The organism is Microbulbifer epialgicus, from assembly GCF_041447265.1.
GTDB classification, from domain to species: domain Bacteria; phylum Pseudomonadota; class Gammaproteobacteria; order Pseudomonadales; family Cellvibrionaceae; genus Microbulbifer; species Microbulbifer epialgicus.
Map to the genome: position 1 here is coordinate 57,672 of NZ_JBGMEK010000012.1, position 41,088 is coordinate 98,759.

Below are 41,088 nucleotides of genomic sequence, written 5' to 3' on the forward strand. Positions count from 1 at the left end.
TTTTCAGTGCCTATTTGATTGATAAAAGCACTACTTGCTGTGACGTTACTTTGGAGTGAAGCGCTCGAATTCATAGTACCTGTTTGATTGGTCATGATACTGCTTGCTGTGACATTACTTTGGAAAGAAGCGCTTGTATTGATAGTGCCTATTTGAATGAGCAAAGTACTACTGTCAGCGGCTCTAGTTTGAGTAGCGGTGCCCACATTCGTAGTACCTCCTATTTGATTGACCAAAACACTGCTTGTAGTGGCTCCAGTTTGGGTAATTGTGCTAAAGTTTGAAGAGCCTATTTGATTGATTAAAACACTGCTTGCAGTGATATCAGCTTGAAAAATATTGCCCACATTCAAAGAGTCTACTTGATAGAGCAGGGCGCTGCTCGCAGTGGTATTAAATTGGATGGTGAGGCCCTCATTCAGAGTACCTGTTTGGTTGATCAAAATACTACTAGATGAAACTGTATTCTTTTGATCAGATTCTGCGATATTTGAGTGACCAGTTTGCAATTGTGTTATCACACTATTGTTGGTGCCTGTAGTTTGAGAGGCATCTGATTCATTAAGATCCCCAATTTGGTTTTGTAAAATTAAATTATTATGGATGCCTTGGGCTGATTGATCAGTAGTGGCCATATTGTCGTTTCCAAACTGAAATACTATCGAGGTATTATTGTTCGCGCTTACATTTATGCTCAATACCATTGATATGGCTGCGGCGATGGGGGTTATTGTCTTCATCAGTAGCTCCTTCATTTTATAGTGATGCGCTCTGAGTCATAGGCGTAACGGCTAAGCCAGATCCTTATGGGGTACAAAAAATTCTTATATGCAAAAGATTTCGGTATTTAGTTGCCAGAGTTTGCTGGGTTGGTTTATATCGCAGAAATCAGCATGGTTATCTGGGTACTTAGTTAGTTAAAGTTATATCTATCCATTTATGATCATTTGGAGGCTTAAGCCTTACGGATAAACTGACAAATAACCATGAGATGAAAGGGCTAATTTTCTAGGAAAAAAGTTTGAAAAACCCCATTTGTTGCTTTTTATGTTGATGGATATTTAGCGCTTCTCACTGAGTCGATCTACCTGTACAGCAGTGGGTTCAACTGTGATGGAAGATTGTATTGGAGTAGTCTCTGCACTGACCGCCCCCTTGCGACCCACTCCCACCCAGGTAATGGACATACTACTGGGGCAGAAGGAAAGAATACACTGCGCCCGGGACCGTAAGAGGTATGGATGCCGATTACGAGCTTACAGGGATGTATTCACAGCGAGTCCCGAGCACAGTGTATTCTTTCCTTCCCTCTTTTTTAGTAAGCCGACGCAAAGGGCAGTGATCAATGCCCACAAAAACAGTGCGAATACGTTGGAAGCGAGTCTTGTCGGACTAGTTGAGGAAGAATCAACGGCTACTGGGTAAGTGTGCCTATATTGCCGTTACCAGCCTGTACGACTATAGCGACTTGGCCAGTACCGGTTTGGGTCGTGCCATGCATATTGTTACTGCCTAGCTGGGTGGTCGAAGCAAGGCTAAGAGTAGCGTTCGTTTGGGCAATTTTTGCCTCATTCATAGAACCTACTTGATTGACCAAGGCGCTACTGGTTGTGGTAAAGAGTTGTCTAGTGTCGCCCCGATTTTCAGAGCCTGCCTGATTGATCAAAGCATTATTTTCTGAGACAGCCCATTGGTAAACATTGGCCCAGTTTAAAGAGCCTGCTTGACTGACCAACGAGTTAGCTGTGGTTACATAACCTTTGCTAACGAAGGCCATATTCTTAGAGCCTATTTGATTGAGCAAGGTACTACTCGCCTTTACATCCAAAAGAGCAATTTCGCCCTGGTTCATAGAGCCTATTTGATTACTTGAAACACTGCTTACTGTGTCCCCGGTTTGATAAACATCGACGTGGTTTAAAGAGCCTGTTTGATTGACTAAAGAACTTAATGTGCTCGTAAAAGCTTGTTCAATTCGGGCTACATTCAGAGTGCCGGTCTGTTTGATCAAAGCACTACTTGTAGTGACAAGACTACCTTGGACAACGGTTCCTGTGTTCATAGAGCCTGTCTGATTGATCAACGCACTGCTTGCAATTGTCTGATACTGGGTAAATTGGGCAATGTTCGAAGAGCCTATTTGATAGCTGAAAATACTACTTTGTGAAGTTCCCTCCAGTTGTAAAGATTTAGAGATATTTGCATCACCAATTTGCGACTGTATTGTCACGCTATTATGGGTAGTTGTGGTTTGAGATGCTACTGAGTCATTAAAATTTCCTATTTGGGTTTGTACTATTAAATTATTGTGAATAGTTGGGTCTGTTTGATTAGCGGCGGCCATATTGCCGTTTCCAACCTGAATCGATATCGCGGCATTATTATTTGCGATCGTATTGACACTCAATGCCATTAGCATGGTTGCGGTGATGGAAGGTAGTGCCTTCATCAGTAGCTCCTTTACTTTATAGTGATGTACTCTGAGTCATCCGCGTAATGGCTACGCCAGATCCTTAGGGGATACAACAGATTCTTATGCGTAAAAGCTATTGCTATTCAGCTGCCAGAATTTGCTGGGTTGGTCAATGCCACAGAAATCTACAGAGCTGTCTGGATACTTATTTAGTTAAAGTTATATCTATACATTTAAGGTCATTTGGAGGCATAAGCTTTATGGAGAAACTCATAAATAGCCATGAGATAAAAGGACTAATTTTCTAGGAAAAAAGTTTGAAAAAACTTATTTGTTGATTTTTATGTCGATGGATATTTGGCGCTTCTCAATGAGTCGATGTACCTGTACAGCGCCGGATTTGAATGTGATGGAAGGTTTTATTGGTGTAGTTTCTACGCCGGCCGCTCCCCTCGCGAGGCACTCCAACTCTGATAATGGACAAAAGCCGATGCAAGAGGCGACGATCAGCGCTCCCAAAAGTAACGCTGATGTGCTGGAAGCAAGTCTTGCCAGATTAGTGGCGGAAGAGTCAATGGTTACTGGGTAGTCGTGCCCACATTGCCGTTACCAATCTGTACGACTATAGCGGCTTGACCAGTAGTACCGGTTTGGATTGTTTGATGCATGTTGTTACTGCCTACCTGGGTGATTGCAGCAAGGCTAAGTACAGATTCCAATTGGGTAATATCTGTATCATTCATAGATCCAACTTGATTGATCAAGGCACTATTTGCTGTGGCTGCAATTTGGACAACGGTGGTCACATTTTGAGAGCCCACCTGATTGAGCAAAGTACTATTTCCTGAGCCTACAGTTTGGGTAACTAGAGCTACGTTAATAGAGCCTATTTGATCGCTCGAAGCCATGCTTGTTGTGGTTGAAGTTTGTACGGTGCTGTTCTGATTCATGGAGCCTGTTTGATTGAGCAAAGCACTACTTGCTGTGCTCCCAAATTGACTAACACTGCCCTTGTTCTCAGAGCCAATTTGATTGAGCAAAACACTATTTGCTGTGGCTCCAGTTTGGATAACGTTGCCCATATTAAGAGAGCCTATTTGATTAACCAAAGTGCTACTTTTTGTGGCCGCACCTTGGATAATGAAGCTCACATTCATTGGGCCTCCTATTTGATTGACCAAAACACTACTATCATGGGCGCCAGATTGGATAATGGTGCCTATATTCAAAGAGTCTACTTGATAGAGAAAAGCGCTACTTGCTGTTGTATCTAGTTGGGTAACGGTGCCTGTATTCATAGAACCTATTTGATTGATCAAAATACTACTTGCAATTGCCGTTTCCTGGGTAACTTTGGCTGAGTTCGAAGAGCCAATTTGATTGGTCAAACTGCTACTAAAAGAGGTATTACCTGTTTGGTAGGATTCTACGCCATTTGATTCACCAATTTGCGACTGTATTGTCACACTATTATTGGTACCGGTAGTTTGTGATGCATTTGATTCATTAACATTTCCAATTTGAGCCTGGAGAACTAAATTGTTTTGAATAGTTGTGTCTGTTTGATCAGCAATGGCAATATGGCCATTTCCAATCTGAAATGATATTGCGGTATTATTATTTGCACTCGTATTTACACTCAATGCCAATAACATGGCTGCGGCTATGGGGGTTAATGTCTTCATAAGTAGCTCCTTTACATTATAGTGATGCACTCTGAGACACCTGCGTAATGGCTGCGCCAACTCCATATGAGGTACAAAAACTCTTATATCTAAAAATTTTTGATATACAGCTTCCCAAAATTTGCTGGATCGATTTATATTGCAAAAATCAACAGAGCTATCTGGATACGTAATTAGGTAACGTTATATCAATATCTTTATTACCAAGTGAAGGCTTAAGCCTTATTGAGAAACAGACAAATAGCCATGAGATGAAAGGGCTAAATTGCTAGAATAAAGTTTGAAATACAGTATTAGTTGCTTTTTACGTCGAAGGGTATTTAGCGCTTCCCGCTTGGTGGATTTTATTTTTCTTTGTTGCGTCCTGGCGGCGAGATAAAGCTGTCAAACACGCACCTTCTAAAACCCCTTAAAAATTGGCGCAACCAGCGCCCTCTATTTTTATTGGTTGTTAATTGTGCAATAAAATGGGTGCCGTCGCTCCTCCCCAGGCCTGCGATTTTTGGCATTCTTTGGCGTGGTGAAGTTGAGAAGAGCGTCTTGCCATGAGTTGATGCCGACTCTATGGCTATTAGAGATTTCATAAATTGAAAAGCTTTGAAGTGGAGTGAAGATGCATTTCATCGGTTAACCCTGATCCAAGTGAGGGGTTAGGGAGGATCATGGAGCATTTGAAATTCGCTATGTGAAGGGATTAGGCCGCCTACGGCCATAGCTTATGAGTTGAAGCACGGTTGTGTTCGTGGAAACTCCGGCTAGCAAGAGTAATTGAAAGGGTTTTTGGTGCAGCGTCCTCGATAGCGCGAGGAGTGATGCCTATCCGGCGCCTCAACGAAAGAGGGCGACACAAAAATGCTTGATGCTGCCCTCTTTGTGCTGCTTCGCGGCGCCCTGTATTTTGTTTGGTTCCGCCTGCTGGGCTCAAACCAGCGACCCAGTGATGAACTGACTATAAGGGTGCCTGTACGTTGCTGCTAACTACCGTACAATTTCCTATAAAAGGAAATAACATGAGCCGTTTCGAGAAAATAACGCAAGTCTTGTGGCATTGCCAATGCCACATTGTCTGGGTGTAGTGGTCTAATCCAGTTGATTTGCATGATTCGTAGGTGTTCTATTGTCCATTGGGCGATCATAGCTCTATGTGATTTATTTTATATTCATGTTGAGCCATCTGATAATTGCTTCATGCTCGACCTCTCCTATTGCAACCATGCTAAGATGATCCCTTTTTTCAAGCTCTATGACTTTGATATTTTTTTGTTTTAAATCCTTGTAATTACTATAGGGGGAAATGGTATCCGAATCTGAGGATATTAGAAGTACTGGAATCTTTGAGGATTTTATGAGGGGTAGTATGCGTGTATCATTCGGATCGATGTTGGATTTTTTTAGAGCTAACTTCGCGCCCTTGCGAATATCTTTACCTGGAATAAGTCTGCTAAGTATGGGGTGGGAAACCATTGCATAATTATAAATAGCTTGATCAAATGAAAGTATGGGCGCCAGCAAAACAATTCCACTAACATCTGCTCTCGAAGCGGAAACATGTGCAGCCGTTAAGGCTCCCATGGAATACCCTACAATATAAAGGTTTCTCTCTTTGATAGTCCCTTCTTTAATTAGATTGTCAATAAGGTCATTGATGAATTCACTATCATCTACCCCATATTTTAGTCTGCCTTCCGAATCACCATGACCGAGGAGGTCTGGCACAATAACCTGAAACCCAAGAAAGCGGAAATAAAATGAAGCATACAGCATGAATTCTTTGGAATGACGAAATCCATGTAATAAAATCACTGTGCCAGAGTATTTTTTTCCTAAAGAATTCTTGCTTAAATCAAGGCTGACAATATGCTCTCTACCATTCTCTTCAAAATTAACAGAGTACTGCAGGTTGTTATCAATTAACGGTAAGCCATAATAGTAGCTAATGCAATTCTCTTTCTTCACTAAGCAATATCTGTATTTCATGAACCTTAAATCTTCTATTTCCTCTGTGGTTACTACTTCATTGAAGGGGAGGCTCTCGGTTCTTTCTATTAGGCTAGCAACTCTCTTAGAGCAGGCCGAGATGGCTAGATAAAGCATGAAGGCAGCAAGCAATGTGTACAGATTAATTCTGACTTTCATTTTTGAGTGCCTCTAAAAATTATATTTCCTTCAGTTCTACCATCCTAAAGTTCCCGGGAGTCGATGCTAACGAATACCAAAAAAGTAATTTGTAGAGCTGTCCTTCAGTAAAAATAAAATTGTTAAAGCACTTACTCGTTAGGTTACAATAGGTGCTCCAACCCAAATTAAACTGCTCAAGATTTTTAGTGGTGCAGGGGGATAAGACTTCAAATTTAGATGTGCTCAGTTTGTTGTGGTCTAGTACGATGGGACACATGGATTGTTCAGCCAGGTTGTTGTCGATGTTCATATGGTCGGTTGTACTCTACTGAAACAGCGTGTGCCAATTTCTAAAAGTATATTTTATGGCTTTTTCAAGCGCCGATTATGGCAGTATGGCAGTATGGTATTGGTTGGCTGTAAAAACCAGTGCTTGAAGCTTTCGAGCCTAGGCTGACTATGCACCTGTCGCGATACTTGCCACTCCTTTTCTGTTATGGACTTCCATTGGCGCTCCAGACAATACAATGCCTTAATTCGTTTCACCGCCACCAGGCTCGAACAAATGGTCGTAACCTGTGTAAGTATCGGCTTGCAAATAACCTTGGTAATTTTGCAAGATCGCGGCTGGTCTCGATTTCGCATTCGATTGAGAGAAGTCGAAGGTCACAATAGGTGAGTCGTGGTGCATGTCAGTTCGATAGCCCTAAATTCGAGCCTGAACCGTGCTATGTAGACGGGATTCGTCTATATATGCTGCTTTTTTTGCAGTTAGCGTGAGAATACTTTCGGGGACGAAACATTATGAAACATTATGGTTGTATGCTGTATATATTACTGGGGCGGTAGGAAAGAATACCCTGCGCTTGGGACTCGCTGTGAATACATCCCAGTAAGCTCGAAATTGGCATCCATGCCTCATACGGTCCCGTGTTTAGAGTATTCTTTCCTTCCCCCTTTTTAGTATGTTCTTGTTCTCCTGACGGCCCTTGCACCACTACATCTTTATTAGTCCGTATAAAATAAACCAGTGAATAAGCAGTTGAGCAGATTTGCAGCGGCGGCCCAGCATCCGTTACAAATTTATAGACTTATCGATACTTAGGTAAGAGTCCGATTTCTGGATCGGGTTTAAGAAACGGAAAGGCAAAGGCCGCAAGGGTAAAAAAGGCGTTAAAGGCTACAAAGTTTTTATGGGCTACGAGAAAAGCTTGTACAGCGTCGGCTTTGTAGGTGCTGAAAGTGCTAGAGGGTTAATTCGCGCGCTCAGCGCTGGCCGCCCCCTCGCGACTCACACCCCCTCGGTAATGAACAGAAGCCAGCACAAGAGGCGGCGATCAGCGCTCACAAAGGTTGTGCGGATGCGCTAAAAACGAGTCTTGTTGGGTTGGTTGCGTGAGTGGCAACGACTACTGGGTAATCATGCCCATATTACCGCTACCTATCTGTACGGCTATAGCGATCTGGCCAGTACCGGTTTGGATCGTGTTATGCATATTATTACTGCCTACCTGGGTGGTCGCAGCAAGGCTAAGAGCAGCGCCCGTTTGGCTAATAGTTGCATCATTCATAGATCCTACTTGATTGATCAAGGCACTAGTTGCTGTGGTGTCAGTTTGGATAACTGCGCCTGTATTCATAGAGCCTATTTGATTGGTCAAGGCACTAGTTGCTGTGGTAACAGCTTGGCTAATAGTTGCATCATTCATAAATCCTACTTGATTGATCAAGGCACTAGTTGCTTTGGTATCAGTTTGGATAACTATGCCTGTATTCAAAGATCCTATCTGATTGGTCAAGGCACTAGTTGCTGTAGCATCAACTTGGTTAACGAAGCCTCCGTTCAGAGATCCTATTTGATTGACCAAAGTACTGCTTTCTATGCCGCCAATTTGGGAAATGATACCTGTATTTAAAGAGTCTACTTGATAGAGCAAAGCACTGCTTGCAGTGGTCTCAATTTGGAATGTGCGGCCCGTATTCTCAGCGCCTAATTGATTGATCAAACTACTACTAAATGAGGTGCTAAACTCTTGAGTGGATTCTGCGACATTTGATTCACCAGTTTGTAATTGTGTTATCACACTACTATTGGTGCCTGTAGTTTGAGATGCTTCTGAGTCATTAAAATCTCCAATTTGGGTCTGTACAATTAAATTATTGTGAATGGTTGGGTCTGTTTGATCCACATTGGCCATATTACCGTTTCCAACCTGAATCAATAGCGCGGTATTATTATTCGCGCTCGTATTTACGCTGATTGCCAATAATATGGCTGCGGCGATGGGGGTTAATGTCTTCATCAGTAGCTCCTTTACTTTAGTGATGCACTCTGAGACACCCGCGTAATGGCTATGCCAGCTCCTTATGGAGTACAACAAATTTTTATACGCTAATACTTTCGGTATTCAGCTGCCAGAATTCGCTGGATTGACCTATACCGCAGAAATCAACAGTGCTATTCAGATGCTTAAAAAGTTAACGTTATATCTATAGGTTTATGACCAATTGGAGGCTTTAGCTTTGCGGAGGAACTGACAATTAGCCATGAGATGAAAGCGCTAAATAGCTAGGAATAAAGTTTGAAAAACGATATGTTGCCTTTTACGTCTATGGGTATTTGGCGCTTCTCGTTGAGTAGATTTCATTTTTATTCATTGCGTCCCGGCAGATAGTTAAAGCTACCAAACAAGCCCCAGCCTTTTAAAACCCCTTAAAAATATGCATAACCAACTCCCTCTGATTGCCCCTGATTATTAATTGTGCAACAAAAGGGACACCGGTCACTCCTTCCCACGCCTGCTGATTTTTGGCGTTCTTTGGGTTGATGCAATTGAGAATGTGGCCGGGCTGTTCGCTGGTGCGGGCTCTAGGGCTATTAGAAATTTCACACATTGAAATGTTTTGAAGAGGGGTGAAGAAGCACTTCATCGGTTAACCCTGACCCAAGTGAGGTGTTAGGGAGGGTCATGGAGCGTTTGAAATTCGCTATGTGAAGGGGGCAGGTCGCCTGAGGCTATAGCTGAATGACTCAAAGCACAGTTGTGCTCGCGGACACTTCGGTTAGCAAGGGCAAATGAAAGAGTTTTTCGCATAGCGTCCTCGATTGCGCGAGGAGTGATGTTTGGTCGGCGCCTTAACGAAAGAGGGCGACACCAAAATGCTTGATGTCGCCCTCTTTGTGCCGCTTCGCGGCGCCCTGTAACCCAATGATTTACAAGGCTTTTGTTTGGCTCCGCCTGCTGGGCTCGAACCAGCGACCCAATGATTAACAGGCCTATTTTTTGCCTACCCTTTAATCTCCAACATGCCCCAAACCCGCATGAAACCTAGACTTTCTTATCCTGAATTGGCCTTTGTTACCCGCTTGCGTTGACACTTGGTTGACACTACGCGAGCTCTGCAAGGGGGTTCTTGGCGATAGCGTCTTCAAGATGTTCAGGGGACAGATGGGCATAACGCATTGTCATTTTTATATCAGCATGCCCCAGTATTTCTTTTAGTGTGAGCAGGTTTCCGCCACGCATAACGAAGTGACTGGCAAAGGTGTGGCGTAGAACATGACTAGCTTGCCCCTTGGGCAGCTCTATATTGCATTTGTCTAATACGCGGGTAAATGCCTTATAGCAGTATTGGAAGAGGGGGCCGGTACGCGGCCTTTCCATGAATATTTCTTGTTCTAATGCCTCACCGATTGGGATTGATCGAACTTTGCCGCTTTTGGTGCCAGAGAAGGTAATACGGCTATTACGGATTTGTTCGCCACGCAAGCTTTGTGCCTCGCTCCAGCGGGCACCAGTAGCCAAACATATTTTGGCCACCAAATATGCATGCTTTGAGCCACTTTCCTTCAAGGCAGTTAATAGTTGTTCTATTTGTGTCCTGTCGAGGAAGCTAAGTTCATGGTCATCGTATTTAAGCCGCCTTACACCAGAAAGAGGATTATCCCCTTGCCATTTTCCCAAGCGGATTAACTCATTGAATACTGCACGTAGATAGGCTAGATCGTGGTTGCAAGTATTGGCAGAGATCGGCCCCCGGTGTCGCTTATTGGTTTTCAGGTCGCCCTGAAGGCGCTGCTGGCGAAACTCAGCGTAAAATCCGGCGGTAACCTGGTTAGCTAGAGGGTTACCCATTAGTTCGCAGAGAGACAGAAGGTAATCGCGCCGTTGTTCACCTCTTTTTAAGGTATGCCCGTGCAGCTTGTACCACTCTGCTATCAGATCCTGTAGACGCCGTTTATCCCTTTGCGGTGGAACCCATTCCCCTTTATCTGCGGCGGCGAGCTGCGCGCGCTCCCAGCGGATGCCTTCAGCTTTGGTATCAAAAGATTTGCGGACACGGCGCCCGCCTCGCCCCTGAGGTTGGATATCTACTTGCCAACGTCCACTGGCGAGCTTTCTAATCGTCATCCTGTACTTCCAAGAAAGCCGAGTTAATAACCATGCCAATATTGATACGGACTAATAACAGTTGGCAAAAGTCACTTTTGCTTTGCTTCAATTGCTCCGTCTCTTTTGAAAACCCTGGATCAAGGATGGTTGGCTTGAACCCGGTGGTCATGCATTGCTTGCATGTAACTATAAACCGCTTTCCACGGCTTAGCGATGTATCCAGAGAGTAGGACCTTCCCCGTTTTAAATGTTTACTGTGGGACATGTTACAAGCATTTCCTATGCCTACGGGGTTCAGCGGGAAGCCAACGCGACAGTAAAATTTCGTCGTCATTAGCCAAATCACTTGGGCGGAAAACTGGCCTGACTGCCACCTCGGAATAGCTCAAGGGTGAACAGCTAGTCAAGCCTGTATACATCCAGCACTTTGCAATCATTACTAGGCTCTACTCCAGACTGGGTAAGCGTATTCTCAGTATTTACATGGTGCAAGGTACTATGTTAGTAGCCTATAGATCAAAGTAAGCATCTAATATAATTGGGGATTCACTCTTCACTCTCGGTAATTTTTTGACGTGGTCTACGAGGATGTCTGCGGATAATATTTTCTGTAATGATTGGTATGCTTCCTTTCCGCTTATCATAAATTACTCCTTGGTTATCCATATTCATTCTAAATTCTGTCGGCTCATCACTTATATATATACTTTCTAGTAAATTAGCCCTGGCGCTGTTCGATTTTGTCAGCCCCTGAAAAGCCATCTTGAGCTCTTTCATCTCCGCAATGATATAATCTTCTTTAGAGACTTCTTTTGTATCAAGCTTGGCTACTGTGAATGTACCAAAGTGTTTTAAGAAGGTTGTGTAGTTTTCATCTTCTTGTGATTTCTGTACAGTTGCTAGTATTTTTTCCCTTAGTGCTTCTTTAAATTCTACAATTTTCGAAAAGCGAAGGTCTCGAGGGTAATCAAGGTGCTCAATTTGGGATGTATCAAAAGAGTATGAAGTTTTGTCGTCTTTGATAATAATTGTTGGCTTGTCAAAAGCTAGACGCATACCTAGCTCAAACATTACATTAGGATTTTTTCCGCTTACATCGCATACCACAATAGGGTTGTTGTATAGGTTTTGAATGATTCGCTTTTGAATTATGCCAACATCGTCTGCGTAACTAACTAGATTTGCTTTAAATCCTGCCCCCTCTACGGATGCTGTCAATATTTGTTTAACTTCTAACCAATGCTGTTCATTACATCCATCAATTGCTGAAATTGGCATTACTAGCCCACAACAACGATCTTCAGTTTCTTGAGTGTTCTCTTCATTCATTACCAGGTTCCTTTTGGATTGTTAGGGTAGAAGAATCATATTTGATTGTTTAGATTTTCATTGTTCTTGTGTCACGGACATACCTTCTTTTGCCAAGATGTTAGCTCCACCAGTTGCAAGACCTTTAAAAATGGCTGGTGAAGTTAGGCCAATTTGTAGTGCTAACCACAGGCCAAACTGATTTCCATTCCCCAAATATGCTAGAGCTATACTGAATCCAAGAATTGGGTAACCTAGAATCCAGCTAATAAAATGTAGGGAATACAGCATTCAGATAGGTGTGCTCATGGTTAATGGTTCTGGCACATGGTTGTCTCCCTTGCTCGTTGGGAGATTCTAGCCGCCGCTTGCGGTACAAGATCCAGTCTTCAGCAGTGAAATTGATGGCTTTGGGATCACCCAGCCACCTTGCTGTATTTTCCAGATAATTGAGACGCCCGGTGTGGTCTTTAAGCGTGTGGCCATGCAGTTCATACCATTCGTGAATCAACTGTGAAATGGTACGATTGTCTTTCTTTGGCGGTGACCACTCGCCGCGATCTGCTGCGGCTTTTTGCGCAGTAAGCCATCTTTGGGCTTCCCCTTTGGTGTTGAAGGTTCGCTGTACTCTCTTGCCACCGCGCCCTTCAGGCTGGCAATCCGCTTGCCATCGGCCATTAGCCTTTTTCTGTATCGCCATCCCTCAACGAATCCTCAGAAAAATATCCCTCTGGAACCAAACCCGCGTCAATGCGAGCCGCGACAAATTTGCACAATTTATTTTGGCTACTGCGTAGTTCTTGAAGATTTATAGGGCCTGATACACAAACCAATGAAGCAACTCAGGGAAGTTTCTTCCCATTGCCTCATAGCACTCTTCTGTAACTCGGTTTTTCTTGTACTCCGCATTTTTCATTGGCACCAGATCTATACCTAGCAGATCTGCAAACTCTCTCTGGCTTAACCCTGTTAGCTCCCTGATCGCTCGCAATCGATCACCGGTCCTGAGCTTTGAAATCGCCATCCCTTATCAAGTCCTCGGAAAAATACTCTTCGGGCACTAGTCCAGCGTCAAACCGAGCTGCAATGAACTTGCAATACTTACTGTCGCTTTTGCGCAGTTCTGGGAGGTCAACAGGCCCCTCATAAACAAACCACTTCAATAACTCTGGGAAGTTTTCGCCTATTTGCTCATAAATCTCTTCGGTAACACGGTTCCGTTTGTATTCGATGTTCTTTAGCTTGGAGATGTCAACGCCTAAGAACTCTGCAAACTCCCTCTGCGTTAAGCCAATTAGCTCTCTGATGATTCGTAAACGGTCACCGGTTTTTAGTTTCTGACTATTCCCCATTCTTTGAATTGCGCCTCTTCAATGCTCTCTGATTTCCAAATACTGCACTAAAAAGCGTTTTTTATACAAGTAAAGGTGTAATACAAGCTATTTCAAGGGGGAAAGCACGAAGAAGGTGTCAAAATAGCACTACACAAATCAAAATAATGTAAGCAGGGGGTTGAAAAAGATCTGCTCGTGAGTATTAATAGCTCTACCCACTAAGCCACTATCTAACTCATAGGAGATCAAAGGGAATGACAGAGCAGGCAACCCCCTCAATAAAAATCCCGGTTTGCACTCAAGAGCAGTACGCAATAGATGCGGGACACACATTGAAAACTGTGCGTGCCCAGGTTAATCGCGGCTATCTGCCAACGATCAAAATAGGCCGCTATCGCATGATCAACCTGATGCTTCTATCGCGTATGTGCCTAGAGGCTGATTCAGCCAAGCAGAAGTAGGGTGTGCGCTATGGACTACAGCGCAATAAACCGCGACGTGCTAGAAGCTCTGGAAAACGACCACAGCTTAAAGCTGGTTCGCAATGGCACCGGTGATAAAGAGGTCCTGCGGGGGGTTTGTCCAAAATGTGACAAGAAAACGCTATGGATCAAGGTTAATAAGCCGATCACCCTGCGTTGTGACCGCGAGAAAGAGTGCCGATACCAGGAACGGGTGCGGGATCGCTACCCGGACCTTTTTGAGAACTTTTCCAAGCGCTTTCCCTCCACCGATGAAGACCCCAAAGCGACAGCCAGAGCTTACTTATCTATTCAGCGCGGGTTTCCCGCTGCTGATATTGAAGAATGGTTTGAGCAGGGGTTTTACAAGTTGCCGGACGGCTCTTGGGCGGAAACAGTACGCTTCTTTCTGTTTGGAGGTGGGAAAGATTACTGGGAACGTATTGTTGATAAACAACATGTAAAAAAGGCGGGTAAAAAAGCCCGCTTTAAAACCGGTACTAGCTATGCCGGAAAGCACTGGGCACCACCTGGGCAAAAAATCAAACCCATGGAAAAAGTCTTCATTGTTGAAGGTATTTTCCACTGTATCGCGATGCACCTGAAAGGCTACAAAGCGGTTTGCGCGTTCTCCTGTTCCAATTTACCGAGAGAGTTGATCAAGGAAAATAAAGGCCAGGACATTATTTGGCACTTGGCCTATGACGACGAACCCGGTGCCCGCAAGCATGTTGCTAAATACTACAAAGAACTCAAGGAGCAAAATGAAACTGTCGAAGTAGCACAGACTGGCAGCAGCAAAGATTGGGACGATCTTTACAGGGAAGGCCGGCTCAATGATGAAACCATAGAGGAATGCATATGGCGTGGCCGTGTCTTTGTCGCGGAAACGCCAAAGCGTAAAGCTTATGCGCTCTATGGCTGGAAGCCATTCGGCAAAGCAATCATTGAACACAACGACAAATTACACTCTGCCAAGTTTTCACTGGAAGCTTTCAACGAAGCCAGTGAAGGTGAGGCGTACAAATGGGGATTTTCCTGGGATGCCTTTAACCAGGCAACCAAAGTAGTGCAGATTTCCAACTGCGTGCCGAAATTCCAGTACACCGAAATTGATCGCCTGACCGGTGAACGCCGCTACTTTTTTACTATCCAGAAATCCGGCACCAGCCGCAGTTATCTTGGAGCCTTCACACCTAATTCCCTTAACGATCCTCGCGCCTTTGGCCTCGCACTACTTTCTCATACAGACGGCGGCAGCTTTGAAGGCGGGGCAGGGGATTTAAAAATCCTCAAATCGCGCTGGTTGGACGGGGAAGTCAACCGGGTAACCACCCTGCCACATATGGGTTTTGACGAGGATTCCCGCACCTATATTTTCCCCGGCTTCGGCTATCGCGAAGGCAAATTAATCAAGGCCAATGAACACGGCTTTTTACAGCTGGGCGATACCGCGATTAAAACCACCCTGGAAGGTATGCCGGTTCACCACAGTGAAGAATTTGATAGCCGCTGGTGGCCGGACTTCGCCAAAGTGTTTCACCTTAACGGCATAGCCGCGCTAGCCTATTTCACCGCCAGTCTATTTGCCCGACAGATCAAGGAAAAACATCAGGCATTTCATTTTCTTGAAATCACGGGCGAACCGGACGCGGGCAAATCCACCCTGATTCGCTTTATCTGGAAACTGTTGGGGCGTGATAACTACGAAGGCGTGGACCTGCTCAGCACCTCCACCTCCAGCTATGGGCGCCAACTGGGTAAGGTAAGTAACCTGCCGGTAGTGGTGATCGAAAGCGACCGCGAAACCAACGGTGGTACGGGGGGGCGCCCGGCTAAATCCTTTGAATGGGACATCTTCAAAAAGGTCACCGATCTGGACGGAGTGGTTGACTCGCGAGGGGTAAAGACCAACGACAATAAAACCCATGACCGTATTTTCCGTGGCACTTTGGTCATTAGCCAAAATGCTACGGTCCAGGCATCAGAGGCCATGCTCTCGCGTATTGTCCACCTCCACTGCACCACCGCACACAAGCGCCCGGAAAACCGCCCCCTTGCGGATCGCCTCAAACGCGAACCGGTAGAAAAGCTAGCCGGCTATCTGCACCAAGTGCTGACCCATGAAAATGAATGGCTTACACGTTTCTTTAATGCTTTTGACAGTCACCGCGAAACATTAACTGCCGATGGCAGCATCACCCAAGGCCGAGTAATCGACTTTCATGCTCAGTTGATGGCCGCGGTGGAAGCGCTACAAATCATCCTGCCGGATTTTGATGCAGGCCTGCTTAACCAGGTGCAGGAACACTTGGTAGAACGCGCACGGGATCGGCAGCGCCGGCTAAACAATGATCATCCGATCATCGAGCAATTTTGGGATACCTACCACTTTATCAATGACGAATTGATGTACATCGATGACGAACAAGGTAAGCGGCATGTAAATACCGACCGCCTGAACCACAGCATCGACCCCGCCTTGATCGCAATCAACCTCAACGAGTACATGGAACTCTGCCGCAAACGCGGTCAGGAACTGGTGCCAATGGCGGAATTGAAACAGCGGCTATCCACCAGTCAGCGTTACCCGTTTGAGGGCTACAAACGGGTCCGATCGAAGCGGGAACCGAATACCAGACCCTGGTGCTGGGTATTTAGAAGAACCGGCGGAAGTGGTCGCTGATTGTCCAGTTTGTATTTTTTTTGACCCTGTAGAGGCTGGGGAAAAATACGGAGGAGGGGGGTAAAAAAATATGGGACAGAACGGGACAAGGGATAAATAGACAAGAAAAGACTTATTAATCAATAAGTTAGTAAGGGAATTTCAATGGGACATTTTTGGGACATCGATGGGACAACACGGGACATGGTGTTTGGGACAAGTTACCAACAAGTTGCCAATTTTGGTAACAGCCCAAATGCCCGCAAAGCCAGCAACCACGGGGCCTTTAGCGAACCAGGGCACAGTGTGTCCCATCTTGTCCCAAAAAAAATGGGACAAGGTGGCCCCTCTACAGCCCGCATAAAACCTAGCTTTAAGGTTGAAGTAGCCGCCTTGTCCCGTTGTCCCGGGTTTTTTTACCCCTCACGCGCATTTTCTGGAAAAGGAATCAGCCAATGAACAGCCATCAGGACAAGGCATCAAGCGCAACATGCAGTGTCATCGCCACTAGAGAATCAAAGTGGCTTCCCCCTTTGATTGCCGAACCCGCAGATTGCGAAAGCGAGGACCACCGGCGCAATTGCCTCGCATGGCATTTGTTCCGCACTAAAACCCGCCCGGAAATTCTCGACTGGCTGAAAAAGCAAAGTACACGTATGGCCAATGATATGCGTGTGCGTCTCAACATCCTGCGCGAACAGGTACGCGAGATGCGCCAGCAAGCACAGGGGGAGGGCTAACCCATGGAACGCCAGTGCAGCCTGCCGCTATTCCAGGGAGAGATCACCGAGCTTCAGGTCTACAACGCCTGGCTGAACAACGCACAGGTCAACACGGCCTGTAGTTGGCCAGAGGTTGTGCGCGATGCATTGATTTTTGGCTGCCTCTACCGCGAGGCCGCCTACACCCACCGCGGGCAGCGCCCGCAACAGTTTGCACACTTTCACAATGAGGAAACCGCTATGCCTACCAAGGAAGTTTTTGTACTCGACCTCGCTCAAGCTCGCCAAGTACGCCTTGCGCTGGCCATGTGCCGTGAGCGTATCGCCTGCCCGGAAACCACGACAGTTGGTAGAGAGGAAGCCACTCGGGAACTTCGAGCCGCTCAGGATATTTTTGTGGAGCACGAAGACCGCGCAGAGCAGATAAAAAAATTAAACCGTGAATTGGGAGGGGCCGCCAATGCCTGAGATCAAACTAGAAGTATCTAAAAAATCAAATGATTTTCTCTTGAAGCAGAAAGCTCGCTATTACGAGCTTAAAGAGAAGTTGATATCGGGAGCAGGTTTAAGCGAAGTTGAAGAGAACGAGATATCCATTATCACGCTTAACTTTGCCAAATTGGCTATGAGCCTCTTTGCTGGTGGAGAGAAAAAGACAGCTCAAGAAATGCCGATTTATCCGTATCACGAAAAAGGCAATATTCACTAAGGAAGGTAATAAAAAATGACTGAACTATTCGCTGTTATCCGTAAAGATTCTAAATATTTTCATCAAAACCCTAAAGCCTTGCCTTTTCCTGTTCACATCATTGACACGACCGACGCATATCGGGTGAAAGGTAACGGTGACGGATACCGGCTGGACGATGTATATCTGTTTGTAAAAGCTGGGCAGGATTACCGTCAGATCGACAGTTAACAAATAACAGTTTAATAGGAGATACAAAATGATACATGCCTGCATTGGATCTACAAAATACATCCTTAAGGACGAGAAAGACGCGGAACTATTATTGCGTGTTTGCCATAGAGCCAAGGAAATTGACTCACACTTTATCGGGGGGGAATTTGTTTACTCAGAAGCAAAGCGAAATACGGAAGTAGAAGTCAGTATTCTTAAGAAAGAAATTTTGACACAAGAAGAAATTGATCAGCTATATGAGGAGGAGCGGAAGAAAAAAGAAGCTGAAAAGGGGGGCAACCAATGAATTTCTGGAAATATACAACTGGAATTGCCTCCCTGATCTTTTGCGGCACTTCCGTTGTATTCACTGTGGGGTTGTGGATCTCCATCCCTGCTGTGGGGGCCGGGCAGCTGGTGGCGGGGCTCACCGCCGCCGCCCTGGAGCTGTGCAAATTCTCTTTTGCGCCCCTCGGCTTGTGGCTGAGAAACCAAGACCGTTTTATTGGCAATGTCCTGTTATTCCTATGGCCATTCTTAGTGTTGGTTAGCATCGCCGCCACCGTTGGTTTTTTGGAGAGCCATACAACGGAGCAACAACAAAGCGATGCTGTTAACAGTGTTGAGTACCAGACGCTAAAACAGCAGCTGAACAGCTATAACCAGCGAATCAACAATATCAACGGGATCATTGCCGATTATGCGGCCACCGATTACCGAAAGGTGGCCGTTAAAACCGATGAACGGCTGGATGAGCTGGAAGCAAAGCGGGATAAGACACTGGCCCGGCTTAAAGACGTGCAGCGAGGCAGCACAGACAGCGCACAGGCGGCTTTCTCAGGCATGGCAGTCCTAGCCCATGTAGATACACAGTTATTGCAGCACAGCGCCTTTTTGGCGCTAGCTGTAATCACAGACCTGGTCGGGTTGGTTGCGTTGCTGGCCTTCAACAGTGCGTTAACTGTTACCAGCGGCAAGGACGACGCGCTGAACGATCCTGAAAGGATTGAACGTTCAGTGAAAGGCAACCCGAGTGAGAAAACACAACAGCGTGAGGTACCGATACAGAAAACAGATAGCCCATTAACACCGGAACAGCAGCAGTTGGCTAAACGCATTACCTCCGGGGAGTTTGGTGCACGCCCGGTGTTACGCAAGTTGAACAATATGTTTGAGGGTGGGAATAACTTTGTCAGGCCGGTCTTTGAATGGTTGTTGAATTCAGGTGATATGAAACGAGACGGAAAAGGATTTCTTTTAATTACTCAGGGATAAACAGCAATGAACAATTCAATTTGCAGCAGGTGTCACAAGCCGATCACAGATCCGCGCTCGATAGCGCGGGGTATGGGGCCGCAATGTTATATCAATCACGGCTGTCAAAATGACTTATTCGGCAGCAATGCACCGGTATATGATTTTTCTGTAAAAGAAGTAGATGGAAAAAAGGTTCTCTGCATCGTTGATTTGTATACCGATACTTCGCCAACAGTAACAGTAACTAACGGAGCTGAACTAGTGCTGAACGAAATTGCAAAGAAACTCGGAAAATTGCCGGAAGTAATTATCTATCAGGATACAGAGGGAGAGTGGGACAGAATCCGGGCAAGCGCTAACGGAGACTTCAAAGGATTCTCACCTCTGGCCAAAGGATTGGGTCGACGTATTACCAGCGAGAGTGAAGCCCTAAGAATAGTCTCTAGGCATTAAAGTGTTTGAGTTGTACCTTGATGTATAGTTATAGATACCTCGGGGGCTACGGCCCCCCATATATCACCCTTCCTCTTTTTCCCTCTCCTTTTCCCTCTTCTCATGGTAATAAATCATCTCTAAATGTTTCAGGACAATTGTCCGGTGATCCTGGTTCAGCTCAGATAGGATTTTCATATAGAACTGGGCTTCTTCCTCTCGGGCTCTGTCAGCACCTTCAGGGCAAATAATGCTTGAAATAGTAACGTTTAGTGCAAGGCACCAATCTCCGAGGAGTTCAGCCGGGATAACCTGGTTTCCATGTTCCATTTTCGACAGAGTGCCGGGAAGAATGCCGAGTTGCCTGCACAACTGTTGTCCTTGTATACCGGCCTGAATACGGGTGTGTCTTAGTCGGTTAGCAATAGATGATCTTTTGAGCGAATAGTCAGTTATATGGAGTTTGGTCAATTACTGCACACCGTATATTAACTGCAATTTGGCTACAGACTGTTTAAATTATAAGCAATCTTTCTGTATTAGAAATCTTTTACAGGAAAAGTTTCGATATTAGAAATAACAAAATTATTCATTTGCAGCACTGAAATTTTAGTGATAAAAAGTTCTATGTCGGTTTTTTAGGTAGAAATTTATTCCTCTTTAATTTTTTAAATAGTTGGCTTTACATGGAGTTTGAGAGAATGGAAAAGGATAATGTGATACATCTACCAGCTTCTGTATTGATGCGTTTAGAAAGGGGTCGTCTAAACTTTGTCGATCAGATCTCTGATGTTCGTTTGGCGCTTGAGGTATTTGGCGGAGAGGCTTCACCCGAAGCCCGAACGGCTGGACTGAATCTAATTGACAGAGAGTTAAAGCGAATACAGGAGCAACTGGATCGCGATTTAAAACGCCTACCCAACCCTTTAAATTCAGAACCTAACTAGCAGGCGTCAGCTAATTGTAATAACTTTTCGCGCTCGGAACTTGGTATGGCCTTCAAAAGATCAATCAGCAGGGCGCGCCTATCCTGGGCTGATGGCGAAACCGAATGTCTAAAGCTCAAATCCATCACAAAGGTATGGCCGCAGTGCTCAACATTCTTACAAGCGCAGTAGAGCTGTGAGAGCTTTGGGTCTATTTCATTGCGGCTCGTTATCACCGATTTGCTACCACACTTGAAGCAATTTATTTGCATTTCTTTTCCGCCACCGTCGATGAAACCTGCGTTCATTTTACTACCTTTGTGTTATATGTGCATTAAAAGGTGTCAATATGGAACTTTAGCTGGTTAATTTTGCGCAAACTCCGGCTTATCAAATCCAATCCTTTTCCCCTTCGGCAGCCACTCATTCAGCTGCAAGAAAACGTTTTGCATGGGTAACACTTCATTTTCGTAGTACACGCGGGTGATCTTCTCTATATCACCAAAGCCGCCGTTATTCTCCGGCATAACCCCGGCGAGGGCCGGCTGTATACGCCATGCGCTGAGTATGTCGTTGCGGCTGAGATCTTTGATTTTTGCGAATTCATCCTTGGTGGCAATATCACCTACCGGGATAATTTGGACGCTCTTTTCTTTCCCCTCAGGAATGTTGATGAACATAGAACGGAAGTTGCCGACACCCTTACTCTGTTCAATCTGGGATTGGATGCGTTCTTTGTCTTTTTCGCCAAGGTTTTTATCTGCGGTATAGAAAATGTATCCCATGTGCGCCCCATTGTTGTAATACTTGCGCCGGAATAGGGTGCTGTCCTCATTCAGTAAGACAGATTGAACTCCACCCAAGTACTGTGGCCTGCCGTAGATCTGTTGGGTTGGGTCGTACTCTTTCAGCTGGACTACTTCACCAGGTTGAAAAACGATTGGGTCAGCACCATTAGGCTGCAACATACAAAAGCGGTCCGCCTCCTTCATACGGCGCATGTTCAGCGCGGGCAAGTGTGCCAGCCGTAGGAAGTGGCCAAAAGGGTTGCGTATCTTTTTGAAATAACAGTGCCCGAATACCGAGTGGTCAAAGCCAGCGTTTGCTAGACATTCGGGACGTAGGGCTTTGTTAGGAGTGAACCACTTGCGCAGTAAGTTTCGCTTGAAATAGGGGATAGTCCCGTGGTGGGCATTGGCTCCGAGTAAGCTTGCCAATCCTTTCTGGCTGATGGGTGGCTCGTAGTAGTCACCATTGGGCTGTAGAAAAGTGCCGAGATAGTCACCCCAGTTACCTCCCAAGACCGGCTCAGGTTCACCAAAGCTGAATAGTAGCGGACTATTATCGCCACTGGTTTTTTTCTTTCGGGTTTGACTATCAGCTTTAGCTTTATATCTCTTATTTCTTCGTGCCATGGTCTGGTCTCAGTTGCTGGCAAAGGCCACAGTGGTTTTTTGCTTTTTACGGTTTAGGGGTTCGTTGCTGAGAGCGTGCATTAGTGCCCAGGCCACATCCGCGTGCCCCGTGGTACTGGTGCGGTTTGCGGCGTAGGTGATTTGATCGTTGCCGGTGGTGGTTTGGTGGATCTGCATAAACGCTTGCGGTATATCCGTGTGTTCCGCATCCCATTGGACCCGGCCAGATTCGATAACATCCTGCGCTTTTAGAACCAGATTGGTTTTCGTGCTGATGCCGTAGGTAATGGGGGTAACGCCGGGGAAGAAACCCTGCACCATTTCATAGACGCCATGTCCGGGCCCGGTACAGTCAACGCCGATAAACTGAACGTTGTATTTTTCGGTCAGTTCCTTGATTCGCTCTGCCTGCCACTGCCAGGCGCGATTGCGCATGACAATTTTTTCCAGCACACGGAACTTGCCACCGGGTTTTAGTGGGGGCGCAATCACTATAACTGCAGCACCATCGCCGCTGCGGGAAGGATCGTAGCCAATCCATACGGGATGATTTCCATATGGGCGTTCCTTATCCTTCTTGAAATCACGCCAGATTTCCTCCGAATCTATGGAGCAATCAAGCAGGTCGCCCAGTTTGAAGACTGATAGACCGGCCTCCATAAAGGCGCACATATATTTATTATTGAATGCTGGTGTGCTGTTCTCAATTTTTAACTGTTCAATATCAAATAGGTCACATCCTTGTTCCTCTGCATCCTTAATGGTGACAATGTTTCGCCAAATTTTGTCGGGGCCTAGCAAGCCTTTCTTTAGAGCTTTGTGACTTAAAACAAAATCAACTTTGTCTTTTCTTTCTTTGTTGTAGTTCTCCCCGCCCCACATTGCGTAGGCGCCATGGCTCTTTACAGATGGCACAGAGAAGTATGTGCGGCGCCACTTTTTATGGGTCGCCATACCTGATGCTAAATTGTTGGTGTTCTCAAAGTCGGGAATCCAGAAAACTTCATCTGCGTAAAAGTGGCCATGGTATCCTTGCGCGGTTCTTCCGTTTGTTGATACGAATCGCAGTTCAGCCCCGTTGGAAAGCTCTATGAAGTCTGCCCCTTTAAGTTCAAGTTCAAAATATTCTCGGGCAAATTTGATAATATAGGCTTTGAAAATCTCAGCCTGTGACCGACTGGCAGATAAGAATACTTGATTGTCACCCGAGAGAATTGCGTCCTCCAATGCTTCCCAGGCAAAGTAGTAGGTAGCCCCGATCTGGCGTGACTTTAGAATAAAACGGGTTCGTTGGTCCTTGTTTTCGTGCCAGCGGTGCTGGTATTCATAAAATAGTTCTTTACGAATCGCCTCTAGCTGTTCTGCGGTAATCTCAGAGATATCATTCTTTGGTTTCTTCTTTTTACCTTTGCCGTCTCCTCGTTCACCCCGTGAGGCTGCCGCTTTCTCTTTGGCTGCGCGGGCTTTCTTAACCTCGATGCCCGCCAGCTTATCCAGGAGATTGCTAAGGCGGTCTATCTCTGTGAAATCCTCTTTAGTTTTTTGGGGCTTCTCAATTAAGCCTATAAGGCGCCGAGAGGTTGCTTGCTCCACTGTTTCGTGTTGCAGCATCGCTTCCCAGTTGCCTTTTTCCGCCCATTGATAAACGACCCGCGCATTATTCAGGTTTAACTGGTCCGCGATTTCCCGTGCGGACATTCTGCGCAGCCACATTAACTTGGCGGCGGTTTTTATTTCATCGGAGTAAGTAGCCATGCCGCGCAGTGTACGGAAGAAAACGACAGGATTAACGGGGCTTAATTCCTATAAATTCCTATTTTGGGAATATAGGAATTTATAGGAATCCTGCTCGTTGTTTGGGGCTTGGTTAGCCCTTAATCTTCGGGCTGACCCCAAGGGGAAACTAAACATTCCAGCAAACGAACGGCGGAATCATGCCTAGAAAGCTCTCTACAGATTTTGTGAAAGTGGCCACTAGCGGGCCTACTATCGATGGTCGTAACATCGACGCGAAAGAAATTGATCAAATGGCCGAGAGTTATGACCCGGAAGAGTACACCGCGAACATTTGGTATGAGCATATTCGTATCTTCGGCAATTTTGGCAAGGTACTGGAGGTAAAAGCAGAGAAAGATAAAAAAGGCCGTATGTGCTTATTTGCTCGTTTATCGCCAACTGATGAGTTGATGTATCTCAACAGCAGGGGGCAAAAGCTTTTCACCAGTATTGAAATACAGCCGAACTTTGCTGACAGTGGAAAAGCCTACCTCGCCGGCCTGGCTGTCACTGATAACCCCGCCAGTCTGGGAACTTCAGAACTTCAGTTTAGTCGGGTTCAAAAGCCAGACAATTACTTCACATCCGCGATTGAAATTCCCCCCTTACAGCTGGAAGACAACCAAGGTTTATTTGGCCGATTGCTTAATAGCTTAGGCCGTAATTCCGAAACCATGAATCCTGAACAAACACAGCAAGGTAGCGTCGCTATGGACGATAAGCAATTCAGTAAACTGATGGACGCGATTAATTCGCGGAATGAAAAAATTGAAGAGCTGGATAAGAAGTTTTCTGCAAAGCCTACCGATGATAAGCAGAAAGAAACTGATAAGTCCGAAGAGAAGGAAACAGTTTCCCTTGAAGCGTATAACGAATTGAAGTCTGAGGTTGAAGACTTGAAACAAAAATTCAACAAAGCAGTTAACACTGAAGCTAAGGGGACCGAGGTTCCCGAAGGCACAGGCGGCAACAAACTAGAGCGGGTGCTCTAACAGCATCGCTGTAATTGAACCCTTAACGCTAATTATCGGATCGTAAAACTATGAACCCCAAAACCAGTAAATTATTTGCGGCAATGTTGCTTGCCATGGCAGCCACTTATGGTGTTGAAAGTGTCTCTGAGGAATTCAGTGTACAACCTTCGGTTGCTCAGGAACTTTCGGACGCTATTGTCGAAAGTCATGAGTTTCTGCAAAAAATCAATGTGTTACCTGTTGAGCAAATTAAAGGCGAAAAAATTCTAGGTTCGGTAACTGGCTTGGTGGGTAAACGCACCGATACTGAAAATGAAGACCGCCAAACCAGCGAAGTGCTTTCCCTTGGTAGTAAGAAATACGAGTTGTTTTCCACAGAGTTTGATACCCATATCCGCTGGGTAACCATTGATTCTTGGGCGAAGTTTCCAGATTTGTCTAAACGCTATGGGGAGTGGGTACGCAAGGCTATCGCACTGGCACGCATACGTACTGGTTGGTTAGGTACTCACGCGGCAGAACTTAAAACTGACAAAGCCTCCTATCCCAATGGTGAAGATGTCAACAAAGGTTGGTTGCAGTTGTGTCGAGAATATGACGGTGGCAGCCACTGGTTTGACGGCTCTGAAGGAACCCAGGCAGCAAACAAAATCCGCATTGGTGCCGGTGGTGATTTTGAAAACCTGGATTCTGCGATTCATGCTTTAAAACAAATGATCAACCCTCTTCATCGGGGCGCCAAGGATCTAGTGGCAATTGTTGGTGAAGATCTTATCGCCGAAGAAAAGGCGGCTCTTTATAAAGCGTTGGGCCAAAAGCCTAGTGAGAAAGAGCGAATAGAAAAAGAGGTGGTGACAAAGGTCTATCCAGGTCTACCCATTGTTACTGATGTTGCTTTCTTTCCTGCGCGCGGAATATTTATTACCAGTCTGGACAATCTTTCCATTTATTTTCAATCAGATAGCTGGAGGCGTGAAGTAGCAAACGCTCCCAAGCGCAAGCGTGTTGAGGACTACAACTGCGTAAACGAAGGCTATGTGCTGGAAGATGAAGAAAAAACGGCGGGCCTCGAATTTGCCAATGTACAACTTCCTGACGGCAACGATGGCTGGGCATAGGCGAACGGCGGCTCCCTCGGCCTGCGGGCCGGGGGCTTTTTAAAAATCACAAATAAAATGGGTTGATAAAATGCCGTTCATTACTTTGCAGCATCAGGCCAAATGTAAAGCCAAGGTGAAACAAGAACAGATTCAGGCGCAGATAGAGCAAGGAACCGTTGAGCCGGAAGCTTTAGTTGAAATTACGGCAGATGATAGTTCCCGCGAGCTTGTGCAAGTATCGCTGGAACGAGATCTGGAGCTTTTAAAAGATCGCATTGATGTTAAGGAAAAAGTCGAGCTTAAGCGCCAGTTGTTGCCAAAGTATCTCCCTATGGTCGAGCGGTATCGCGAGAACGGCGAGCATTACCAAAACTGGCCCCTGGTTTACTGCACTATCTGGGCATTGGATGTTGAGCAGGTTGAATTAGCATTGGACCTTGCCAAGTTTGCTGTCGAACAGCAACAAAAATTGCCAACACATTTTAAGTCTAATGACCTGCAAACCTTTATGGTTGAGGGATTCCATGACTGGGCATTAGCACAATATAAAGCAAATAGTAGTGCTTCCCCCTACCTCGATGAAGTTGTGGATCTAGTAAAAACGGAAGTGTGGCCGGTTATCAATACCATTGCACTCAGTAAGCTCTACAAAGTGACAGGGATGTTTGCGGAGCGTGCCGGGCATATTCGCGGCGCCTATTCCTGGTACGAAGAAGCTGAGACAGCTAATCCAGGAAAAGCTGGTGTTAAAACTAGACTGCAAAAACTTCATAAACAGTTAGAAGAGCTGTTGTAAAAGTCCCCCCAGCCGCGCGGGCCAGTGGGGCGCCTGTCGCCCTGCGCGTTCAAGCAAACCACTTGGCGCCGCGTTTTTAAAAAGGACTGGATGCGCTTCCTAAGTATAGGGTGTGAATAAAAATGAAAATTATTTTTCGCGATACGAATCCAAAGCTTGTAGCCGAGATTGTTAGTAAATTTCAAGATGTGCCGGAACTGACTGCTGAATGCGTTTCCATTTTTGCAGGATCTATGAAGGCGGACGCCATTATTTCGCCAGCTAACTGCATTGGGCGTATGGACGGCGGTATTGATGGCTTATATGTCCATCACTTCGGGTGGGGCCTTCAGGTAAACCTTAGCAACTTGTTAAGTGAAAAACATGGCGGACGTTTGGAAATTGGGCGCGCTGTCTCTGTTCCTACAGGTTGTTCGTTAATACCACTGATGATTAGCGCACCTACTATGGATTGGCCGCCCGGTGATGTCAGTAATACAGAGAATTGTTTTCTTGCATTTAGAGCTGCGCTACTTCTTGCTCAATCATTGAGATTGAAAAGCATTTTCACCCCCGGCTTGGGGACATTGACAGGTCGAATGCACCCAAGGGAATGCGCAAAGCAAATGCGTGCGGCATGGGATGATTATATAGAAATTCCGTTTTAACTAAGGGTGGCATTATGAGTTTTACCGGAAGACCCAACACCTATTTGGAAACCGTTATCGACAATAACGGCTTTTTTCCTGACTTGGTGCTGGGTGATTTCCAAAAAATGTACGGTGTTCCGGCAGGCATAATGCAGGAGAAAGTAGAGCACCTTTTGCGGCTGTCAATTCTTGATGTCAATGACAGCCTGATCGATGAGCAAGCCGCATGGCAGGCGGAGGGCCACGCAACCCTGGAAGCTGTGCCCGCGCAGGCGATAGGCGGAAAGAGTTGGTTAATTATTCAGTATCAACGCGCCGTATTCGCACAGGTAACGGCAATGGCTTTCCGCCAGTCAGTAACGATTACCCGGCGCGAGATTGGAGAAAACAAGGCGGCGGAAAGTTTGGAAACAGAGCAGATGTACCGCGCGGAGTCTGACAAAGCACTGCGTAAATTGCGCGGTATCGAAACCAATATTACCGTGGAGTTGATCTAGCGATGGCTGGAAGAAAACTACAAGATATTTTTGCTCACTTGCGTTCCGCCAATCTGGTAGCTGATGCAAAGATTGAATCCTTTATGGATGACATAAAGGTAATGGCTTGTAGTAAAAACCTTGGCAATGGGATTCGCGTAAGCCGTGTTGAATATACGGCGGAAATACTGATTGAAGGATTCACCGGAGACTCTGCACTGGTGTTTGCCCTGGTGACCACTTGGCTGATGGAGCACGACAGCGAGCGCGATCACGATAATGTCTCCGAGCCGAAAATAGAAGTCACGCCAGTTGATGACGTCTCAGTGGATATTGAAATTTTAATTCCATTTTTCGAGAGCGTTGATTTAGTCCCAGATGACAATGGATCGATTAATTACCTTGGCCAACGTTGGGCGGTAGCCACGGTGCCGATTGATGAACCAAACCAGGTGGCGGTAGGGGATAACAAAGAACTCCCCACAGATGCGCCCTACAGCCGTGAAAATTGATCTCAGCGGACATTTAAAGGCACAGCAGCAATTGCAGTTGCTGAAAATGTCACCGGCAAAGCAACGGCGTGTGGGTGCAATCTTGGCTCGCAAGGTTCGAACCTACAGCCGCAAACGGTTGCGCGAGCAGAAAGGATTGGATGGTAAAGCCTGGGACAAGCGCAAAAAAAAGGACCGCAAAAAAATGCTGCGCGGTCTGAGTAAAAAGATGCGGTCGAAGGGCGTTGAACTGGGTGGGGAAGTTTTTTTTGCTGATGGTAAAACCAGCGAGATTGCCCACCAGCACCAGTACGGCGAGCCGGAAGAGTGGACCAGCAAGAAAGCGGAAAAGGTATACGGACAGCCGGACTACGGTGAACCAGCGACACGATACCAGGCGCGGGCACTAAAAAAGGAAGGCTACAAGGTGCGCTTGCCCGGCGGGCGAAAAAAGAAACCCTCCATGCGCTGGATTACGGAAAACCTCACATTGGGGCAGGCGGGTTTGATATTGCGGATGCTGCGCGATGATCCCCGATTAAACCGTTGGGTGATTGAGCTACCGGAACGCAGCTTTTTAGGGGTGACAGAGCGGGAAGTCTCCGAACTGGCCAGCAAAATTTTTGATGAAACAAGTGGACGCATAAAAAGCGTATAGGGGGCCAAATGGCACTGGGAAAAGTCACAGTTAATAACCTGAACTTAGGGCAGGGCAGTTTTGATGAAATCGAACGTACCGCGCTTTTCCTGGGCGTGGGCGACACCGGCAAAGGTAGCGTGATTGCGCTCAACTCTCAGAGCGATCTGGACCAGATGTTAGGGGCCAATGAATCGCAACTGAAAACTCAGGTGGCCGCCGCACAGGCAAACGGCGGGGAGAACTGGCAAGCCTGGGCCTTTCCCTTTGATGTCTCCGACGATTGGAAAGTGGGCCTGGATACCGCTATGCAGAGCGTATCCCCTGAGCTGGTAGCCGTCTGTACCCCAGCTTTAGCCGCTAACGACCTGGATGTGGCCTTTGCCAAGGCGGAGAGCATCAGAACCAGCCTGGGGCGCCGTGTGGCAGTGCTGGTGGCCACTGCTGGCATCGATGACACCAGCCAAACCTGGAGTGACTACCTGGCAGCACAGGCGGCCATTGTGGAGCCGGTGAGTGCCTACCGCGTGTCCCCGGTCCCCCTGTTGCACGGGAATAACCTGGGTGAGTTGACGGGGCGTCTGTGCAATCGCGCGGTGAGTATTGCCGATACCCCTATGCGCGTTGCTACCGGGCCTTCTCTGTCGCTGGGGTCGGTTGCGAATGATAAGGACGGCGTACCCCTGGACAACGCCATACTGTCTAGCCTGGACGCGCTGAGGCTTTCGGTACCGCAGACCTATATTGATTATCCCGGCACCTACTGGGGCGACTGTAACCTGCTGGATGCCGAGGGCGGCGACTATCAGGTAATTGAAAACCTGCGTGTCGTGGATAAGGCGGCGCGGGCAATCCGGGTGCTGGCAATCGCCCGCATTGGTAATCGCCTGTTGAACAGTACCCCGATTTCCATTGCCTCCAACATAACCTACTTTTCCCGCCCCCTGCGGGAGATGGCGCGTACTGTCCGTATTGGCGATACCGAGTTTCCCGGCGAGATCAAAGCGCCCAAGGATGGGGATATCGAGATTGTTTGGCCTACTCGTAACACTGTTGAAATCTATTTTAAGGTAACGCCCTACAACTCGCCAAAATCTATTACCTCGAATATAGCGCTAGATCTAAGTAACGCTGGGTGATTTCGATTTTATCGAATCACAAATTTTAATTTTTAAAAAGCGAGGGGTATTTACCTATGTCCAAATTATCCGGGCGCGACGTGGATGTAATGATCGGTAGTTACCGCGTGAATATTGAAGAGGTGAGCCTTTCCATTGAGGACGGCACCGGCACCACTAAAACCCGTGGTGTTCCCGATGGCTTTATTGAAGGGGATGTCTCCGCGAGTGGCGATATCAAGTTAAATACCGGTCAATTCGACATTATTGTTCAGGCTGCTAAAAAGGCCGGCAGTTTTCGTGGATTGCCAACCTTCGATTTGGTGTTTAATGCGGAATCAACGGATGAAAAACTCAATATTGAGGCTTTCGACTGCAAGTTAAGTCTGACTGAATTACTCAATGCCACCCAAAGTAACGAACGCCTGATGCACACGATTAGCTTTGAGGTGACTGGCCGCGAGTTTGTAAATGTCAACGGCGTGTCGGTCCTGCGCCCCGAAGAAATCGAACGGTTGAACTGACCGTTTAATGAGGGGCCGACCATGCCAGATTTATTGGACCGGGCATCACAGCTTGAAGAAGAGGCGCGCAAGCGTTCACTGGATACACAGCGCAACCAGATCAACTTCGATAAGCCAAGCCTGGAAAACTGCGAGGACTGCGACGGGCCTATACCAAAGGCGCGGCAGGCCTTCGGCGCGGTGACACGGTGTGTTGAGTGTCAGGGATTCTTTGAAAATACAGGACGGTAATTGCTATGCGTGTGGGCTATGGAAAATTACAAACCGCGATGATTCGCAAAGGCTATCGGTTTTTTGACGAAGGTGATTTTAATCTGAACTTGATTGGCATTCGCACAACGGACAATCAATCCAATTCCTTTAACGATCACCTAGCCGTTGCCTGGCGTTTTGATGGCGTGCCGCATTGCCTGGTGTTTCCGGCTACCACGGACCCCGGCACCTTTTGGCGAGAGAACCCGATAAATATCAAGGGTACCGCAATTTTAGTGCCTGGGCAGTATCCGGGATTGTGGCAACTGGGCTTACACCAAGGGAAATATCGCGCACTGGTGCAGCGAAAACCCGCACGAGTGTACCGGGACAATAACCGGGATTCGATTATCGATACGGATGCGCCCATCGATGACGGCTTGTTCGGCATCAACTGTCATAGAGCCAACGGTACCCGTGCAAGTCAGCAGGTGGATAAGTGGAGCGCCGGGTGCCAAGTGTTGGCTAACCCTTTCGATTTTGGATTGTTAATCGCTCTGTGTGACCGGGCGGCGGAACAGTGGGGAACCACTTTTACATACACCCTATTAGAAGAGGCGGACCTATGAGTATTTCAATGGGGGCCCTGGCTGCGGGCAAGTTTATTTTTGGTGGTCTGATGGACCACTTCAAACACAAGCGGGAAGTGAAGTCTGAGGAGCGGCGCGCGGAACTGGAAATAAGGCGTGCCCGCACGGAAGCGCAAATAAAACGGGTTAATGATGGCGACGCACACGCGGCAGCCATGGACCTTGCAAGCGCGGGGCAGCGGGGCTGGAAGGATGACTACCTGCTAATCCTGACCACTTTGCCCATGGTGGTTTTATTTATCGCCCCACTCTTTGAATTGGCCATCGCCCAGTCTTATCAAACCGGTGATTTGCAGGCGGCGGTAGATGCGGGCTTTCACTCTCTCAAATCCACCCCGGAATATTATTGGTGGGGCCTCGCGGCTGTATATATCGATACTTTTGGATTCCGCCGCATGTTGCGCCAAGTTGTAGAGGGATGGGCGACGAAGCGCATTGCAACGACTGGGGGGCGATAGTGGCAAATCTCTCTGAGCAGGAAGCGGAAGCGATTGCGAAACGGGCGGCAAGGGAAGCCACCGAGGAGACATTGCAAAAGCTGGGCATGGATACAGAAAATGTTTTTGAAACACAAAAAGACCTTGCCCACTTGCGGCGGCAGCGCTTGGCATCAGATCAGGTTGAAGCTTTAGGCAAGAGAATATTACTAGGCATTTTTATTACTGGCCTGGTTGGAACTTTAGTGGCTGGCCTGAAAGTAGCGCTGAATATCAAAGAATAGTTAATCAATAAACTCATTACCGAGGAAAGTCAAAATGGCTAAAGAAACTAAAAAAGCTCAAGAATCTGTTGATGAAAATACACAAGAATTTAACACCTTTATTGAAGGGCAGAGTTTTAAATTCAAAGTTACTCGTACCAAGTATAACTCGCTGCTAAATGCGCTGGGGCCGGGTAATAAGGTAAATGCATTCCACAACTTCCTTGTGGATACCGTGGAAGATGGTGGTGAAGCAGAACTCCTAAAAATTTTGGCCGCTAAACCCGGAAGTGAGATTGGGATTGGAACGCCAATTTTTGACGCCTACACCCCAGATCTGAAAGTTACTGTAAAAAAGCGTTAGCCCTGGCCGATGCGATGGCGGTTAACGGGTACAGCCAGTTGTGCGCCTATGCGCGCAAATGGCTTCCTGGGGAACCCTTGACAGAAGACACTCTGGCAACGGCAGTGTTGTTGGAGCGGGAATACTGGCAGAACTTTGAAGCGGCTGTAACCAACGGCATTGGTAAAGCCTGGAAGAAATAGCGCAATGAGCACCAAATTTGAAAAGCTGATGTTTCGTATCGGACTCATCGATAAGGCTAGCGGCCCTATCAATAAGATCGATGCGCAAATGGAAAAGCTTTCCAGCCGTGCGACAAAGGGCGGTGCCATGCTGGGTGCGGCTGCTGCGGGTGGCTGGGCTTTACAGCGCTCACTTTCAGGTCTCCTCGGTCCCTCCATCGAAATGAACCGCGCACTGGGCGAAGTACGCAGCCTCGATGTACATGGGGAAGCCCTGGATAAACTACAGCGCACGGCTATCGCTTCCTCAATTCAATACGGAACCAGTGCGGCAGATTTTGTTCGCGCTTCTTACGATATCCAGAGTGCTATTTCCGGATTAGAAGGTGGAGAGCTGGCCAAGTTTACCGAGGCCAGCGCGATACTTGCGCAGGGCACCAAGGCAGACGTGGGCACCATCACCCATTATATGGGCACCATGTATGGCATTTTTCAGAAAGATGCTAAACGTCTGGGCAATGCTAAGTGGGTTGAGCTTGTTGCGGGGCAGACAGCTACGGCTGTGCAGATGTTTAAAACCAACGGCGCCGAAATGGCCGCTGCCTATTCCACTTTGGGTGCGGAAGGTCAATCTCACGGAATACAAATGGCCGAACAGATGGCCATTCTTGGACAGTTACAGGCCACCATGAGCGGCAGTGAGGCGGGCACTAAATACAAGTCGTTTTTACAGGGAGTTGGTAAAGCACAGGGACAGTTGGGGCTTAAATTTACCGATAGCCAAGGGCGTATGCTGCCCATGCTGGATATTCTCGGCAAGCTGCAAGGCACGCTTGATGGCTTGGGATCGGTCGAGCAAGGCCAGTTACTTATGAAGGCATTCGGGCGTAAAGAAGCTGTGGCATTGATTCAACAGCTGATGCTGGATACCAAAGGTCTGGCCAATAATATTCAAGCCTTGGACAACGTAAAGGGTATGGAAAAAGCTCGGCGTATGGCTGCCGAGATTGCCGACCCGTTTGACCGCTGGCGCGAGAGTAGCAAGGCGGTGCGTATGGTGATCGGTAATTCCCTGTTGCCGATTATTACTCCGCTCGTAGAAAAATTCATTGAGGGAAACGACACGCTGGTTGATTGGTCCTATAAATTTCCGCACCTCACCAAAGCGATAGGGATTACTACGCTGGTGATTGCCGGGTTAATCGGTACCGTGTTGGTGTTCGCCGCCGTGGGTGGTTTGATGCACTTAACCATTGCCGGGCTTGTAGGGTGGCAAGTGGCCTGGACAAAAGCAGTGGCACTAGGTTCTGGTGCGCTGGGATTGCTTACCAAGGGGCTAAAGATCGCACGCACAGCAACGCTATTATTTAGCCTGTCCCTTTACGCAAATCCTCTGATGTGGATTGCCGCCGCCGTTATCGGTTTGATTGCAGGCTTGGCACTGTTGGTGATTCACTGGGATACCGTCAAGGCTGCCACCCTCGGGTTTATTCATGGATTTATTGAGCGCTGGGGTTCTATTCGCAAAGCGATAGAGGGCAACCCGATAACGCGCCTTCTCGCGGCGCCGTTTCTGTTTGCCGCGGATATCCTTGGCTTCCTATTTAAGCAGATTGCAAAAATACCCGCGCTATTTACTCGCCTAAAGAATTGGCTGGGCGATTTGAATCTGTTTGAAGCCTTGGGCAGTGCGGCGGATTGGCTGATGGAGAAATTAAACCTGATACCGGGCATCAATATAGAAGCCAGTGTGGAGCAAGAGCGCTCCAGTATCCCCAAAGCTTCGACGCCTCAGTATCAGCCTAGCGCTGTGCCTACTGGGGGCATCTCTCAGCATATCCAGAACAACCAACGCGGCGGTATGCATATCGGAGAAGTCAAAGTGTATAACCCGGCGAGTGGTTATGGCTTTGTGGATGAAATGGAAATGGCGGCGGGCTAATGACTGAACCTAAATATCAAGACCTGTTAATTATTAACAACGATATAGCCCTTGATTCGGTCGGTGTTCCCATGGGGATTAGCGACCGGGCCTCTATTGCGCAGGATATTAAGCACATGATCCGCGAAAGCGGGTTATTAGTGGAATTGGTCGGTGAACGGCAGACTGATAAATGGGCCTTAAATCTCTCCCGCCTGGAAAACCTGGTGGAGAGCGACACGCGTATTCAGCCGGGCACGGCAAAGCTAACTCGATTGGATAAGGAATCTGTTTTAGTCAGTGCAAAAACGGTTGAGTATCAAACTATAGAGTTCACCCTATGAGCGAGCAGCAGCTGTTTACCAATCTTTTAAAAGAGGGTGGGGTTCCGACCACTGAGGCGGAAGTACGCACAGCGTTTGAAAAAGAAGTGGACGCGGAAAAGGTTGCTTTTACTAATAAGCGGGATATTTCGCCCTGGTGGCGCATGGTTACGGCATTAGTTATCAAGGCGGTTATGTGGCTGATCAATGCACAGATTAAAGCTGTGATGCCGCAAATGTACGTAAAAACTGCGAGCGGGCCTTTTCTGGAACTAAAGGCTGATGGGGTAAACCTTGAGCCCAAGAAAAAAGGCAAGGCGCGGGGGTTTGTGCAATTCACCCGCGCAGATAGTTCCGGCTCCCTGGATGTTGCCCAGAATACCGCAATACAAAGCCCCGTTATTAATGGCCGAGTGTATACCCTGCGCACCACAGAAAAAGTCATGTTTACCGATGGAATGGACACGGTGCTGGCACCGGTAGAAGCGGAGGAAGCCGGCAGTGCCTACAACCTGGCAGCGGGTTACTACTCCGTTTTGCCGGTGCTGTTGCCTGGGGTTATTGCGGTTACTAATTTGTCCGACTGGCTCACTCACCCCGGCACCGATGACGAAGACCCGGAAGAGTTGCGCAAGCGCATTCGCACACAGTTTATGGCCGTTAACCGATGGCATACAGACGCAGTTTACCGGTCGTTAATCGCCGGCTTTGACGGGGTGAACGATGACAATGTGTTTTTTAATAGTGATGCGCCGCGCGGCCCTGGTACCGCCGATGCCTATGTGATGTTTGAGGTCGGCAACCCGGATGCCACTTTTATTCAAAGCATACAGCGGAAAATAACCGATGAAGGCAACCACGGGCACGGCGACGATGTAAAAGTGTTTGCCATGCCTGAATCACAGCATGACATAACTGTCACCGTTTATACCATCGATGGTCTCAGCGGGGACACCAAAGACAATATCAAAGCGGACGTCGAGAATTTTATTCGCGCGGCATTCCGTGAGAATCAAGACTATAAACCCACCCTGGTTAAACCCTGGAGCCGCTTTTCTTTCTCTTTTTTAGGGGGAGAGCTACACGGCCAATTCGAGTTGTTGCGCGGTGTTGATTTCAATCTCGATTACATTGTTAGCCAGATGGATTTGCCAAGAATCAATAGCCTATCGGTGACCGTCGTATGATCGAATTGAAACTGCCTTTTTGGCTGTCTGGTCCCCAGCTTTCAAAACTGCGTAACGCCACACAACGTTTTTGGCAACATGTAGAAGACTGGCTTTATTTCCCGGTACGACAACAGGACCCGGAAACCTGTACGCCGGGTGCCCTGGATCTGCTGGCATGGGAAAGAGGGGTAAAGCGGTTTGACGGCGAATCTATGCAGCTGTATCGCTTGCGGGTGAAATATGCGTTTGTGAATGCACAGGACGCGGGCAGCGTGGCTGGGCTTAAACGGATTTTTGAACGCCTGCTGATTGGCTATGTGGAAATTGAAGAGCGCTTGCCCGACCGGGATTGGGATGTGATCAAGTTGCACCTATCGGATCAGCAAATGGCGGATAACCCGGAACTGTTGCAGATTATTTTGCAAAAATACGGGCGCCTATGTCGCCGCTACGAATTTGAAGTTTTAACACCGCTGCAAGTGCAATTGCGTACAGCGGATTGTGGGCACGACAACGGCTTTTATAAGGCTTCACTGTAGGAAAAGAATATGCCAGCAATTATTAATACGGGCGCGGCCTACATTGCCGCCAAGACCGGTGCCGGTGAGCCGGTGGAAATTACCCAGTTTGTTCTGGCGGATATCAACGGACTGGATCACACCCAGCCGGTGAGTCTGGCCGAACCAATGCCGGCAGCCAATGACGTTGTGCATCAGGCGGCAGTTACTCAGAAAGGCTATTTAACCTTGGATAAGGTGGTGTATTCGCTGGTGATGGATACTGAGGTCGGCGATTTCCACTTTAATTGGTTGGGGTTGGTGGCCAGTGATGGCACCCTTGTCGCCGTGGCCTATCTGCCGCGAACGCTAAAGACAGAAACGGCAAATGGCGCGCAGGGAAATAATATTACCCGCAATTTCCTTTTGCAGTTTGTCGACGCTCAACAAGCCACTGGCATTACTGTGCCCGCTGAAACCTGGCAAATCGACTTTAGTGCCTGGTTAAATGCCATGGATGAGCGGGAGAGACTGAGCAACCGGGATATGTACGGGCGTTCAGCCTTCTTTGCTGACGGCTGGAAACTGGTGGAGGAGTCTGGGAATTATAAACTCTTGCCGGGTATTGGCTATGTGGAAGGTATCCGCATTTTCAACGCACAGGAATTGATTATTGCGACCCCGAATACCATTCCTAAAGAAATTTGTATCGATGTATCTTTGCAAAAGGATTTAGATAGCGTGTCCACTGTGGTTACGGTCCACCAAGGGGCGGCCGCTGATTATGTGGACGGCGCGGGCGTTCAACACTATGTAGAAAAAATTTCCGACATACTGGCAACCGGTGAAGCCAGTGACCAGCGCAGGGTTTACGGTGTGGGTTATCACGGGGTTATCCAGTACCTTAAGAATCTCTCTCATATTTACGTTCTTCAAGAGCAATATGCCACCGACGACAAGTACGGCATTGTAAAGCGCGCTACTAAAGCGCTGGTTTTAGGGCGCGAGGATGATCAAACCTATGTTTCCCCAAAACAGTTGTGGGCCGCACTGGATCATTTAATTCCCAAAAATGTTGGGGTTTTCTGGCATGGGACCATTGACGATATTCCCGAAGGCTGGGCGCTGTGTGATGGTCAAGACGGGCGGCCCAATGCCATAAACCGCGTGATTGTGTGTGCGGGTGGTGAATACAGCCCTGGTGAATCCGGCGGTTCTGATTCTCAGACAAGTTCCCCCAGTGGTGGCCACACTCACGTAGCTTCATCCAATGCGACGGGAGACCATACACATTCAGGCGATACTGCGGACGGCGGCAGCCATTCCCATACAGCTTCAAGTGCTGATGCCGGCAGCCATTCTCACAGCGCCTCCACGGGTAGTGCGGGCAGTCACTCGCATTCTATTTCAGTCGCGAACCATACCCTTGCAACTTCTCGCACTCCTTCGCATGGACACAGTATTAACGGTGTGATGCTGCTGAAATATCCCGGTAATGAATCCTCCACCTATGGCCCGGACTATGATCCCAGTGACCGCGATGGCTCGATTGTGACTGGCGCAAACAATGGGAGCGGCGGCGCACATAATCATACTGCCAGCAGTAATTCTACAGGATCACACACTCACTCTGTGAGCGTTGGCAGCGGCGGCACACACAAACACGATGTTACGGTTAATAGTGGCGGAACACATAGGCACAGTTTCAGCACTACAAATAACGGCAGTCATTCACACAGCATAACCGTTGGCAGTGTTGGCGACCATGCCCATTCTGTGGACGTGCGCCAGCGCTATTACGCAGCCGCGCATATTATTCGAATCGCTTAGGGGGCGTTATGAAACTAACCATTATTAACGGTGACGCGGGCGACGATACCGTAGTTATTGATGGCCTCGCATTTCATTTTGATTTGGCGGGCCTTATTGATGATTCAATTTGGGCGGTACAGTGGAGCGATGAAGGCGAAAAGGCTGTAGGTGAAATTGAACTGCGCAGTGGAGAGCACGAGAAAATTACCTCCATAAGACAGTTTAAAAAAATTATTGATCGCTGGGACGAAGAAAAAGCCAAGGTTGATAAAGAGCAGGCAGAACAAGAAGCGTTTATAAAAAGTCGACAGTTTGCTTTTGATCTTATTGACAATGAAGCGGGGAGAGCGCGAAAGCGTTTTGTTCCCATTGGTTATGGCATGACCGATGAATATGCGCGGGTAAAGTCAGAAGCACAGAGATTTATTGATTCTGGTTTTACTGGTGAAGTGCCAGCCGCTGTACAAACCCACGCTGAAGTTAAAGGCGAGGAGCCCCGCGAGGCTGCCGAAAAAATTATACAAGCTTCCATTAAGTGGAATAGCGCCCTAGATAAAATCCGCGATATTCGGATTAAAGCCAAGGCGCAAGTGGAATCAGCAGAAGAGGGGGCGGATTATGTCGCTATTGCTCGCCCTTTGCTGGATACATTAAAAAAACTGGAGATTTAAACCATGTCTAACAAGTTATGGAGCTTTATTCGCTGGCACTTTCAGCCGCGCCATATATTTACGCCATTTGCTACAAGCAATATTTTGCACCATTTGGACCCATTGCCAGATAACAAAGGCTTTTTGGTGGCTGGTCGCCAGCATATTTATATTTTTGGTGTACGCGTAGCTTCTATTCAGCGTACAACCCCCTGGGAAAACAAGTAGCTGATGACCTGGCAGAGCGCGCAAATACAGTTCCCGCCCACGGCTAAGGGCCTTAGCGATGCGGTGGACGCGGCCCTGGAGCAAGGTAAAGGGGAAATCACCACGGCCCTGTCTCGACTGGGGGAGATTTCCCCTAGCTTTGCCATGAACCCAACAGCCGCTACCGCAATCGGTAGCGCGGCAAATCAGAATGCCCTGGTGGAGCTGTTCGGGACGGATTTGCGCGCGCTGGTGGTTCACCCTTATCAGGAAGGCGTTGGACAGGGGGAGAGCTACACCCGGCACCTGTCAGCCCCCAATGCGCAACAGGCACTCGCGGGCAAGCTGGGGGATGCCTGGGACAACCACAAGCCTAGCGGCCCCCTGGAGGCCGTGTGCGTGCTCTTTGCAGAACAGTCGCTAAGGGCCTTTGCCGAACGCTTGAAAGCGGTGTGTCAGTTGTTCCCGCTGTCTGAGCTGTGCGAGGCCGAGCACCGAGCCGAGCAGCTGTTGCGCCTGGAGTCGGAAAAGTCTGTATTGCCTGGTGCACCGCTGGGCGGCCACTGGCGACCGCGCAGGCTGACCCAGCTACAGACAGCCCGTTGGGCCTCACAAGCGATAGGGGCGGAGATTGCCAGCGCTCATGGCTACGAGGTGGAGAACAGCAACCCCCTTGAGGAGCTGCAAGCGCTGGCCGCCAAAAAACAGCAACACCTGGATACCATCAGGGCAACAACTGAAAATTTGGTGGCCCAGTTTACCGCTACCGGCAACACCTATTGCCTGTTTGCGACCGGCGAAGCGCGGCAGATCGCCAGCCAGATTACCGCCACACGGCCCTTTGATCACGACCACGGCTTTAGTGCAGCCATGCTCTTTACCGCTGCCCCTGGAGAACTCACCGTCCTGCAGGAGTTGTTTGGGTTATGAGATTAAATGACTTTACTCTGCGTGGTTCTGAGTTAGCCGTAAACGGTGTTTTGCGTATTGAAACGGAATCATTGGGCGGCAATACCAGCAGTAGCGACCGGGCAAAAAATGGCATTAAGCCAAAATCGCTGACGGTCTCCCTGGTGATTACCTTTGAGAATTCTGCCGATTTATCTGCGTTGATTCAGCAGGCGGAATCCGTCGATGAAAATGGAAAACTGACCGTCTTCGATATTGTGGATGAAACCGCGCGGTCGATGAATATTCGCCAAGTGCAATTTAATGAGGCGTTCAATGTTCGCAAGATTCCAGAAAAGCAGGCGTGGCGGATAAATTTTACCCTCTCGGAATATTTATCGATTCCCGAAAAAGTCGAGCAACGACAGCAAACACAGACCGCGCAACAGCAGAGCGCCAACGGTGAAGCGGTAGCGGCTGGCAGCACGGAAGAACAGCAGGGCACAGAAAACTATACCGGCTTTGAAAAGGTGCTGAAGTTTGCCGACGACGCATTAGCGCCCGATGAAGAGGAGGGTGCTGATGCAGTTACATAAGCGGCTGACCGTCAACGGCGAACCTGTACCCCTCATCGATGACGATGTACGGCTTGATTTATTCTCCCCTGGTCGTGCGGCTTTTACCGTGCGCAGTTCCTCTTCCTTAAATGGCTTGGTGCAACTCGACATAGGTTACAACCCGAATAAGTTGCAGCGCTTTTTTATTGGCTATGTCGCAAATTGCACACCCGTCGATAACGACCGCAAAAAATTACTGTGCCGCGAACTTACCGCCGCGCTCGCACAACTGGTGCCGCTGGCGGAACGCTATGTCACCCTGGCCGGAGTACTGGGAGTTGTGTCGGCAATGACCGGCCTGCGATTCATCACCGGTACAGGTAGCTATACCGACAATAAAGCTCCAGCTTTTTATAGCGCGGGTACAGGTTACTGGGTTATGGAC

Annotated in this window: 50 protein-coding genes (1 of these 50 cut by a window edge); 36 read left to right on the plus strand and 14 right to left on the minus strand. The window is 47.7% G+C overall.

Annotated elements, in window-relative coordinates:
- Together ACCI49_RS07730 and ACCI49_RS07735 are read right to left on the minus strand one after the other, a co-directional pair.
- Positions 1 to 740, minus strand: partial view of a hypothetical protein gene (locus ACCI49_RS07730; RefSeq protein ID WP_371838384.1) — the 5' portion only. 295 nt of this gene lie to the left of the window's left edge; 740 of the gene's 1,035 nt are visible here — the first part of the coding sequence; its start codon is at positions 738 to 740; the stop codon falls past the left edge of the window.
- A 674-nt stretch (positions 741 to 1,414) separates the two neighbouring features.
- On the minus strand, positions 1,415 to 2,344 hold the full coding sequence (locus tag ACCI49_RS07735; protein ID WP_371838385.1) for a hypothetical protein: 930 nt from the start codon (positions 2,342 to 2,344) through the stop codon (positions 1,415 to 1,417).
- 412 nt (positions 2,345 to 2,756) lie between these two features.
- Between ACCI49_RS07735 and ACCI49_RS07740 the strand changes: the two genes are divergently transcribed.
- Positions 2,757 to 3,002, plus strand: a complete 246-nt coding sequence (locus tag ACCI49_RS07740; RefSeq protein WP_371838386.1) for a hypothetical protein — start codon at positions 2,757 to 2,759, stop codon at positions 3,000 to 3,002.
- Here ACCI49_RS07740 and ACCI49_RS07745 read toward each other — a convergent pair.
- From ACCI49_RS07745 to ACCI49_RS07780, 8 genes are all read right to left on the minus strand, one after another.
- On the minus strand, positions 2,992 to 4,068 hold the full coding sequence (locus ACCI49_RS07745; RefSeq protein ID WP_371838387.1) for a hypothetical protein: 1,077 nt from the start codon (positions 4,066 to 4,068) through the stop codon (positions 2,992 to 2,994). The two genes, ACCI49_RS07740 and ACCI49_RS07745, sit on opposite strands and share 11 nt — an antisense overlap.
- 1,179 nt (positions 4,069 to 5,247) lie before the next feature.
- Entirely contained in the window at positions 5,248 to 6,234 is a 987-nt protein-coding gene (locus tag ACCI49_RS07750) for an alpha/beta hydrolase (RefSeq protein WP_371838388.1), read from the minus strand.
- Between the two features lie 514 nt (positions 6,235 to 6,748).
- The gene (locus ACCI49_RS07755; protein WP_371838389.1) at positions 6,749 to 6,907 is read right to left on the minus strand and encodes an IS66 family transposase; all 159 of its coding nucleotides are present in this window, start codon (positions 6,905 to 6,907) and stop codon (positions 6,749 to 6,751) included.
- A gap of 718 nt (positions 6,908 to 7,625) precedes the next feature.
- Complete coding sequence (locus ACCI49_RS07760; RefSeq protein ID WP_371838390.1) at positions 7,626 to 8,519, minus strand: hypothetical protein; 894 nt, start codon at positions 8,517 to 8,519, stop codon at positions 7,626 to 7,628.
- Positions 8,520 to 9,605: 1,086 nt separating this feature from the next.
- The gene (locus ACCI49_RS07765) at positions 9,606 to 10,628 is read right to left on the minus strand and encodes a phage integrase (protein WP_371838391.1); all 1,023 of its coding nucleotides are present in this window, start codon (positions 10,626 to 10,628) and stop codon (positions 9,606 to 9,608) included.
- A gap of 528 nt (positions 10,629 to 11,156) precedes the next feature.
- Positions 11,157 to 11,939 carry a hypothetical protein gene (locus ACCI49_RS07770; protein ID WP_371838392.1) on the minus strand — a complete coding sequence of 261 codons (783 nt, stop codon included), beginning with the start codon at positions 11,937 to 11,939 and terminating at the stop codon, positions 11,157 to 11,159.
- A 244-nt stretch (positions 11,940 to 12,183) separates the two neighbouring features.
- Positions 12,184 to 12,618 (minus strand): phage integrase, encoded by a 435-nt coding sequence (locus ACCI49_RS07775; RefSeq protein WP_371838393.1) that lies wholly within the window; start codon positions 12,616 to 12,618, stop codon positions 12,184 to 12,186.
- Between the two features lie 295 nt (positions 12,619 to 12,913).
- On the minus strand, positions 12,914 to 13,270 hold the full coding sequence (locus ACCI49_RS07780) for a helix-turn-helix domain-containing protein (RefSeq protein ID WP_371838394.1): 357 nt from the start codon (positions 13,268 to 13,270) through the stop codon (positions 12,914 to 12,916).
- A gap of 236 nt (positions 13,271 to 13,506) precedes the next feature.
- On the opposite strand from ACCI49_RS07780, the gene ACCI49_RS07785 reads away from it, so the two are divergent.
- The 9 genes from ACCI49_RS07785 to ACCI49_RS07825 all read left to right on the plus strand — a co-directional run bounded on the left by ACCI49_RS07785 (position 13,507) and on the right by ACCI49_RS07825 (position 19,711).
- Positions 13,507 to 13,713, plus strand: a complete 207-nt coding sequence (locus tag ACCI49_RS07785) for a hypothetical protein (protein ID WP_371838395.1) — start codon at positions 13,507 to 13,509, stop codon at positions 13,711 to 13,713.
- Between the two features lie 10 nt (positions 13,714 to 13,723).
- Positions 13,724 to 16,399, plus strand: coding sequence for a hypothetical protein (locus ACCI49_RS07790; RefSeq protein ID WP_371838396.1), 2,676 nt, complete (start codon positions 13,724 to 13,726; stop codon positions 16,397 to 16,399).
- A 434-nt stretch (positions 16,400 to 16,833) separates the two neighbouring features.
- Entirely contained in the window at positions 16,834 to 17,118 is a 285-nt protein-coding gene (locus ACCI49_RS07795; protein ID WP_371838397.1) for a hypothetical protein, read from the plus strand.
- Between the two features lie 3 nt (positions 17,119 to 17,121).
- The gene (locus ACCI49_RS07800; RefSeq protein ID WP_371838398.1) at positions 17,122 to 17,568 is read left to right on the plus strand and encodes a hypothetical protein; all 447 of its coding nucleotides are present in this window, start codon (positions 17,122 to 17,124) and stop codon (positions 17,566 to 17,568) included.
- The gene (locus tag ACCI49_RS07805; protein ID WP_371838399.1) at positions 17,561 to 17,809 is read left to right on the plus strand and encodes a hypothetical protein; all 249 of its coding nucleotides are present in this window, start codon (positions 17,561 to 17,563) and stop codon (positions 17,807 to 17,809) included. The genes ACCI49_RS07800 and ACCI49_RS07805 overlap by 8 nt, the downstream gene beginning before the upstream one ends.
- Before the next feature lie 15 nt (positions 17,810 to 17,824).
- Entirely contained in the window at positions 17,825 to 18,019 is a 195-nt protein-coding gene (locus ACCI49_RS07810) for a hypothetical protein (protein WP_371838400.1), read from the plus strand.
- 28 nt (positions 18,020 to 18,047) lie between these two features.
- The gene (locus tag ACCI49_RS07815; RefSeq protein WP_371838401.1) at positions 18,048 to 18,308 is read left to right on the plus strand and encodes a hypothetical protein; all 261 of its coding nucleotides are present in this window, start codon (positions 18,048 to 18,050) and stop codon (positions 18,306 to 18,308) included.
- Positions 18,305 to 19,276, plus strand: coding sequence for a hypothetical protein (locus ACCI49_RS07820; RefSeq protein ID WP_371838402.1), 972 nt, complete (start codon positions 18,305 to 18,307; stop codon positions 19,274 to 19,276). Before ACCI49_RS07815 ends, ACCI49_RS07820 begins: the two co-directional genes overlap by 4 nt.
- 6 nt (positions 19,277 to 19,282) lie before the next feature.
- Complete coding sequence (locus tag ACCI49_RS07825; protein WP_371838403.1) at positions 19,283 to 19,711, plus strand: DUF6011 domain-containing protein; 429 nt, start codon at positions 19,283 to 19,285, stop codon at positions 19,709 to 19,711.
- Between the two features lie 63 nt (positions 19,712 to 19,774).
- Here the strand turns inward: ACCI49_RS07825 and ACCI49_RS07830 are convergent, their stop codons facing one another.
- Positions 19,775 to 20,161: a helix-turn-helix domain-containing protein gene (locus ACCI49_RS07830; RefSeq protein ID WP_503629700.1), complete on the minus strand. Its 387-nt coding sequence runs from the start codon at positions 20,159 to 20,161 to the stop codon at positions 19,775 to 19,777.
- A gap of 230 nt (positions 20,162 to 20,391) precedes the next feature.
- On the opposite strand from ACCI49_RS07830, the gene ACCI49_RS07835 reads away from it, so the two are divergent.
- Complete coding sequence (locus ACCI49_RS07835; RefSeq protein WP_371838405.1) at positions 20,392 to 20,637, plus strand: hypothetical protein; 246 nt, start codon at positions 20,392 to 20,394, stop codon at positions 20,635 to 20,637.
- On the opposite strand, the gene ACCI49_RS07840 is transcribed toward ACCI49_RS07835, so the two are convergent.
- Genes ACCI49_RS07840 through ACCI49_RS07850 form a run of 3 tightly spaced genes read right to left on the minus strand, consistent with a single transcriptional unit; the run spans position 20,634 to position 23,786 of the window.
- A complete protein-coding gene (locus tag ACCI49_RS07840; RefSeq protein ID WP_371838406.1) occupies positions 20,634 to 20,924 on the minus strand; it encodes an ogr/Delta-like zinc finger family protein in 291 nt (96 codons plus the stop codon). The two genes, ACCI49_RS07835 and ACCI49_RS07840, sit on opposite strands and share 4 nt — an antisense overlap.
- Before the next feature lie 57 nt (positions 20,925 to 20,981).
- Entirely contained in the window at positions 20,982 to 22,031 is a 1,050-nt protein-coding gene (locus ACCI49_RS07845) for a phage portal protein (protein ID WP_371838407.1), read from the minus strand.
- Between the two features lie 9 nt (positions 22,032 to 22,040).
- Complete coding sequence (locus ACCI49_RS07850) at positions 22,041 to 23,786, minus strand: terminase large subunit domain-containing protein (RefSeq protein ID WP_371838408.1); 1,746 nt, start codon at positions 23,784 to 23,786, stop codon at positions 22,041 to 22,043.
- A gap of 179 nt (positions 23,787 to 23,965) precedes the next feature.
- On the opposite strand from ACCI49_RS07850, the gene ACCI49_RS07855 reads away from it, so the two are divergent.
- The 25 genes from ACCI49_RS07855 to ACCI49_RS07975 form a co-directional block, all read left to right on the plus strand.
- On the plus strand, positions 23,966 to 24,799 hold the full coding sequence (locus tag ACCI49_RS07855) for a GPO family capsid scaffolding protein (RefSeq protein WP_371838409.1): 834 nt from the start codon (positions 23,966 to 23,968) through the stop codon (positions 24,797 to 24,799).
- A gap of 50 nt (positions 24,800 to 24,849) precedes the next feature.
- Positions 24,850 to 25,899 carry a phage major capsid protein, P2 family gene (locus tag ACCI49_RS07860; protein WP_371838410.1) on the plus strand — a complete coding sequence of 350 codons (1,050 nt, stop codon included), beginning with the start codon at positions 24,850 to 24,852 and terminating at the stop codon, positions 25,897 to 25,899.
- A 70-nt stretch (positions 25,900 to 25,969) separates the two neighbouring features.
- Positions 25,970 to 26,677: a phage terminase small subunit gene (gpM, locus tag ACCI49_RS07865; protein WP_371838411.1), complete on the plus strand. Its 708-nt coding sequence runs from the start codon at positions 25,970 to 25,972 to the stop codon at positions 26,675 to 26,677.
- Positions 26,678 to 26,799: 122 nt separating this feature from the next.
- Positions 26,800 to 27,324, plus strand: a complete 525-nt coding sequence (locus tag ACCI49_RS07870) for a macro domain-containing protein (protein ID WP_371838412.1) — start codon at positions 26,800 to 26,802, stop codon at positions 27,322 to 27,324.
- 14 nt (positions 27,325 to 27,338) lie between these two features.
- Positions 27,339 to 27,803 (plus strand): head completion/stabilization protein, encoded by a 465-nt coding sequence (locus tag ACCI49_RS07875; protein WP_371838413.1) that lies wholly within the window; start codon positions 27,339 to 27,341, stop codon positions 27,801 to 27,803.
- 2 nt (positions 27,804 to 27,805) lie between these two features.
- Positions 27,806 to 28,294, plus strand: coding sequence for a phage tail protein (locus ACCI49_RS07880; RefSeq protein ID WP_371838414.1), 489 nt, complete (start codon positions 27,806 to 27,808; stop codon positions 28,292 to 28,294).
- On the plus strand, positions 28,269 to 28,931 hold the full coding sequence (locus ACCI49_RS07885; RefSeq protein ID WP_371838415.1) for a phage virion morphogenesis family protein: 663 nt from the start codon (positions 28,269 to 28,271) through the stop codon (positions 28,929 to 28,931). The genes ACCI49_RS07880 and ACCI49_RS07885 overlap by 26 nt, the downstream gene beginning before the upstream one ends.
- A gap of 8 nt (positions 28,932 to 28,939) precedes the next feature.
- Positions 28,940 to 30,049 (plus strand): DUF2586 domain-containing protein, encoded by a 1,110-nt coding sequence (locus ACCI49_RS07890; RefSeq protein ID WP_371838416.1) that lies wholly within the window; start codon positions 28,940 to 28,942, stop codon positions 30,047 to 30,049.
- 56 nt (positions 30,050 to 30,105) lie between these two features.
- Positions 30,106 to 30,552, plus strand: coding sequence for a phage protein (locus tag ACCI49_RS07895; RefSeq protein ID WP_371838417.1), 447 nt, complete (start codon positions 30,106 to 30,108; stop codon positions 30,550 to 30,552).
- Positions 30,553 to 30,573: 21 nt separating this feature from the next.
- Entirely contained in the window at positions 30,574 to 30,783 is a 210-nt protein-coding gene (locus ACCI49_RS07900) for a TraR/DksA C4-type zinc finger protein (protein WP_371838418.1), read from the plus strand.
- 5 nt (positions 30,784 to 30,788) lie between these two features.
- Positions 30,789 to 31,373 (plus strand): hypothetical protein, encoded by a 585-nt coding sequence (locus ACCI49_RS07905; RefSeq protein ID WP_371838419.1) that lies wholly within the window; start codon positions 30,789 to 30,791, stop codon positions 31,371 to 31,373.
- Positions 31,370 to 31,852: a hypothetical protein gene (locus ACCI49_RS07910; protein ID WP_371838420.1), complete on the plus strand. Its 483-nt coding sequence runs from the start codon at positions 31,370 to 31,372 to the stop codon at positions 31,850 to 31,852. The genes ACCI49_RS07905 and ACCI49_RS07910 overlap by 4 nt, the downstream gene beginning before the upstream one ends.
- Positions 31,852 to 32,115, plus strand: coding sequence for a hypothetical protein (locus ACCI49_RS07915; protein WP_371838422.1), 264 nt, complete (start codon positions 31,852 to 31,854; stop codon positions 32,113 to 32,115). Before ACCI49_RS07910 ends, ACCI49_RS07915 begins: the two co-directional genes overlap by 1 nt.
- A gap of 34 nt (positions 32,116 to 32,149) precedes the next feature.
- Positions 32,150 to 32,458: a putative phage tail assembly chaperone gene (locus ACCI49_RS07920; RefSeq protein ID WP_371838423.1), complete on the plus strand. Its 309-nt coding sequence runs from the start codon at positions 32,150 to 32,152 to the stop codon at positions 32,456 to 32,458.
- 14 nt (positions 32,459 to 32,472) lie between these two features.
- Positions 32,473 to 32,640, plus strand: a complete 168-nt coding sequence (locus ACCI49_RS07925) for a DUF6890 family protein (protein ID WP_371838424.1) — start codon at positions 32,473 to 32,475, stop codon at positions 32,638 to 32,640.
- A gap of 4 nt (positions 32,641 to 32,644) precedes the next feature.
- Entirely contained in the window at positions 32,645 to 34,561 is a 1,917-nt protein-coding gene (locus ACCI49_RS07930; RefSeq protein WP_371838425.1) for a phage tail tape measure protein, read from the plus strand.
- A complete protein-coding gene (locus ACCI49_RS07935) occupies positions 34,561 to 34,884 on the plus strand; it encodes a DUF2590 family protein (RefSeq protein ID WP_371838426.1) in 324 nt (107 codons plus the stop codon). Before ACCI49_RS07930 ends, ACCI49_RS07935 begins: the two co-directional genes overlap by 1 nt.
- Entirely contained in the window at positions 34,881 to 36,050 is a 1,170-nt protein-coding gene (locus tag ACCI49_RS07940) for a baseplate J/gp47 family protein (RefSeq protein WP_371838427.1), read from the plus strand. The genes ACCI49_RS07935 and ACCI49_RS07940 overlap by 4 nt, the downstream gene beginning before the upstream one ends.
- Entirely contained in the window at positions 36,047 to 36,571 is a 525-nt protein-coding gene (locus ACCI49_RS07945) for a phage tail protein (protein WP_371838428.1), read from the plus strand. Before ACCI49_RS07940 ends, ACCI49_RS07945 begins: the two co-directional genes overlap by 4 nt.
- A gap of 9 nt (positions 36,572 to 36,580) precedes the next feature.
- Positions 36,581 to 38,359: a phage tail-collar fiber domain-containing protein gene (locus ACCI49_RS07950; protein ID WP_371838429.1), complete on the plus strand. Its 1,779-nt coding sequence runs from the start codon at positions 36,581 to 36,583 to the stop codon at positions 38,357 to 38,359.
- Positions 38,360 to 38,367: 8 nt separating this feature from the next.
- Positions 38,368 to 39,012 (plus strand): hypothetical protein, encoded by a 645-nt coding sequence (locus tag ACCI49_RS07955; protein ID WP_371838430.1) that lies wholly within the window; start codon positions 38,368 to 38,370, stop codon positions 39,010 to 39,012.
- 3 nt (positions 39,013 to 39,015) lie between these two features.
- Complete coding sequence (locus ACCI49_RS07960; protein ID WP_371838431.1) at positions 39,016 to 39,219, plus strand: hypothetical protein; 204 nt, start codon at positions 39,016 to 39,018, stop codon at positions 39,217 to 39,219.
- A 3-nt stretch (positions 39,220 to 39,222) separates the two neighbouring features.
- The gene (locus ACCI49_RS07965; protein ID WP_371838432.1) at positions 39,223 to 40,128 is read left to right on the plus strand and encodes a hypothetical protein; all 906 of its coding nucleotides are present in this window, start codon (positions 39,223 to 39,225) and stop codon (positions 40,126 to 40,128) included.
- Positions 40,125 to 40,682: a baseplate complex protein gene (locus tag ACCI49_RS07970; protein ID WP_371838433.1), complete on the plus strand. Its 558-nt coding sequence runs from the start codon at positions 40,125 to 40,127 to the stop codon at positions 40,680 to 40,682. Before ACCI49_RS07965 ends, ACCI49_RS07970 begins: the two co-directional genes overlap by 4 nt.
- Positions 40,669 to 41,088: hypothetical protein (locus tag ACCI49_RS07975; RefSeq protein WP_371838434.1), on the plus strand; the 420-nt coding region annotated here is incomplete at its 3' end. The genes ACCI49_RS07970 and ACCI49_RS07975, both read left to right, overlap by 14 nt.

What these genes read in the sequence shown, in the direction of transcription:
- ACCI49_RS07855 (WP_371838409.1), top strand. Translation starts at nt 23,966, where the DNA reads ATGCCTAGAAAGCTCTCTACAGATTTTGTGAAAGTGGCCACTAGCGGG.
- ACCI49_RS07870 (WP_371838412.1), top strand. Translation starts at nt 26,800, where the DNA reads ATGAAAATTATTTTTCGCGATACGAATCCAAAGCTTGTAGCCGAGATT.
- ACCI49_RS07935 (WP_371838426.1), top strand. Translation starts at nt 34,561, where the DNA reads ATGACTGAACCTAAATATCAAGACCTGTTAATTATTAACAACGATATA.
- ACCI49_RS07910 (WP_371838420.1), top strand. Translation starts at nt 31,370, where the DNA reads ATGAGTATTTCAATGGGGGCCCTGGCTGCGGGCAAGTTTATTTTTGGT.
- ACCI49_RS07785 (WP_371838395.1), top strand. Translation starts at nt 13,507, where the DNA reads ATGACAGAGCAGGCAACCCCCTCAATAAAAATCCCGGTTTGCACTCAA.
- ACCI49_RS07885 (WP_371838415.1), top strand. Translation starts at nt 28,269, where the DNA reads ATGCGCCCTACAGCCGTGAAAATTGATCTCAGCGGACATTTAAAGGCA.
- ACCI49_RS07945 (WP_371838428.1), top strand. Translation starts at nt 36,047, where the DNA reads ATGATCGAATTGAAACTGCCTTTTTGGCTGTCTGGTCCCCAGCTTTCA.
- ACCI49_RS07920 (WP_371838423.1), top strand. Translation starts at nt 32,150, where the DNA reads ATGGCTAAAGAAACTAAAAAAGCTCAAGAATCTGTTGATGAAAATACA.
- ACCI49_RS07810 (WP_371838400.1), top strand. Translation starts at nt 17,825, where the DNA reads ATGACTGAACTATTCGCTGTTATCCGTAAAGATTCTAAATATTTTCAT.
- ACCI49_RS07760 (WP_371838390.1), bottom strand. Translation starts at nt 8,519, where the DNA reads ATGAAGACATTAACCCCCATCGCCGCAGCCATATTATTGGCAATCAGC.
- ACCI49_RS07745 (WP_371838387.1), bottom strand. Translation starts at nt 4,068, where the DNA reads ATGTTATTGGCATTGAGTGTAAATACGAGTGCAAATAATAATACCGCA.
- ACCI49_RS07890 (WP_371838416.1), top strand. Translation starts at nt 28,940, where the DNA reads ATGGCACTGGGAAAAGTCACAGTTAATAACCTGAACTTAGGGCAGGGC.
- ACCI49_RS07925 (WP_371838424.1), top strand. Translation starts at nt 32,473, where the DNA reads ATGGCGGTTAACGGGTACAGCCAGTTGTGCGCCTATGCGCGCAAATGG.
- ACCI49_RS07740 (WP_371838386.1), top strand. Translation starts at nt 2,757, where the DNA reads ATGTCGATGGATATTTGGCGCTTCTCAATGAGTCGATGTACCTGTACA.
- ACCI49_RS07940 (WP_371838427.1), top strand. Translation starts at nt 34,881, where the DNA reads ATGAGCGAGCAGCAGCTGTTTACCAATCTTTTAAAAGAGGGTGGGGTT.
- ACCI49_RS07840 (WP_371838406.1), bottom strand. Translation starts at nt 20,924, where the DNA reads ATGAACGCAGGTTTCATCGACGGTGGCGGAAAAGAAATGCAAATAAAT.
- gpM (WP_371838411.1), top strand. Translation starts at nt 25,970, where the DNA reads ATGCCGTTCATTACTTTGCAGCATCAGGCCAAATGTAAAGCCAAGGTG.
- ACCI49_RS07815 (WP_371838401.1), top strand. Translation starts at nt 18,048, where the DNA reads ATGATACATGCCTGCATTGGATCTACAAAATACATCCTTAAGGACGAG.
- ACCI49_RS07955 (WP_371838430.1), top strand. Translation starts at nt 38,368, where the DNA reads ATGAAACTAACCATTATTAACGGTGACGCGGGCGACGATACCGTAGTT.
- ACCI49_RS07795 (WP_371838397.1), top strand. Translation starts at nt 16,834, where the DNA reads ATGAACAGCCATCAGGACAAGGCATCAAGCGCAACATGCAGTGTCATC.
- ACCI49_RS07805 (WP_371838399.1), top strand. Translation starts at nt 17,561, where the DNA reads ATGCCTGAGATCAAACTAGAAGTATCTAAAAAATCAAATGATTTTCTC.
- ACCI49_RS07900 (WP_371838418.1), top strand. Translation starts at nt 30,574, where the DNA reads ATGCCAGATTTATTGGACCGGGCATCACAGCTTGAAGAAGAGGCGCGC.
- ACCI49_RS07770 (WP_371838392.1), bottom strand. Translation starts at nt 11,939, where the DNA reads ATGAATGAAGAGAACACTCAAGAAACTGAAGATCGTTGTTGTGGGCTA.
- ACCI49_RS07875 (WP_371838413.1), top strand. Translation starts at nt 27,339, where the DNA reads ATGAGTTTTACCGGAAGACCCAACACCTATTTGGAAACCGTTATCGAC.
- ACCI49_RS07880 (WP_371838414.1), top strand. Translation starts at nt 27,806, where the DNA reads ATGGCTGGAAGAAAACTACAAGATATTTTTGCTCACTTGCGTTCCGCC.
- ACCI49_RS07845 (WP_371838407.1), bottom strand. Translation starts at nt 22,031, where the DNA reads ATGGCACGAAGAAATAAGAGATATAAAGCTAAAGCTGATAGTCAAACC.
- ACCI49_RS07735 (WP_371838385.1), bottom strand. Translation starts at nt 2,344, where the DNA reads ATGGCCGCCGCTAATCAAACAGACCCAACTATTCACAATAATTTAATA.
- ACCI49_RS07970 (WP_371838433.1), top strand. Translation starts at nt 40,125, where the DNA reads ATGAGATTAAATGACTTTACTCTGCGTGGTTCTGAGTTAGCCGTAAAC.
- ACCI49_RS07965 (WP_371838432.1), top strand. Translation starts at nt 39,223, where the DNA reads ATGACCTGGCAGAGCGCGCAAATACAGTTCCCGCCCACGGCTAAGGGC.
- ACCI49_RS07775 (WP_371838393.1), bottom strand. Translation starts at nt 12,618, where the DNA reads ATGGCGATACAGAAAAAGGCTAATGGCCGATGGCAAGCGGATTGCCAG.
- ACCI49_RS07960 (WP_371838431.1), top strand. Translation starts at nt 39,016, where the DNA reads ATGTCTAACAAGTTATGGAGCTTTATTCGCTGGCACTTTCAGCCGCGC.
- ACCI49_RS07895 (WP_371838417.1), top strand. Translation starts at nt 30,106, where the DNA reads ATGTCCAAATTATCCGGGCGCGACGTGGATGTAATGATCGGTAGTTAC.
- ACCI49_RS07755 (WP_371838389.1), bottom strand. Translation starts at nt 6,907, where the DNA reads ATGCACCACGACTCACCTATTGTGACCTTCGACTTCTCTCAATCGAAT.
- ACCI49_RS07860 (WP_371838410.1), top strand. Translation starts at nt 24,850, where the DNA reads ATGAACCCCAAAACCAGTAAATTATTTGCGGCAATGTTGCTTGCCATG.
- ACCI49_RS07825 (WP_371838403.1), top strand. Translation starts at nt 19,283, where the DNA reads ATGAACAATTCAATTTGCAGCAGGTGTCACAAGCCGATCACAGATCCG.
- ACCI49_RS07950 (WP_371838429.1), top strand. Translation starts at nt 36,581, where the DNA reads ATGCCAGCAATTATTAATACGGGCGCGGCCTACATTGCCGCCAAGACC.
- ACCI49_RS07790 (WP_371838396.1), top strand. Translation starts at nt 13,724, where the DNA reads ATGGACTACAGCGCAATAAACCGCGACGTGCTAGAAGCTCTGGAAAAC.
- ACCI49_RS07905 (WP_371838419.1), top strand. Translation starts at nt 30,789, where the DNA reads ATGCGTGTGGGCTATGGAAAATTACAAACCGCGATGATTCGCAAAGGC.
- ACCI49_RS07800 (WP_371838398.1), top strand. Translation starts at nt 17,122, where the DNA reads ATGGAACGCCAGTGCAGCCTGCCGCTATTCCAGGGAGAGATCACCGAG.
- ACCI49_RS07835 (WP_371838405.1), top strand. Translation starts at nt 20,392, where the DNA reads ATGGAAAAGGATAATGTGATACATCTACCAGCTTCTGTATTGATGCGT.
- ACCI49_RS07780 (WP_371838394.1), bottom strand. Translation starts at nt 13,270, where the DNA reads ATGGGGAATAGTCAGAAACTAAAAACCGGTGACCGTTTACGAATCATC.
- ACCI49_RS07930 (WP_371838425.1), top strand. Translation starts at nt 32,645, where the DNA reads ATGAGCACCAAATTTGAAAAGCTGATGTTTCGTATCGGACTCATCGAT.
- ACCI49_RS07750 (WP_371838388.1), bottom strand. Translation starts at nt 6,234, where the DNA reads ATGAAAGTCAGAATTAATCTGTACACATTGCTTGCTGCCTTCATGCTT.
- ACCI49_RS07765 (WP_371838391.1), bottom strand. Translation starts at nt 10,628, where the DNA reads ATGACGATTAGAAAGCTCGCCAGTGGACGTTGGCAAGTAGATATCCAA.
- ACCI49_RS07820 (WP_371838402.1), top strand. Translation starts at nt 18,305, where the DNA reads ATGAATTTCTGGAAATATACAACTGGAATTGCCTCCCTGATCTTTTGC.
- ACCI49_RS07850 (WP_371838408.1), bottom strand. Translation starts at nt 23,786, where the DNA reads ATGGCTACTTACTCCGATGAAATAAAAACCGCCGCCAAGTTAATGTGG.